This window comes from Pedobacter sp. JY14-1, from assembly GCF_029269825.1.
Lineage (GTDB): Bacteria > Bacteroidota > Bacteroidia > Sphingobacteriales > Sphingobacteriaceae > Pedobacter.
Genome location: NZ_JARJHU010000008.1, coordinates 403,701 through 461,371, shown reverse-complemented (window position 1 = coordinate 461,371; position 57,671 = coordinate 403,701). Strand labels below are relative to the sequence as shown.

Below are 57,671 nucleotides of genomic sequence, written 5' to 3'. Positions count from 1 at the left end.
AACCGATCCGGATTACAATTATGTACGGCAAATAGCGTCACAAGAACCTTAGAGGTGCTTGATCTATTGGAGATTAGCAATGCATCTTATTTTTGTTTCAATGCTGATGAATCGATAGTATATGCTGTTAATGAAAATCACACGCCTAACGATTCTATAACGGCAGTACAAATAGATAATGAGACAAACAAGTTGAGAATTTTAGATACTGTAAAATGTGGTGGATCTGACCCATGTTATATCAGTACCGACATTAACAGTAAAAATGTATTCATAGCCAACTATAGTGGCGGATCTTTATGCGTAGCTGGGCTTACAGTTGACGGCCTTTTTACCGGGATGAGTCAGGTTATCTGGTCTGAAGGCACTGGGAGTCACATGCATGCTGCTATACTTTGCCCAAAACAGCAGTATCTGTTAGTAACTGATTTGGGTTCTGATACACTAAGTGTCTATTGCTACAACTCGCAGGAAACAAGACCTTTAAACACCCCCCCTTTCTACGTGTATAAGTTTAATTCAGGTACAGGGCCAAGGCATCTTGCATTTTCACCGGATCAGCGTTATCTGGTTGTTCTTGGAGAGCTCAATGGAACGCTAACCGTTTTGAAGTGGGATAGTGGAAGTTTACGCTATTGCCAGTGTGTTAGCTTGGTTCATGAAGATTTTCAAGGCGATGTCAGTGCCGCTGATTTGCATTTTTCAAACGATGGCCGCTTTCTATACGCTTCAAATAGGGGTGATGCTAACGAAATAGTTGTGTTTTCATTTGATACTAACACTGGAAGCTTACATTTTGTCGAGCGGTACTATACTCATGGAGCCGGGCCGAGAAATTTTGTTATCGACCCAACGGGCCGGTATTTGTGGGTGGCAAATCAGTATTCCGGTAATTTGCGCTTATTCGACATTGACTGTCATACCGGCCTTTTGAAAGATAGTGAGATGGATTTCAAAGTCAGTCATCAACCGGTTTGCCTTAAGTTTTTCCGCTAGAACTTTTTATTTAGTCGTATGGATAAAGCAGAACTATTGTTGAGCAGATCGCCACGATCAATCGCCACGGTAAATCCACAATAAATATTATTTTTATTTAGCCTCTTTAACCCGTCGAGGTAAAAGGATGTCTGATTGACTGGCCTGAAGATTTCTCCTCTGTTTGGAAATCTATCTGGTCCGGTAGAATGGCCATAACGGCTGGTTCGAAAAGTGCCATAGTTCCTTGAAAAGGATAGCTTAGATGTCAGTACCCATCCTTTATATGCACTTGAAAATCCCAGATGAATTGCCGACACCCGGTTATTAATAAAATGAGTCTCCTTTGCAGTCGCTTGGCCAGCTTTGGCATCTTCTTGTAATGTAATGAAAGGATTTCCCAACGCCAGATCCATATAGGACCAACCTTGCAAGTAATAGTAATTGTTGTAGTAATCCTCATCGCCGGACGCTGTTGGCTTGGACCATGGGTAACCGGCTTGGTTCTTACTGTAAAAGAACTCTACTAAAATCTTTTTCCATTGAAATCCTGCGTTCGGACTTGTCTCAATCTTATTGTTTCGAAGGGTAAATCCATTTAAACCGTCAGCGATGTTAGCTAGTTTGGACAACGCGCCAACATCATAAAAATTTTGTCTGTATAGTTTTGCGGTGATGGTTCCAAAGTCGTATTCTAGCCCCACATCTATTGATCCAAGCTGATTTCCAATCTTCGACCGTTCGATACTCGAATTTTTTCCCCCGTATGCGCTACCGGACACGACATACCAAAACGTTTCAAAGCCATTGAGACCAAACCGATCCGGACCATAAATCTCTTTTTCGCTACCCCAAAATACCTGATGGCTGAAACCACCGTAAAGTTTTAACTTCCAGTCCTCTCTGCCAATGCGACCGTACAGCGATTTCTGGTGGAAATAGGTATACGGCCTTTTTTTGATCGAGATTATGATTTCTGAGTTCTCGAGTCTACCAAGGGTGTCGGCAACTTGTCTGTGCCCGATCCATCCATGTGAAAAGGTGCCTTTTATTGAAATTAATTCGTTAAGGATAGGCAACTTCCAATATTCTGGAATGGATAATTCAATTTTAGGAACACCTAATGCATTGCCAGATACCGCGAAATTTCCCGAACTTAATGTGGTATCTCCGTTCAAACCCATTATATCCCTGGAACGCCCAGCCTTTATTTGAAATATAGACAGTTTGGCTTTCAAATATGCTTCGATAAGTTGCAAATTAGCGTTGTTCCCTCCATTTGCCCGTCCTTCAATAGCGAATGCCCAATCCATTAATCTCGGGTTCCCCTCATTTTTATCACCGTTAGCGAGTTCATAGTCTTTCGAAATCCGGCCGATGGCTGTTCCCGATATTCCCGATAGCGGAATGGAACCAAATTGGTTAGAGCGCATCCAAAATGGAACTGTACTATTTGTAGTACCAATAGCTTGCACTTCTATTTCTGCATTATAGCCACTTGCTAGCTGACCTCTTGCGTCAACAAATAAAAAAGCTGCTGATATTACAAATATCAGCAGCTTTTTTAGCCCGTTTTTTGAATTAAAATAAATTTTCATAGGACATCGTAAGAAAAGCCTTTCTAAAGGTTATGTTTAAATAAATCCGTCTCCATAGGCCGCACTCATTTCTTTCACTACCTCTTTAATCTCTTGTTCCTGACTTTTTGGATAGATCAACAAGGCATTACCCTCATCGACCACAATAAAATTGTCTAATCCTCTTATTACCGCAAGTTTATCGTTGTTGATATGAATAATAGAATTTGTAGTGTCTTTAAGGCTGATCTGTTTGGAAGCGACCACATTATTATCGGTGTTTTTAGGAGCAGCCTCATATAAAGATGCCCAGGTGCCCAGGTCTGACCAGCCGAATTCCGCAGGTATGGTGTACACATTATCCGCTTGTTCCATAATTGCATAGTCGATAGAAATATTCGGTGAAGTCGGATAATATTTATCTATGAAAGCGCGCTCCTGGTCAGTGTTATATACCGAACTTCCTTTTTCAAATAAGGTATGAATTATGGTACAATGTTTTTCCAAGGCACTTATTAGAGAACGTACTTTCCAAATGAAAATTCCCGCATTCCATACATAATTGCCTTCTGCCAAGAATTCCTTTGCCTTGGCTAAGGTAGGTTTCTCCTTAAATTGGATAACTTTGTGAACACCATTCTGCGCTTCATTTTCATATTTAATATATCCATATCCAGTATCAGGTCGTGTGGGGGTAATGCCTAAAGTAACTAATGCTTCATTTTTATCTGTGAATTTCAAAGCCTGCTCAACCTTTTCTATAAAGGTATCCTGGTATAAAATGAAGTGATCAGAGGGAGCTACGACCACGTTCGCTTCAGGATTCAATCCGTGGAGCTTGAATGAAGCGTACGCAATACAAGGCGCTGTGTTATTTCTACTGGGTTCACAGATCAGCTGGGATGCGGATATACCATCCAGTTGCTGCAGGATTATTTTTTCATATTGTGCATTTGTTACTATGAAGATATTCTCAGCAGGACATAACTTCAAGAAGCGATCGTAAGTTAACTGAAGGAGAGACTTGCCGATACCTAAAATATCTAAAAACTGTTTTGGATAATTGTTACGGCTTTTAGGCCAGAATCGGCTGCCAACTCCGCCAGCCATAATCAGTACGTAATTGTTCGGGTTTGTCATCTGGATCAGTTCCAATTTAAGTCTTTAACATCTTGAAATACTCTTGTTATCCCTTCCTGCAGAGAGACTTTTGCTTTCCAGCCCTGAGCATGTAACTTGCTAACATCCATAAGCTTCCTCGGAGTGCCGTCAGGTTTTGAAGTGTCGGTAATGATCTCCCCAGTATAGCCCACCACCCTGGTAATCAATTGTGCCAGTTCGAGGATAGAAACGTCTTCTCCAACACCTATGTTCACGAGGCCCGGCTGATCATAGGTTTGCATAAGGTAAAAGCATGCATCTGCAAGATCATCAACGTATAGGAATTCACGTTTCGGAGTACCAGTGCCCCATATGGTAACTGATGGCTCGTTGTTATTTTTTGCAGTAATTACTTTTCTGATCAAAGCGGGTAATACGTGTGAGTTGTTTAGATCATAATTGTCGTTTGGTCCATAAAGGTTGGTAGGCATCACTGAAATGTAATTACAGCCATATTGTGAGCGATATGCATCACACATTTTTATACCAGCTATCTTTGCAATAGCATAAGGTTCATTTGTGGGCTCCAATTCTCCGGTCAGGAGATAGTCTTCCTTTAGTGGTTGTGGCGCCAGTTTAGGATAAATGCATGAAGATCCCAGGAACATCAGTTTAGTGACATTGTTAATGTAAGCGGCATGGATCACATTATTCTGTATCATCAGGTTTTCGTAAAGGAACTGACCCCGAAATGTGTTGTTGGCCATAATCCCACCGACCTTTGCTGCCGCAAGAAAAACGAAATCAGGCTTTTCAGATGCAAAGAAAGCATTCACCGCCTGTTGGTTGGTTAGGTCGAGTTCTTTCGATGTGCGGGTAATTATATTTTCAAATCCTTCTGCTTGTAACTTTCTTACAATTGCAGAGCCGACCATACCCTTATGGCCGGCAACATATATTTTTGAGGATGTCTCCATGATTTTATTGTTTGCGTAATTTTTCTTTGATGATCAAATAAATGAATTTACTGTTTGTAACAAGATACCGTTTAAATAGCCGCGTGGGCTCCTGGGCCAATCGATAAAGCCATTCCAGGCTGTTTTTTTGCATCCACTCGGGAGCTCTCTTTTGTTGCCCAACAAGTACCGGAAGCGCACCGCCGATTCCTAGCATAACAGAAGGAATAGCGCCTTTCATTTCTGCCATCCACCTTTCTTGCTTTGGACACCCCAAAACGACAAAAACGAGGTGGGATCCTGAAGCAGCGATCATTTCGGTGATAGCTTCCTTTTCTTCTGCCATCAGGGGTCTAAAGGGAGGAGAATACATGCCGGCGACCTTCAAATTCGGATAGCGCATTTTAAGGTATTCGGAAGTTGCATTCAGAGTAGCTTGTGTACCTCCGTAGAAGTAAACAGTCAGTTTTTGTGATTCGGCTTCTGCCAGTAGCCTGGGCAATAGACTCATTCCATCTACCCGCTCCTGGTGTGTCCTATAGAGCCATTTAAAACTTTGCGCTAAAGGCATGCCGTCGGGGGTAACCAAATCAGCATTGTTAACGATTTGCCGGAATTCTGCCGACTCTGTAGCTTCTATGCACATATGTACATTGGCTACGCAAACGTAAGAGGATTGTTTATTTTTGGCATATGTCATAATGGCACTTACGAATTGCTCGTATGTGCCATTAGATATGTCAATTGAAATAATTCTCTTTTTCGGAAGCATGAGCTTATTCGTATTGGTTTTTAACAGCGTAGCCTGCATCTTTCAGCATCTTTTCTTTCTGGAAGTGCTTTACATCAGAGCTCATCATATCATTAACCAGTCCTGCTAAGTCATATTTAGGTGTCCAGTTTAATTTTTCTTTACACTTGCTTGGATCGCCGATCAGCAGGTCAACTTCAGTTGGCCGGAAATAACGTGGATCAACAGCTACCACTTCTTTGCCAATTTCAACTTGGAATTCCGGATTGTTGCAGGCTTTTACATAACCTTTTTCATCAACACCCTCCCCTTTGAATTCCAGTTCAACGCCAACTTCACCAAATGCCATTTTGATAAAATCACGAACGGTTGTCGTTACGCCAGTTGCAATAACGAAGTCCTCCGGTTTTTCTTGTTGCAGGATCAGCCACATCGCTTCCACATAGTCTTTAGCATGGCCCCAATCCCGCTTTGCGTCAAGGTTACCCATGTATAACTTGTCCTGAAGGCCTAAAACGATTTTTGCAGTGCCTCTTGTGATCTTACGTGTTACAAAAGTCTCTCCGCGCAGTGGACTTTCATGGTTGAAAAGAATACCGTTGCAGGCGTAAATTCCGTAGGCTTCGCGATAGTTTACTGTGATCCAGTAGGCATACATCTTAGCTACTGCATACGGTGACCTGGGATAAAAGGGAGTGGTTTCAGACTGCGGCACTGCTTGAACCAATCCATAAAGCTCTGAAGTTGAGGCCTGGTATACTTTGGTTTTTTCGACAAGTCCCAGAATACGAATTGCTTCCAATATTCTTAATGTACCAATACCGTCTGCATTTGCAGTATATTCAGGTGTTTCAAAACTCACATGAACGTGGCTCATTGCGCCCAAATTATAAATTTCATCAGGTTGAACTTGTTGGATAATGCGGATTAGGTTTGTGGAATCGCTCAAATCACCGTAATGCAGTACAAATCGAACATTATTTTCATGTGGATCCTGATAGAGATGATCGATACGATCTGTGTTGAACAATGAGCTGCGACGCTTAATGCCATGCACTTCATAACCTTTTTTTAATAGAAGATCGGCCAGATAGGAGCCGTCTTGGCCTGTAATACCAGTGATTAGAGCTTTTTTCATTGAGTTATATAATTATTGGATTAAATTGTGAAAATAATAAAGGTATGTAACGATATTTGTAGGTGTTTTCAAATAATTATTAATAAATCAGACGTCCGATCAATCAGGATTTGAGCAAATATATCCATTTGCTATGATGTTGGCCGCTTATCTGGTGCTTTTTTTCGATTTGTTTCAATTATTTCCATCGCCAGATCGAACTGTTGCGCCATGGAAAGATGCGTGTTATCTATGACAATCGCATCAGTGGCACAAATCAGCGGACTTTCCTCACGTGTTGTATCATCGTAATCCCGTTGGGCAAGATTAGTCATTATTTCCTCCAAGGTTACAAGCTCGTTTTTGGAAAGTAATTCTGCATGTCTGCGCTCCGCCCTGATTTTAGGATCTGCAGTCATGAATAGTTTAACTGTCGCATATGGGAAAACCTGGGTGCCAATATCTCTTCCATCCATCACGATGTCACAGGTCTCACCCAAAGATTGCTGAACTCTTACCATAGCCTTCCTAACGCTCCGTATCGGGCTCACTTTGCTTACCTTTTCGGAAACATACATTTTTCGAATTTCGTCCGAAACGTCTAAGCCATTCAGAAAAATGCAGTTTTCATTATTTATGTACTTGAATTCAATGTTTATCAGTTTAATGTTTTCGTCAACAGCTTCAAGATCAGTCAGATCTATCTCATTGGCAATCAGGTGATAGGTTACTGCACGGTACATCGCGCCGCTATCAATGTATGCAAACCGCAAAGCCTTAGCCAATTGTTTGGCGAGAGTGCTTTTGCCGCACGATGAGAAGCCGTCGATGGCGATAACAGTGTTTAGTTTATTCATGAAATTATGTTTAACCGACTGTTTTTGAAAGAACCTTTTTGGCAAATATAGCAAAAAGTCTAATTGGTGTATATTTTACACTATGTTTTTGTTCCTCGTTTGAGATTAATCTTCAATCACTTATTCAATGTTATGTCCATCTACTTAATTTAGTTGTTGGATAGTTATAATTTTCCGAGTTTAGCTGATTGTAGAAATATCTTTAATGCTGTTCAACTCATTTGAATTTCTTGTATTTTTCCCTGTTGTCACTATAATTTATTTTTTGCTTCCGTTTAGATTGAGGTGGATTCATTTGCTAATATTTAGTTGTGTATTCTATTGTTTTTTTGTGCCGGCATATTTATTTGTTCTGGCAGCTACAATCATAATAGACTACGCTGCGGGGATATTTATGGAGCGAGCTAAAGGCGGGATAAAGAAAGCGTGGTTATTGTTCAGCATCTTGTCAACTGTTGCCATTCTAGCAGTATTTAAATATTACAATTTCATCAACGATAGTCTTATCTCGGTTGCGCATTCTTTTGGCTTGGAATATACCCCAAAGGCAATGTCGCTGATCTTACCAATTGGTTTGTCTTTTCATACCTTCCAAAGTCTCAGTTATGTGATTGAAGTCTACCGCGGAAATCAGACCGCTGAAAGACATTTTGGGATTTATGCACTATATGTAATGTTTTATCCCCAGCTTGTTGCAGGCCCAATAGAAAGGCCGCAAAATATTCTCCATCAATTTCGCGAGCGACATCGGTTTGAGTACGCCAATGTAACTCAAGGGCTGAAATTGATGGTTTTTGGCTTTTTCAAGAAACTGGTCGTTGCCGATAGGCTGGCCTTATATGTGGATAGTGTCTACACCAATCATGACCAGCACAACGGTATCTCGCTGGCTGTAGCGACGATTCTCTTTGCTTTTCAGATCTATTGTGACTTCTCCGGTTACTCAGACATCGCGATCGGTGCAGCAAGGGTGATGGGATTCAAGTTGATGACAAATTTCAACAGGCCATATTTTGCCCGGTCTGTATCTGAATTCTGGAAGCGCTGGCATATTTCGCTTTCTACCTGGTTCAGGGATTATGTATATATACCGCTCGGGGGTAATAGAACAAGTGGCTACAGGGTTTCATTAAATATCCTGATCACTTTTTGCTTAAGCGGTCTCTGGCATGGAGCCAATTGGACATTTGTAATTTGGGGGGCGCTAAATGGTTTGTATCTTGTCATCGAACGGGTGCTTGGAAAACCAGGGCGGAAGGTATATGGTATCGTATTGACTTTTTTGTTGATAAACATATCCTGGGTGTTTTTTCGCGCTGAATCTGCTTCTGCAGGAGTGTCCATTTTGAATAAGATATTCACCCAACATGGTGCACCGTTTTTGGGAGACAACAAGACGCTTTTGTATGGTATCCTGTTTTTGGGTCTGCTATTGGCTTCAGAGTTTGTTCAGGAATTTAAGCTGAAGTGGTTCGGTGGATTTTTTAGTGTGCATCAGGTGACGATAAGACGGCTTTCTTATATAGGTATTGTTTTAATCATCATGCTGTTCGGGGTGCTTGACAACAGTCAGTTCATTTATTTCCAATTTTAGATAAATGAAAGGGCCAGGCAATAATAATCAGATTTGGAAGTTTACAAAAGTGTTTGGTTCAATGCTAGCCATTCTGTTTTTACTGGATACGCTTCTGGGCCATTCTTTTGATTATCTGCTTAGTCGGCAGCGTAGCGGAATGTTTTATCGGGCCAATTACATCATCAAAAGTTGTAAGGAGGAAGTTCTGGTATTTGGTTCTTCCCGGGCCAGCCATCACTACAATCCGGATATTCTCGGAAAGAGGCTTGATGCCAGCTTTTATAATTGCGGGCAAGATGCTCAGGGCCTGGTTTATAGCTGTGCTATGATTACAGCAGTAGTAAATAGGTATAAACCCAAACTGGTGATCATTGATATAAACCCAACTGAGTTTACAACAAGTGAAGTTGGTAAGCTGAATATTTTATTGCCATACCATACTAATCCGGTTTTTCAAAGGTTCATTTCCTACAACGGCAAGTCTGAACGTCTCAAGTTGATGTCTGGTATTTACCCCTATAATTCTCAGTTTGGAGCGCTCCTACTTGGTTTGGATCAAAAAAGAGAATTGTCAGTTATAAGTGGTTATCTTCCACTACAGGGTAGCTACAAAGGAGGACCTGCTTTGATTACAGAGCGCTCTGCAGATATAAAAAGTATAAAGATCGAATTACTTGAAGAAGTTTTAACAATGCTTGAAAACAAGGACATTCCGAGCCTTCTTGTAACTTCTCCTGTGTATGGTAAGGTCTTAAATAATGTAACAGATAGCATTTGCAAATCGCTTGCAAACAAATATTTGCATACGAGCTTTATTAGCTTTTGTAATAATAATAAATATTCGAGTCGGAGTTTATTTAAGGATAATTATCATTTGAACAGTTCAGGGGCAATTGTATTTTCCAACGAGTTGCTGGAAGAGGCTGTTCAGCGCATAAATTATAATTGAGTCCGGTGAGTACTACTTCAGATGTTATTTGATTTCGTCCTCAAGTACAATAGCACGTTTGGCATCGAAATAGGCCCATACCCAAAAAACGATGTATAATATGATAAGTGTTAAAAATAGGATTTCCATTTGCTCAGATTATTTGGTTAGTTGTTCTCGTTAATCCTAATTTAATGTTAAAAAGGTGTTACTTGCAAATAAAACAGAAAAATATTTTTAGTTACAACTGAGGGTTGTTGTTTACAAAAGTGTACAAGTTACCTGCTGAATTCCGTGTTTTTTGATTGATTTGTTCTAAATGTAATACAGTGTTGTATTATATTTTAATCATATCGCCGATTGTCTATAGAAAGTATTTTTAATAGATGCTTCTCTATGAGAATCAGAGACTTTTAATTTAATATTTGATAATATGGTCATTAAAAACTCTGTCAGAAATCAGGAAATTGCCGAACCTTCGTGTTATTTATACACTTTTTTCTTAAAGTACAGCATTTGTCTTTTGAATGGATTGATTTTTGAGTAAATTGCACGTGTAAAATGAATGAAATGAACAGGGAATTCATTTTATTTTTGTCCTAAGCAGTATCTCATGGCCATTCAAACTCGCTACATCTATTTATTACGTTATATCCTTCCGGTCACAGATATAATCATGCTGAACTTGGTTTATTTCATGGCTTATTATGTGACGGCTGAATTAGGCAGAACCGCATCGGGGGAAATCGAAATTGATAGGAATTACATTATTGTTTGCAACTTGATCTGGATGTTAAGTACAGCAGTCTTTGGCTTGTATACTGCGTATGGAGCCCGGCGTCTGGAACGCATTTACAGGGGTACCTGGAGAAGTGTAATTCTTCATTTTGTATTATTTGCTATTTATTTAATGTTTGCCCGTGACGATCAGTTTTCCAGGACCTTTCTCCTTGTATTTTATTTTTCTTTGTCAGTGGCGTTTATTATCAACCGCTTTGTAGGCACTTCTATTCAGTATATCGTCATTAACAAGTTCAAAGCAACAAAAAAGGTTGCGGTAATGGGTTCCAACGATACGGCCATCCGGATATCGGTATACCTGCAGAAGCAGGCAAGTCTTGATTTCTATGGTTTCGTCGGAGATGATGAAAGTATTTATTCCGATGAGGAAGGCTTCGTCTCCGAAGTGGTTTCGAAAAGGCTTATGGAAGCTGCTGAAAGCGGTGTAAAGGATGTATATGTGGCGGTTGCTCCGCAGAGGATGGGCGAAGTAAAGGCATTAGTTGCGGAAGCTGACCGGCAGTGTGTACGGTTAAAATTTATTCCTGATTTGGGGGGGACGCTTGCTTCACCGTATACAATGAGCTACTTAGGGGGGGAGTTTCCGATCATTACATTGCGCCATGAGCCTTTGGAAGAAATGGGCAACCGGTTTAAGAAGCGTGTATTTGATGTGCTGTTTAGTTCATTGGTAATCGTTTTTATTTTAAGCTGGTTATATCCGATCATTGGCCTCCTGATCAAATTGCAAAGCCCCGGCCCGGTATTGTTCAAGCAGTTGAGAAGTGGGCGTAACGATGAGCCATTCTGGTGCTACAAGTTTCGCAGCATGACAGTCAATAAGGATAGTGACGACAAGCAGGCAACGAAGAATGATGCAAGGATTACTAAAATTGGTGCCTTTTTGCGGAAGACAAGCCTCGACGAAATGCCTCAGTTTTTCAATGTTTTTATTGGCAACATGAGTGTGGTTGGTCCAAGGCCACATATGCTTAAGCATACAGAACAGTATAAAGAGATCATCAGTCAGTTTATGGTTCGTCACTTTCTGAAACCTGGTATCACTGGCTGGGCTCAGGTGAATGGCTATCGTGGTGAGACAAAAGAGAAGGAGGCGATGGAAAACAGGGTGAAATACGATATCTATTATTTGGAGAACTGGACGAGCATGCTCGATGTAAGGATCATCTTTATGACGATTATCAATGCGGTTAGGGGCGAAGAAAATGCCTATTGATGGCAATTCAGCTGATTAACGAGCATTTCTTTCTCATCTGAATATTTGTATTTTGAAGTCTTATTGGCTAAACAATTAAATAGTTATATTGTGGTCAATTAAAGAGGAATTTTTTATCCAAAAAATAAAGAACAGCAACTTAAAGAAGTTCCAAATCAAGTTACAGAACTTTACGGAACAGAATTTTCTTAACGACAGAATATAAACATGACAAGAATTTCAAGCATCTGCTGCATCGGTGCCGGTTATGTCGGTGGGCCTACTATGGCTGTGATTGCAAAAAAATGTTCACACATCAAGGTCACAGTGGTCGATTTAAATGAGGCGCGAATTGCCGCCTGGAACGATACGGATGTCAATAACATCCCTGTATATGAGCCTGGCCTAAGTGATGTCGTAGCTGAAGCCAGAGGACGTAACTTGTTCTTCTCTACGAACGTAGACGACGCGATCGCCGAAGCGGACATGGTGTTTATTTCGGTAAATACGCCCACTAAAACCTATGGCGCTGGTAAGGGCCAAGGTGCAGATCTGAAATGGATAGAGCTTTGTGCGCGTCAAATCGCCCGGGTCTCAACATCAAATAAAATTATCGTTGAAAAATCTACGTTACCTGTGCGTACAGCCGAAGCTGTACGTGATATCCTGCAGAACACAGGCAACGGAGTAAAATTCCAGGTTTTGTCAAATCCGGAATTCCTGGCAGAGGGTACAGCCGTAGAAGATCTGTTTGAGCCGGATCGCGTACTGATCGGTGGCGATGAAACAGAAGAGGGAAAGGAAGCAATTCAGGCCTTGGTAGATGTTTATGCCAACTGGATTCCGCGCGAAAGGATATTGACGACCAACGTTTGGTCATCGGAGCTTTCCAAACTGGTCGCTAACGCTTTCCTGGCGCAAAGGATATCTTCGATCAATGCGATTTCTGAGCTATGTGAGAAAACTGAAGCTAATGTCAATGAAGTGGCCAGAGCAATTGGTACCGATAGCCGTATTGGCCCTAAATTCCTAAAAGCTTCTGTTGGTTTTGGCGGCTCCTGCTTCCAGAAAGACATTCTGAACCTGGTGTATATCAGCCGTTCATTTGGATTAAAGGAAGTAGCGGACTATTGGGAGCAAGTGATCATCATGAACGATCACCAGAAAAAGCGTTTTGCGCTGAATATTGTGAAGAGCCTGTATAACACAGTTTCTGGTAAGAAAATAGCCTTCCTGGGATGGGCGTTCAAGAAAGATACGAATGACACCCGTGAATCGGCAGCGATCTATGTGGCTGATGAGCTGTTAAATGAGCAGGCCCAAATCAGGGTATATGACCCTAAAGTAGAAGAGGGTCAGATCTATGGTGATTTAAACTATCTGCATACCCGTTCAGCTGAAGAGAATAAAGAAAATGTTGCCGTATTCAGCGATCCTTATGAGGCTTGTAAGGATGCCCATGCCATTGCAGTCCTGACGGAATGGGATGAGTTCAGGGATTATGACTGGCAGCGTATTTATGACAGCATGCTGAAGCCTGCAAAAATATTCGATGGCCGGAACATCCTGGATGTGGAGAAACTGAAGGCAATCGGCTTTAAAGTGCAATCAATAGGTATGTAAGACCTGTTAATTGACTTCCTGTTATGTATGAGCCAACTGCGATTTTTCGCAGTTGGTTTTTTGTTTAAAGATATGATATCTTTGATCAACCAAATATAAACGGGATTGTCGAGTTCTACGAGTGAAAAGTATGGTTCATACTACAGGCTGATTGGCATTTTGGCCGATCTGGCTCTGCTTAATCTTTGCGGTTATCTGGCCAGCTTGTTTCTGACGGCATCGGAAGTCCGGCAGGTTAGCGTGGTCCAGGTCCTTTTTGTCAATTTCCTCTGGTTTAACATCAGCCAGGTGGCATGCCTGTATAAGGACATCTTTTTGAAGGACGCCATCCCGACCATCAAGCAAACGCTATCTTCGCTTTTGTTCTTCGCACTTTTTATTGGCGGACTGGTTTTCTATGTTCCTGAGTTTACCATTTACAATAGGCTCATACTTTATACCTTTATACTTTTCACCCCTTTATTGCTTGTTGGAAAGATTGTTTTCTTATTAGTGAGGCGCTCACACCGGGCGAGACTGGTAGACTACACAAGGGTTGTTATCGTGGGGGCAGGTCCAGTCGGAAGGGAACTTAAAAAGATCATGGAAAGCAAGTCCAGTATGGGATTTCGTGTGGTCGGCTTTTTTGATGATAAGGAAGATATCGGCGACGATGAAGTCTATATTTTAGGGAAGGTTCAGGATTGTATCCGGTATGTCCGCCAGCACAAGATTAAGGAGATCTATTGTGCCTTGCCCGATAGGGCCTATCATAAAATTGAGCAGCTGATGCGGCAGGCGGACAAAGAAGTCATACGGTTCAAGATCGTACCCGATGTAAAGGACTATTTCCGGAAAAATGTAAATGTACGGATGCTTGGGCACTTTCCGGTAATCAGTCCAAGGGCGGAACCACTGGAAAATTATGGCAATCAGGTTATTAAAAGAATATTTGATATCGTTTTTTCTTTGTTCATTATTGTCTGCATCATGAGCTGGCTGATGCCGATCATTGCGGTATTAATCAGGCTTGAGTCCAAAGGCCCTGTATTTTTCAAACAGCTAAGGTCTGGTAAAAATAACCAGCCATTTTATTGTCTGAAGTTCCGCAGCATGAAGGTAAATGCCGACGCAGGGCATCGTCAGGCGACCAAAGACGATCGGCGGATTACCAGGGTGGGTGCATTTCTCCGCAAGACCAGTCTGGATGAACTGCCCCAGTTCTTTAATGTGCTGGCCGGAAATATGTCTGTGGTAGGCCCCAGGCCTCATATGCTCAGGCATACCAAATTATACTCTGACCTCATTGATGAATTTATGGTGCGTCATTTCCTGAAACCTGGAATCACCGGCTGGGCCCAGGTAAACGGGTTGCGTGGTGAAACCCAGGAAGATGAAGCCATGGAAGCAAGGGTGAAGGCAGACATCTGGTACATGGAAAACTGGTCTATGTTCCTGGACCTGAAAATCATCTTCCTTACTGTCTGGCAGGTGTTTGCTGGTGATGAAAGCGCCTATTGATAATAACACCCGCCAGCCCGGCTGCGTCCTTCCAGACCGGCAGATGCAATAGCAATTTCCACAAATTCCTGTATTAGTTTTTGGCGTGCTTTCGGAAATTTTCTTTAGGGTGATTTTTGTTGTCTGTGGGATTAATATGGTTTAATTAACTTCGCTGCACTAACTTATTTATTCAAGAATTATCTAAGCGCTTTTATGAGAAATAAAACGGATGTGCTCCAGTGGAAATTTTCTTTTGAGCGAGGTGCGAGGCCTGGACATCAGCTGGCAGCGCATATTGAAAAGCTCATACTTTCCGGCGAGCTTTGTGCCGGAACCAGCCTGCCATCGCAAAAGGAACTGGCACGGCTCAACAATATCAATGCCAACACCGTTCGCAACGTTTATGACCGGTTGTTCTCCAAAGGTCTTTTATATGCGGTTTCCGGATCGGGTACCTATGTTTCAGCAAATCTGAACGTACCCGGAGGCAGCTTCCCGCAAAGCGGATTTTCAGATGAGGTGCCGCTGCAATTGCCGGATAACGCGGCTTTAAAACCCGTAAGCCCTCTTTTGGAGCAGGATTTCCTTTCGGTGGGGTTAGATACCTTAAACCCGGTCTACTATCCGGATGCGGTGCTGAACAGGTACAGGAGAAAACACCGTGACCGGTATTCGCGCTATTCGCAACTGGACCACTTGCGGGATTTACACAGCGATGCTTATGCGGAGATGGCCAGGGTTTATTTTAACCAGAACTATCAGATGCAGCTCAACCCGGGGACGCTCACCATCGTTTATGGGCGGGATAAATGCCTGGACGACGTACTCAGCAGTTTATTATTTCCAGGCGCCACTTTCGTAAATACTTGTCGCCACGATCCTTTGCTGGCGGAAGTACTGCGCCGCAGAGGCATCTGCCCATTTTATCTGGAGACCAGTTCACCCGATTTCCTTGCCCGGCTCGAGGCCCTGGCTACTACCACTTCACTACGGGCCATCTACCTGCGGCCGCAGTGCAATTACCCGGACGGAGCTGCCCTGGACGCAGGGCTTTGCGCGCAAATCCTGGAGCTGGCCATCCGGTTCGGCTTTTACATTATAGAAGAAGACAAGTATCATGAGTTCTGGTGGGGAAATCGAAAGCCTGCCCATCTGGCAAAGTTGATGCATCATGGTCACGTCGTTTACCTTGCCCCGCTCAGCCAGCTTTCGGTCTACATGCGCAATACACGTATTGTTTGTGCTGTCAGCCCGTTGATTGAGCGGTTAAACCAGCTGAAGCCTTTCCAGCATGAATTCAGGGACTTGATTGAGGAACTTGCAGTCATGGACATGATGCAGAACGGAGATCTGCGAAATGCGGTGCGCACCGCCCGGAAATCTCTGGAGGATAACCTTTACCAGCTGGTTTATCTGCTGGATTCCAGGTTTGGCGACAATATAAAGATAGCCCCGGTGAACGCCGGCTTTGCCTTATGGCTGGAGTTTAAAGACCACCGTTTGCTGGCATCTGCGCTGGAAGATATTGTCAGTTCCGGGCAGCAGATTCCCTTCAGCAATCCCGGGCAGCCATCCGTTCAGACACGTTTTATGCGGCTGGGCTTTGGAACTTTCAGCTTCAGGGAAGCCGACAGCGCAAGTATAGCGATGCAGAAAAGGGTTATCAATGGCGTTTAGTGCGTTCCAGCGAGAAGAGGATAAGCTCTTCACTTACGCCCGTATACTCAGCGAATTCCTTAATCGTCACATAATGGTGTTTTTGCTTGTTGAGGCAGAAGCGGATATCGTTCATCAGGTTCTGGGCTTTTCTCAGGGAAATATCCAGGATAACCATGGCTTCTTTAGGGAAGATCGTTAATTTTTGCATGTCCGTCGTTTTTGGACTGCGGGAGTAAGGGATGGACGCAGCATAAGGCCTTTATGACTTTATGGAAACCTGGCTTCACAGTCGGGTTTATAATTTGTTAACACCAATTTAACGATGAGGTAACGGTTTTTGCAAGGGATGTTTAAAAATGTGCATTTGTGGATAATTGTATGCCTGCGCAAAAGGCGCAGGAAGCGCAGCGTTGTTCCATATGCGCTAAATCTGCGGGCTGCTTAACCGCCCATCTTGACTTTAGCCCCATGGTTTACAAAACAAGCTTACTTATGCAAAGACAACGGCTTATGACTGTAAGGTACCTGGTTAGTACCTTATTAGTATCTCACAGGTATCTGGTAGGTCCCGGCTACCTTCAGTTTACACTGCGGCAACGCTTAAATTTCTAATACCTCAGCTATGGCAAAGATCAAAAAAGGCATCCTCGGACCCATCTCGGGTACACTCGGACCGGTAATAGGAGCGGAATGGATGGGCGTAGCCTACCTTCGCATGAAACGCAGGAAAGAAATCAATTCCGAAAGAACGGTTGCGCAACTCAACAATCAGGCAAAGTTCAAATATGTAAACGACTGGCTCATCCCATTTCATCCTTATTTCAGCGTGGGAATGCTATATGCGGGTACTTATAAAACACCGGTCGGGAATGCGTTGAAGGCTAATTACAAAACGGTCTTCTCGGGCAAATGGCCGGATATTGAGGTTGATTGTTCCAAATTAGTGATCAGCAAGGGCGATCTGGCACCGCTGGGTAACCCGGTAATTGTATGGGACGGCCCGGACAGCCTTCAACTTACCTGGCAGCGGAACGAAGTAGGAGGTGCTGCTTTTAATGACCAGCTCATACTGGCACTTTATAATGAAGGTCAGCATCTGGTGGATGGTTTTGTAGGCGGCGCGGTCCGAGTCGCCCAAGGTTGCCGTTTTTCACCTCAGGTTTCCATGAAAGGCCAGCCCATGCATGTTTATGTCGGAGTGGTTTCTCTGGACCGAAGTAAAATTTCCCACAGCCAATATTTAGGCGTGCTCAATCCATTTCAACCATGATAAAAACTATGATGAAAATATCTACTACGGTGAGCGCATTCATTAATGAAGCCTCGCAATTTTCCGGTCTGCACGCCCTTGCAGAGCGCCTGGGCCCCGGACAGGAATTACTTACTGAAGATGAGGTTGCTTTATGGCAACAGGCGCTGCCCAGCCTGACCAGCCAGGTGCTGGACAGGCTCAATTTGTTGACGATAGGCTCCCGAAAAAAGCAATGGTGTAAAATGCAGCTGGAGACAACTACAAAAGAATGTGTGGCTTTAATGGATCTGCTGACGGGTTTTGCTGCTGAAGCCAGGCTTGTGCCGCTCATAGAACAGCTTTCCGGTTGTCTCGATGGGATATATGACCTTTGCGTGTATCTTTCCGGGATATTTAGAATGGAAGTTGGGGTGATGCCGCTGAAGCAGCTGAAAGATGGGAAAGCGCATCTTCAAAGACATATGGATAGCCTCCGCGAAACCCTGTCAGCTCCGGGGGTTGATGTGCGGTTAAAGCACCTGATACTTCATAGCTTAAGAGCGTTTCTTGAGGCTGAACGGGAGTGCAGGGAAAGACTGGATTATCTGATGTGCTTGTCTGCTTCGATACTTAAATTTTCTCGGACAATTCATACCGGGGACATCAATGCACAGCTCATCGCGCATTTATATCAATTGAACTTTAATGCGGAGTCTTTTTTAAAATACTATAAGGAATTGATCAGTGCGGAACTTGACATGCTGATTAAAGTTGAAGATCAGCTTGAACTGTTGTATGAATATAAGCACAGATTCGGAAAGGTACCTCTTCGCCCTGCGGCTCCAGCCTTTCATACAGACCAGCCAGGTGCTTGTCAGGCAATGAATGATGTGCTTAAGCTTGAATTTCACAGGATCAGGAACCGGCATAAATTTCAGCTTGCAGCACAGTACTTGTCGCAGTCTGGGCGCAGCAAAGCCGAATTTGATGATGCTTTCCGGATTGACACCGACATGAGTGTCGGCTGTCTTGCTTATCTGGTGAGGCTGATGGTAGATACCGGCCTGGTGGGAGCAGCTACCAAGGTCCAGTTGCTGTCTTTCGTTGCGGGTGCGTTGCGGACGCCTGGTACTGCCGGGCGGGCCATCTCCGTGGAAAGCCTTACCACAAAATACAAGCAGGTGACGCAGCACACGGCTACCACTGTGCGCGCAGCTTTGAAAAAAATGCTCAGACAGTTGGACAGTGATTTTAATTTTTAAAAGAATATTCCAGGCAGTTGTGGGTTATGTATAGCACTATTTCGCTCTGGTGCGACTGTTAACCATAACGGCCACCGTAATTTCTAATTCCTTTCCGGGTGGGGTAAATTATTAAGATATTAGCAAAAAATCGGCAAAAATACGATGCAGGAATTATTTCATGATCCTTTGTTTCAGGCCCTTTTCAATGCACCTGTACCACGGATCATTGTGAGGGCAGATGCGCCTTTATTTACGATCGTTATCAGCAATGATGCGCACAAGTTTGCTACCAATCTCATCGGCAAAGAAATCGATGGAAAATCGGTTTGGGAAATTTTTGATCCCGATCAGGCCGGTGGCGATGGCGGGCTCCTGCTTAGCGACGCGTTGACGCAGGCACAGCTCACCTATAAAACCGTATTAATGCCGCCTTTCCGGTATGATATGTCTTCACCTGACAATATCGGAATGGTGGAAAAGTGGTGGCAACTGGAGATCATGCCGATTGGCGAGAGCAAGGACCACCCCAGCTTTTTATTAACCACCACCCACGATATCACAGACCAGGTATTTCGGGAGCGGCATATTGAAGATGGCAACAAAAAGTTGGAAGAACTGAATGCCTTGCTCGAAGAACGGGTCGCCGCGCGTACACGGGAGCTCACCCTGAGCGAAAAAAAGCTGCGCACACTGGTCGATCAGTCGCCTGTTGCTATTGCATTGCTTACCGGTAAAGACCGTGTGTTTGACTCCGTAAACAAAGAGATGCTTAAAATACTTGGAAAAGATGACGATATCATCGGGAAACCGCTTTCAGTTGCACTACCCCGGCTTAAACAGCGGACTTATGCGGATATCCTGAATGTATTTGATACCGGGACGCCCTACGGCGGCAAAGAAACTGAACTGAAGCTCTTCACAGACGGCTCATGGCAAACCTGTTACTTTAATATTATCAGCTATCCGATCAAAACCAGCAAATATGAGGTTGAGAGTATCATAGTAGTAGCGAATGATATCACCGACCAGGTTAAAGCCAGAAAAGAACTGGAGCGCATCTTTGAGCAGGCGAACTTATCTAAACAAGCAGCGCAGCTGGGAACGTTTGATATGGATCTGCTGAATGGCACAATGGAATGGGATCCGCGCTGCCGGGAACTGTTTGGTATCAGTCATGGCGAGGAAGTCAGCTATGAAAATGATTTTCTGACCGGCCTTCACCCGGAAGATCGCGAACGTATCTTCGGCATTATTACCAAGCTTTTTGATCGTTCGCAAAGTGACGGTATTTATGATGTTGAGTACCGGACGGTTGGCGCTGAGGATAACAAGGTACGGTGGGTACGGGCAAAAGGAAAAGTGTATTTCGGTGAAAATGACAAGCCTGTGCGGTTTATCGGCTCGGTTTTAGACATATCTGATAAGAAACAGGAAGAGCAGCTTCGTAACGATTTTATCGGGATGGCCAGCCATGAACTGAAGACACCGTTAACCACCCTGCAGGCCTACATCCAGTTATTAAGCAAAAAGAAGAAAGACACTGGTGACCGTTTGGAAGTGATGGCCTTAAAACAAGCTGAAAAACAAATATTGAAGATGGGCAATATGATCTCCGGTTTTCTGAATCTTTCCCGGCTGGAATCGGGTAAACTGTACCTTAACCACTCGGTGGCTGAGATCAGGCCGCTAATTCTTGAGGTCATTGATGAAATGCGGCTGATCCATCCGGATTTTGATATTCAGTTGCTGAACGATGAAAAGGTACAGGCTGATATGGATTCTGAAAAGATATCGCACGTGGTTTCCAATTTATTAAGCAACGCTGTCAAGTTTTCGGATAAAGGAAAAGCTATCCAGGTAACTTATTTCACTGATGGAGAAATTCTCAGGGTAAGCGTACAGGATGAAGGTCCAGGTATCAGCAAAAAAGATGCAGAACACATTTTTTCCAGGTACTACAGGGTTGAAGAGCCCGGGAAGAAGTACGTTTCTGGCTTTGGGATTGGTCTTTATCTGAGCTATGAAATTATTCAGCTTCATCACGGGCGGCTTTGGGTTGAAAGTGAACCCGGACGTGGTTCAGCTTTTATCTTTGAATTACCGTTAGTGAATCCTCTGCCTTGACTTGAAAGCTTTCGCTGCAAATCTGCTTTAATTAAATCAATATTTCAAAAATTGACCCTGCCCAATTTATTCGGACAGGGTCTCCTTAAAACAACTTTTATGGTTTCGCATCTGAAATATCAGCGTCAGAAATAACTTCCCGGCGGCTGTCAGGATTCATTAGTTCCATTAACTTGATCCCCAGCAATCCATCCATTGCTGAGGCGCCATTGGGCCCATTGCTACCGATCAGGACATCTGGAATAAGTTTAACTTTCCCTTTAGACAACTCCTCGGTTATTTTATACCGGGTAAAGTTTTCACCACCCAGCGCCTTGACAGCAAGTTCGTAAGCCTCTGCTGTCGATCTACCAACGGCCAAAATTTTGCCCGCTTCAGCACTTCCTGTTAACGAGATCATTTCCGCTTCAGCTGATGCCCTCAGTTTAATGGCTTCTGAGTCTGCATGCGCTCTTGCCTTTGTAGCTTCTGCTTCAGCGTGAGCCCTCATTTTAGTCGCTTCCGCTTCGGCTCCCACAGCAAGTTTAACACCGGCCGCATCGCCTTCAGATTTCTTAACCGTTGCGCTTGCTGTGCGTTCGGCGATCTCCACGCTCTGCTGTGCTTTGACCATGTCCTTCTGCATATCTGCGATGGCCGTCTCCTTCTCCATACCCTGGCGGGTCTCCTGGGCCTGCTTCTGGGTGTTGTAGGTTACCTTTTGCTCTTCGGCAATTTTCGATCAGTCAAAGTCTTCATCAGAGATTCTGGCGGAACAATGTCTCCGATTAGTGTATCCACTGCGTTCACATTATACTCATCGAGCACTTTTCGGATATGTTCTTTCGCAGATTCCTGGCGCTCCTTGCGGGTACTCAAGAAGGCAATAACATCACTATCCTGTGCGGAGTTGCGAAAATAGTTACCTATAGTAGGCTCCAATACCTGAGAAACCAAATTCACCATGTTACCAAATCTGGCGATCACCTTTGGGGCCTCTGTAGTGGGAACGTGAATGATTTGCGAGACATCCAGGTTGAACGGGAAGCCATCTTTAGACCTTACCGTGATGGTACATAAATTCTTATCCAGATTATGGGCCTCACTCCGGGCTGATGCCCAGTTCAAAACCAGGTTGGTAGTAGGTACAGGTTCGACTTTCATTACGTACTTATTGATGGGATACTTTCCTGGTCCAAGCGGCTCCACCCAAACTCCTTTTGATCCTTTCGCGACGATATTGCCATGTTTAAAATCAGCTCCTGTAAGATCGTTGCCATCATTTCCGATATAAGAAATCACGACACCTACATAGCCAATGGCAATTTCAGTCATGGGAATCTGCTCTAACTGGATCGCCCAGGGATTGAGGTTATAAGAACCAGCCAGAACCACCTGCGGCTGCAGGCCACGGTTGCCTCCCCTGTTGATGAACTCGTCGAAATCCTGAAAGTTGTTATGGCCTTCAATCAGTTTACCTGCAATCTGGTCCCTTTCTATCGGCAACCCGTCCAAAGTCGTTACAATTCCGACCATGCTTTCCTGGATCCTGACCATATCGGTTACAGAAACCTGGAACAACATCGTATTGATCCTGTAGGAACCGGACGTAATGTAAGACGTTTGCCTGCCACGCTGACCGCCGTTTTCCAAAAATCTAACGGCATCCTGGAAGTTGTCACATTCTACTTTATGTCCAAGTATATTCCCCGTTGGAATTTCCGAGCCGTCTTTGGCCAGAATCAAACCAATCTTACCTTCGGGGATTATCGTAAATTCTTCCATAGTCACGTTGTACTGCCAAAACCACATCCCAAAATACAGCCCTGGTGCCAGCGTTTTCCCCTGAAAGCCAGCCTCGCCTTTAGTCGCAATTATCCTTCCATCGGGCAATTCTTTCCCGGGCCCGTATAACACAAATTTTTTGGTGACCAGTCCGATCCTGTCTTCAGGAACGACCACCATCCCAAAGAAAAACCGCAAAATGTACTTGTTTAAAACTGCACAGATCAGTGCCACCACCACCCACCAGTAATTTAAAATGAGCGCTTCCATAGTCATATATTTCTACCTTTTATCGCCCGAAAAACCATTCGTCAGGCGCGATATTGGGATCAAAATAAATGCTTCGCTTGATCATTTTCTAGTAATTTCCAATATATATTTTCATCGATTTTAAGGCCTGAAAGATGATTCAGGGGCGATTTTCGTCAAAATTCCACCTGCACTTGAGGTTTATCTAAATCGACCGGTAGATGGCCTGAAACACATCCACAGTTGGATTTTATGGTTCAAGAGATTCCTCGTATCCTCGGAATGACGGCGGCGCATCAGCTTGCTTTCTTATGAGGCGATACCCGTTTATGAGGCGAATATCCGTTTAAACGCGAAGTCTACGAACGAATCGATAAATGTGGTGGGTTTCGGCTGGTTGGCCATAAAATCTGAATATTTAAGCCGTACCGGTATTGGTACAGTATAAAGTATTCGGAATTTTTGGAATGAATATGTTTTAATAAAGATTTTCGATATTTACTTCAGAAGAGAGCGCAATAAAGAAAGCCAATATGCTTCTTGTCATTCAGTTGCTACCTCCCTTTTTTGCGGAATCTTACGCGAAAATACTGTAAAATGCCCTTTTGCATGCCCTTGCGATGTCGGGCGGGAGACCATCTTTTATATGGAAATGGGTTTTGCCTTCTGAGGCAAAGCAGCGGATATAATCGCCGATCGGACGTTCTTTGCTGGTGGTCTCAAAGAACCTTTTGTAAACGGAAGTGATCTCAGCTAGTTTTTCGTTAAAAATAAGTGATTGGAATGGCGTCGCGTTAACACCTTTTGAAAATGAATACATACTATAGGTATAATGAAAAAAGCCCCCGGAAGGAGGCTTTTCGGTTTAAAAAAATAAAATTAAATGACTTTTACGTCAACTGCGTTCAAGCCTTTTTTGCCGTTCTCTATTTCGAAGGAGACGCGGTCGTGCTCACTGATGGAATCGATCAGGCCAGTGGAGTGTACGAATACGTCTGCGCCGCCGGATGTTGGGGTGATGAAGCCAAATCCTTTGGTCTCATTGAAAAACTTTACTGTTCCTTCTTGCATTGTTGTTGTTGAATTATGATAACTTATTTAATTTATTCTGTTTAGGCAAAAAATGCCGTGTTGTCGGTCGCAGGTTTGAAACCCCGAATGACCTCATGTAGTGTTAAAACCGGGAGCTGGAAAGGCGAAGACTGAAGAAGAGAAGATATTCCAGCTAGATCAGAAAAAGCAAAGCAGAACCTTGTTGCTCATCAAAGGTAAACATAATAATTTGATTTTCAGGCATTTTTTATCGAATTGTTTGGAAGCGTGTTGAAAACGATAGTTTCACGGAATCGGCCTGATATTCGCCGCTAATTCTGTTCCAGCTATTGACTTTATCGTAACCAGGAATTTGAAGGATTTCAAAGATGCCGGAGTGACTGTTGTCCCGCCAGATCAATTAATAATCGCGGTCAAATAAAATGCCCTTTTGCACGCCCTTGAGATAAATAGTCCCGATCCATAGCTGGCTTTTATGGTTCAAGAGATTCCTTGTACCCTCGGAATGACGGCGGTGCATCAGCTTGCTTTCTTATGCGGCGAATACCCGTTTATGAGGCGAATATCCGTTTGAACGCGCAGTCTACAAATGGATCGATAAATGTGGTGGGTTTCGGGATGCAAGTTGGTTTGGTAGCCAGTCTCCCGGCTACCCTTTATAATTACAAGACTAAAGTTCCTTTATTTCATTAGCTGACAAACCAGTAAGTTCAGCAATCTCGCTGAAGCTCATTTCTTTAGCTTTCAATTTCGAGGCCATTTCAACCGCTTTTTTGTGTAGCCCTTCATTCAATCCCTGCTCCATTCCTTCGCGCCGTGCAGTTTTAACGGCGTAGTCCATCACATTCTCATTGTCCCACTTGTATTTCATATTTCTATTGTACATGGCTCTTTCCTCCCTGTTTAGATTGGTATACTTTGCGAGGTTAAATAACTGCTCAAATTCCGGGCCGTTAAGGTACTCAGGTCTGGTTTTAAACTCCGTCAGGTGCTTCAGGGCATACAGCCATTTGTCCAGATCCGATACCAGGTCCTCCGGCTCCTTAACAAAGTTAAGCATCTCAATGAATATCATATTCATACGGTCAGAAAAAATCTTCCCTGAGCGCCGGTGTGCCCAGGATATATCCTGAATATATTCATTGGGATTGCTCTCGGGCATCCTGAAATCTTCCAGGAAGGCGATGAGGTAAATGTCGGTTAAGCGGTAGGCCCATTTCTTCCTGTTGCCTTTGGGGCATTGTTCGCTCGCAGCCCTGGATACATAAAACATGGCCCGGTCCACAATATTCTCCTGATAACCGCGCTGGATCTCAATAATGAATGTACTGCCATCGGCATCCGTACAATGCACATCAAAAATGGCACTGCCTTCTTCGTTAATTTCCCCGGGGTGCTCATTTTTACTGTATTCAATACTGACAATATGTTTTCTGCCGTCAAGCAGCTGGTTTAACAGGCCTGTAAGCATTGGCTTGCTTTCTTCTGACCCGAATATCCGTTTGAACGCGAAGTCTACGAACGGATCGATAAATGTGGTGGGTTTCGGCTGGTTGGCCATAAAATCTGAATATTTAAGCCGTACCGGTATTGGTACAGGATAAAGTATTCGGAATTTTTGGAATGAATATGTTTTAATAAAGATTTTCGAAGTGATTTATACGAAATCCGTCATCTCGACGATAGGAGAGATCTCTTGTTGAGGTTATGTTGTTTATGATTTGATATATAGTCCCGATCCATCGCTGGATTTTATGGTTCAAGAGATTCCTCGTATTCTCGGAATGACGACAGCGCATCGGCTTACTTTTGCGAGTGCTGAATTTTTCCGAATTAAATTGTATCCTGTAAAATACGATTTATATTAAAAAGTGTATTTTTGAAGATACGATGGAAGCTTTAATCAACAAGTACCGCAGGCTGCTCAGCATAGACATATCGGGCTACAGGAGGTCCCTCAATGACAAGATCAATTGGGATGCCAGGGCGATTTGCATAGAAGGTGCCAGAGGAACCGGAAAGTCAACGCTGATGCTGCAGCGCATCAAGAGCGCATTACCGCTTGACTTAACGCTTTACACCTCTCTTGACGATCTATATTTTCGGCAAAATAGTCTTGTTGATGTTGCAGAGCGATTTTATAGTCTGGGTGGGCGTTATTTATTTCTCGATGAGGTTCATAAATACAACGATTGGCAAACAGCTGTCAAAAATATCTACGATTTTCTTCCGGAGATGAACCTGGTTATTTCAGGCTCCTCTATTCTGGAGTTGCAGCGTTCACGTGCCGATCTGAGCAGGAGGGTGCTGCATTATCACTTGCCGGAACTTTCGTTCAGGGAATATTTAGGACTAAGACATGGGATAGACGCACCGATTTACACTTTAGAAGATATATTAGGTAATCATGGTACAATTGCCGGAGAATTAAACAAATTTTTAAAGTCACCGTTAAAGCTGATGCGGGAATATCTGACTTTCGGGGCATACCCATTTATCGTCGAAGGGGAAGGTTATTTTCTGATGCGGGTAAATCAGCTGATCAATGTGATCATTGATTATGATCTTCCGGAAGCGAAGGTTCTGGAATCTGTTACGCTGGCCAAGTTGAAAAAGCTGTTGTATATCATTTCTACTTCTGTGCCCTTTCAGCCCAACACAACCAAGCTGGCCGCCCTGACCGACACCTCTAGGAGCAGGTTGCTGGACATGCTGCACATACTGGAACAATCCCAGTTGATCCACAACCTGCGATCATCGGTACACGGAATCAGCCTGATGAATAAACCCGATAAGATTTATTTACATAACACAAGTTTGATTGCTGCCCTTGCGGAGGGAAACCCCGATACCGGTAATCTCCGGGAGACCTTTTTTCTGGCCCAGGTCCGAAATTCAGGTGCGACAGTCACTTATCCGAAAACTGGAGACTTCATGGTAAATGACAAATACTTATTTGAAGTAGGTGGCAAGAATAAAACAGCTGCTCAGATCCGCGGCAATGAATCTGCTTTTGTCGTTGCAGATGATATTGAGTTTGGCTTCGCAAATAAAATTCCGCTGTGGCTCTTCGGCTTTCTCTTTTAAAAGAAAATTCTGAAAGGTTGTGGGTTGTGATAATTTTAGTTTTTATGGTTCAAGAGATTCCTCGTATCCTCGGAATGACGACAGAGCACCAGATTATAATTAGTATTTCTACCGCCCCCCGGAGCTTTTTCCAGGATATCCTTTTCCATGACTAAATATCCTTTTTCCTTTTCATCATTTTGAACGCCAGTTCAACGGTTGATTTCGAATTGGTTTTTTTAAGGATCTGCTTCCTGTGACCGTCTACGGTAAGTTTGCTGATGAAAAGCTCTTCTGCGATCTGGCCGCTGGTCTTTCCCTGCATCATGAGGTCCAATATTACTTTTTCTCTTTTGCTCAGCGGTGATTTTTCAGGGATGTAAGCTACCTGGCCGATACTTACATCGTAATAGCTGGGTTCTCCATTCAAACCCAGAAAGGATAAGGAAGAGCCATTGGTCTTTTTTAAATGAGAGATGATGGTATGTACGCCAAGTACCCTTAGTACTGCACCATTCTCTTCACTTTGTATCGTAACCACCTGCTGGAGAATCCGGATGTATTTGCCATCGCGCCTTTTGACACGGTAGTCATAGCTCACTTTATAGCTCATCACTTTTTCCGGCGGGAGTGCATTGAAAAATGAAGTAACCTTATTCTCAAAGTCCAGGAAATAGTTGATATCCTCAGGGTGTATTATAGATAGCAGATATTCGATGGTAAAGTCTTCAGCTTGATCAAGCCCCAGTATGCGCTTTACAGAATCGCTCACAAATTCCATCTGCGCTGTACCACAATTGAAAATGTAATGATAGTGATCGCCTACATGAAAGATATCCAGTAATCTTTTGTAAACATCCAGCTCAAACGAAAAGTCGTCTGAAGTCCTGTGCTTAGCGATATTCAGCCAGGTCTTCTTTACTTCGTCAAATTTTATGACCCCCATATTGACGCGCGTTAAGCAACAAATATAGGACAGCGCCTTGTGAAGCGCAATCAATCTCTTCAGAAAATTGATAAAACACCTATATGTGGGGGTTTTCGGGAGCTCCAGTTTTGAGGATTTTTACCTGGCACGATTTGACCGTTATACAAATGAAAAAAAGCTCCTTTGATCACATTAAACAGACCTGGAGGGAAGTGGCAAGGTACAACAGGAATGATGATTTCTCTTTTGAACTGGAGGTACATAAAAAGCTCCTCAATGCCTTTCATGTAGGCGACTATTATTTCTATGTCTTCAATTGTGCTACTGCGGAACTTGAATATGTAAGTGATCGGGTGGTCGCCATACTGGGAATGGACAGTCCTGATCAGCTTTCTGCCGAGTATCTGGTCAATAATATGCATCCAGATGATCGGCCCTATTTTTTTGAATTTGAGTCGAGGGTTGTCGACTTTCTGAAAACGCTTGGTCCGGAGCGGATCCTGAAATATAAAATGGCTTACGATTACCGGGTAAGGTCGACGAATGGAGATTATGTCCGGGTTCTTCAGCAATCAGTGACCATTCAGACTGACGATCTGGGGTCAGTCATCAGGACACTCGGTGTACATACCAATATTTCGCACCTGAAAAAGGATGGTCCCCCCTCACTTTCTTTTATTGGTCTGGAGGGGGAACCGAGTTTTCATGACGTGGGTCGCGGGCTGCTCGCCGGGCAATCAGGAATAGCGGCGCTTACCAAGAGGGAAGCGGAGATTCTGCAACTGCTGATCAAAGGCAATACCAGTAAGCAGATTGCAGCCTTGCTCTCGATCAGCAAACTCACAGCTGACAGGCACCGTAAGAACATGCTTCAAAAGGTGAATTGCCGCTCCACTACAGAACTTGCTATAAAAATGATGCAGCAGTTTTGCTAATCAATCGGAAGTATTAATGTGGTAGATGTAAGGTCAAACTTTCTGTGGCCGAACTTGGTCAGATAAAACCCTTCGGTCGTTCTGAAACCTTGTCCAACCAGTTTAAAGGACATGTCTATTCTGTCCTGTGAGGTATATATGGTGTCTGATGTGGCCCTGAAGGTGAGCTTATCTGAAACGTGTCTGTACTCGTTATAGATAACCCCGTCAAAGTAGAAGCAATTGATGTCGTCCAGATCGATAACCACGTTGTTGAATACCACAAAACTTGCCGTACCTGGTTTTACAACTATCGTTTTTTCTGTTGAGGCGGTTCCGCTGATCAGGCGTACCTTATAAGTGCCGGGCCTTTCGTAAGCGTGGACCGGATTGGCGTTTGTAGACTCGCTGCCGTCACCGAACACCCATTTGTAAGTCTCGGCGTTTTGAGAGGTGTTGGTAAACTGCACGGGTTGGGTCAGGTAATAATTAGTGGCTTCTGTGGTAAAGCTTAATTTTACTGCTGGCTTTTCAGGTTCGGGTTTCGGTTCTGGTGTGACGGTGGTGGCGTCCTTTTTACATCCCGCTGTTGTTGTGGCGATCAGCAAAATGGTTAGCGCATTGGTGATTACGTTTCTGTACTGCATGATAGGTCTATAATTTTCAAGTTGATTTCCGGTATTATCTGAAGCGTTGGATTTTTTTCAACAGGTTGTTGTACCCTGTTTTGGTAGTGGTGGTAAAGTCGGTGGATGTTACGTATTTGCCCAGATTTGTATTATAGATTACCGGCCAGGTGTACTGAGTGTAGCCCCCGTAAAATTCCAGCTCGAGATCTGTGGCATTCAAAGTCTTAATTTTGGCATACTGTACCCATTTGCTACCTGAAAGGTATTCCAGCCAACCATTTATGACACGGTACTCGCCCCAGCTTCCTGAACCCTGTCTTGGTGTTACCTCCTGAACGTAGGCCGTACCGGCTACGCAACTGGCTACAGCTTCATTCGGGCTAAGTATCTGAGTAGCCGATATGCCACTGTAATTGAAGGTAGTGGTAAATGTATAGGTGAGAGGGCCTACGGTAACCGGCACATACGACCAGGATTCGCAAACGATCGCATTGTTATAGCTTGTTTTGAAAACGTTGTAAATGTCTTTAACGTTACACGTTTCATTGACCAGGTTACAGCTTTGCGCTTTGGTGTCCGGGTCTATCTGGAACACTTCGTAGGCCTTCCATGTTTTCGATTTAAGTAGCGCAATGCTGTCTGCGGTGGAACGGAAGGTTGCCGGTATGGTGGCAGTGATGGTGTTGTTGATGTCCCTTTGTGTATAAGCGATCTGAAAGGTAAAGTTGGTTACTTCCCTGATATTGTTTTTAGGATTGGTTGCGATGATCTTCAAGCCTTTTCCGGCATCATTGGTCGCTGTTAACGTAATGTCTGTGTTGCTGATGTTGTTGATCGAAAGGTTATTCAAATCGAGGTCTGCGGTTTTATAACGCCGTACTGCACCAAATTGGCTACTAAGCGGATCAAATTTCGATGTGACTTTCTCCAGCGCCAATTTAATCACCGCTCCGGCCTTTGACCATAGGGCTGGTATCTTGTTGTATTCACTTATAAAGTTACCCTCAGACTTAAGTATATCCTTTGCAATGGGGACATTCGTGTCTGTATTGACCATGTTGCGGTAACTGCCGCTGATCTGCAACCAACTAGGACTGGAGGCAGTGAAATGAACCGCGGATAGGCTTTTTTCAGCCGATGCCAGCAGGGTGTTCAAACTCGATAGACGTACACTTTGAGCGCGGCCGGTGCCTGCAGAAAAGTCTGTCAGTTCATTTACAATCGGCTCCGTAGCTTGTATTAGGCCGCCGGTATCTCTGGCCTTTTTCGTTTGGACTATGGTGAACGAGGCTGATACCAAGAATAGCCCAATGGTATAAGGGTTGGGAAAGAGGCATGCAGCGGCTAACGATACGAGCGTGGCTGGAACAGATCCTACTGCAGATGATATATCTTTCAAATAGGCATTACTTAAGTTCTTAAACCTCGTACTTGCCTCTTCCGCAGATATACTTGCCCTCACACTGGCGAATCTGTTGCCATTGAACTGAACTTTATTGTTTTGCCGAGCGGATAGTGAGCGCATAAAATAAGCCATTTCTAACTTTTCGGTTTCAGAGGCTTTAGCGATCGACGCTTTCAGCTGGGCATTCAGCTGGCTGGCCAATTGGACCAACTGTAGGTCGGCAGCCGATGTATCCTGGGCGCTTTGCTGAGTGAGGCTATCCATCATCTCATCTGCCTGTGCTACAAAAGCGCTGATCACTGCATCGGGATCACTAATGGAGGCATAGGGGTCCACAGCAATTTTCAGCTCATTTTTTAGCGTCACTCCGGTAAGCTTAACCTGGTGTGTCCCTGCCGGAAGTACCGGTAGTAAAAACTGATATTGTTTGTCTCCGGTCTTGATCATGACGGTCTCTTTGCCGCCAACTGAAATGTTAATTTGCTCAGCGGCATTTGGCTCCTGCAAGTTGATGGTAACCATATCGAAGATCCCGTAGGTAGTCTTTTCCGGTGTGGCATCGACCGGGCTGTCAGGTTGTTCTGTGCCGTCCGGATCAGTTGGACTTGGGTTTTCCGATTTCTTCTTACATGCATTCAGGCATAGAAGGGTCAGGATAAAAAACAAAAAGAGAGGTTTGGTAAAATTTCGTAGCATAGCTTTTTAGATACTTTCGTTTGCAAAGCTATCTGGATGTAAAATTTCCGACAATACCTATAAGTTGGTGTTTACCGGTGAATGAAGATGTACAAATTTTTAAAATTTTTTTTTCGGCATTTATCGTGTTGTAGACTGCGTTTTTCGGGTTTTACTGGCCGGGGGTACGGGACCACCGGGACTACCGGGAATTCATCTTTTTATTTCCCTTTGTGGTGTTATCAGGCAAGGCGATGCAGTAGTTGGTCCGGACAGCTGAAGCAGTCAGACAGGGTAACGAATAAACAGATTTATTAATTTTTAAAACTTACAAAAATGGGAGTTATTCATCAGGGAATCCTCGGCGGATTCCGCAACAAAACAGGTTCAGTAGTAGGCGCGTTCTGGCGCTCGCTCAATGTCATGAAAGGTTTGCCGAAGAAAAGCAGCAAACCACCTACCGATGCGCAAAAGGAGGTACGCGACAAGTTTGGTCTGGTCACTAATTTTCTGAGCTGGATATCGCCACTTGTCGAAGTTGGCTTTAAGGGCCTCAGTGGGGTAAGAACAGCAATGAACGCTGCGGTTGCTTACCACATTGAAAATGCGCTGACGGGCGTTTGGCCTGCATTGAACATCGATTATACCAAGGTCATGTTCAGCAAAGGCAAACTGGCGCTGCCGTCCAACATCACGATCGCGACCACTGTCGATGCCCAGATCGATTTCAGCTGGGCCAACCTGAGCAATGATGGAAAGTATCAGGATGCTACCGACAAGGCCACGATTATGGTGTACAACCCGGTGAAGCAGGAGTTTGTCGTGTTGCAGCAAATTGTGGCGCGTTCAGCGATGAGCTATGACCTGGCTGTTCCTGCCAATTTCTCAGGCGACACGGTGCATTGCTACATCAGCTTTAACTCTGTAAAGACTAAAGGGCTTGTCTCTGAAAGTTATTACGCAGGAGCGCTGGAAGTGCAATAATTTTAACCGATCCGGGGCCTGAATGGCTCCGGATCTTTTAAATCACATTAACAAAAGAACAATGAAATATTTAAATGAAACAGTTGGGTTATCTGGCCGCCGCCGGGAAACCCATGTCCTCTTTCTCTTCTTCGGGCTGCTTGCGTTGCTTTGGCCTGTTGCCCAGCGGTCGGTGCAGTTATTTGATCCGTTGAGTGGTGGTATCGACCCGAACATTTGGCTGCTGATCCTGCTTAGCCTGATCACTTTCCTTTTATTAGCAGGTGTAGTTTGGTGGCTGCTGAAACGCTGCTGGACGGCGATTGGACTTCCGCAAACAGAGGTATTGATGATACAATTTAAAAAACTGGAGTTATGGCAGCAATTAGGTTTTTACCTGGGCTCATTTGCCTGGCTATTGTTTGTGGCAGCCCTTTGTTTGCTGGCCATCTGCTGAAGACTGGTGTTGCGCGCATTGGTCATATAAATCACAGGAACGTTCAATCAAATTATAAAGCGTATGAAAACATCATCAGAATTGCCCGAAAGGAAATCGGGGTTAGGGAAGGAGTTACTCAAAATAGTGGTCAGAGAGTTGGTGAGTATCTTAGGTACGTGGGTATTGGGCAGGCGGCGCCGTGGTGCGCGGCCTGGGTAAGCTGGGTACACCACCGGGCCGGATATGCTTTGCCCCGGACAGCCTGGAGCCCGGCATTGTTTCCCAGGTCGCGGCTAGTCGAACATGCTGCGCCCGGAAACGTATTTGGCATTTACATGCCGTCGATGAAACGCATCGCCCATTGCGGGATTGTGGAAAGCGCAAACGGTGACTGGCGTGTAACCATCGAGGGCAATACCAACAATTCGGGGGGCAGGGAAGGGGACGGCGTTTACAGGCGGACAAGACACAAGCGGAGCATCAGGGCTTACGCAGACTGGACAGGGGGCGAGTGATCGCTCCCTGCTACTTGTCTGCCCTTAATTTTTATTTCTTTTGGCTACCGCTTCTAACCTTTCCTGAAGATCGTCGGCCTTAAAAGGCTTCAGCATAAAATCGTCAAGATAACGGCTGTTGTCATGGCCGTCCATTGAAGCGCCTATCGAGGCGGTCACCGCAATGATATGCACCGACGCTTTTCGCGGATCAGTCAATTCGCGGATCCTCCTGGAAGCCTCAAAGCCATCCATGACGGGCATGTTGATGTCCATGAGCACAACGTCAAAATCGCCGTTTTCCATAGCGGCCAGGGCTTCCTGGCCGTTTCCGGCAACCACAGGTGTAATGCCCCACAGACCGAGCACTTTTTTCATGATCATTACGTTGACCAGCTCGTCTTCTGCGACAAGAACCCTAAGCTCCTGAAGTGCTTTAGCAGGCCAGTTATCCTTACCACCGTCCTCCTTCGGAGATACAATCGGTGGTGTTGCCAGTTCGTAGCTGATCGAAAAACTAAAGTTTGTCCCTTGCCCTTCAACACTCTTCAGCACAAGTTCACTTCCATGCAGGCAAACCAGCCGGTGTGCAATCGTTAGTCCAAGCCCCGTGCCGTGATAATGTCGCCTCGACCTGTGCTGCACTTGAACGAATGGATCAAAGATAGAGGTCTGGCGGTCTTCGGGAATGCCGATACCCGAATCGGTAATGCTAAATCGTATGGTAATTGTGGTGTCGGTTTTTTGTCCTATCACCGCCGAAAGGCTGATAAAGCCTTCATGGGTGAATTTAACTGAGTTTCCAACCAGGTTAAACAGTATGTGCACCAATTTAACCTTATCGCCTTTGATCCATAAGGGATCCATCCGCTCGTCAACACTACAATGAAAAGCGATATGCTTTTCGTCGCATTTCGGTCTGAAGGTACCACATAAGTTCCGGATCATTTCGGCAGGTGCGAAGACTTCAGTCTCGAGTTTCGCGCCAACCGCATCCAGACGGTTAAAGTCGAGAATGTCATTGATGATGGCCATTAGGTTGTCCGCGGAGAAACGGAGCACCCGCATGTTTTCCAACTGGTCCTCCCGGGGACCGGTCTTCATCAGGATATCCGATATCCCGATCACCGCGTTTAGCGGTGTCCTGAGTTCGTGTGACATCGTTGAGAGGAAATTGGTCTTTGCCTCAGCCAGAACCTCCGCCGCGACCAACGCTTCTTTGAGTTCTCCTTTTAGTCGCTTTTCCTTCGCATAGGCCATTCGGAGGGCCTTAATGTAGAAGTAATGGATGAAGATGAGCAGGCCAAAGTTAAATATCAGTGCGATACTGAATGCACCATGATGGATAAATTGATGGTTCAACAGAAAACTGGGGCCGGCTCTGTCCAAACCTATAATGGATACGGCGATCGGCAGGATGACAAAGAAGGAGTAAAATGTTCCCCAGCGTTCTTCCAGTGTATAAAAGCTCAGGGAAAGGACGATCACGGCATACTGAAGCGTAACCACGTTAACTCCCTGAAAGTAGACAACGATGTTTGTCCATACCAGCAGGCAAAGTGTCGTCAGCAGCAAGTGGGCAGTGATCTTCCATTTGCCCGGGAGATACAGTACACCAATACCAACGGAGAATAGGGCGATGAGCACAAGCGACCTGAGCAGGAGTAAGTACCAGCCTTCGGCTATGAAGATGCCGACATGGATCAAAGAAAGGCCAATAAACGAAAGCGATACCTTCATCAGTAACCTGATGCGCGCCTTATTCGATCTGGATTCTGATTGGACAAGCTCCAGGTACTTCGTCCTCAGTTTAATTAGCCCGTTCATGAGAAAGCAAGTTCCTCATAAACATTTGATATACCAAATGGTTTATGCGGTGGTCACTTTCAGGTCAATCCAGGTATCTTATTTTGGTTTTTATTTGGTGTCAGCCTTTGTAGACCCGGGAACAGTACCTTCTGTCTGCTGCACAGAACTGTTCCCCGTTTCAACTTCGACTTCCTTGGTCGTAACCGCATAGTGCGCAGGCTTGATTTCGTCGCCGTATTTCATGGCAAAGGCTTTGGTAAACTCAGCGCCGAAGTAGAGGATAATGGAAGAATAATAGGTCCATAGCAGGACGACGACCAGCGAGCCTGCGGCACCGTAGGTGCTGCCCACATCGCTTTTGCCGATGTATATCGATATGGCGACCTTGCCGATCATAAACAATATCGCCGTTACGACTGCCCCAAGCGCAACATCCTTCCATTTGATGATCGCGTCGGGCAATACTTTATAAATGACCCCAAATATCAACGAGATGACCAGCAACGTAACCACCATATTGATTATATAGAAGACCACAACGGAGATGTCTGCGTATTTGGCCTTCAGCATCTCACTGAATGCATCGAGAAGGGTGTTTATACCCAGAGAAACCAGCAGCACAAAGCCCAGGCTGATGATGACAGAAAAGGACAGAAACCGGTTTTTTAATAACTTCAGCCAGCCACGTTTGGGCTTCGGCTTGAGGCCCCAGATCATGTTTATGGAATCCTGAATATCGCTGAAAACGGTGGTAGCGCCTACAAGCAAGGTAACGATGCCGATAATGAAGGCGACAACACCCTTATCACCGATTGACGCTTTACGGATAAGGTCTTGCATGGTCAGTGCGGTATCTGGCCCCAGGAAGCCTTCAAGTTGCCTGTAAATTTCGCCCTGGGCAGCTTCCTGGCCGAGGAACAAGCCGCACAGCGAGATGATCACGACCAGCAAAGGGGCCATAGAAAACACGGTATAATAGGCCAGGGAGCCGCTCAACTTAGTAACCTTGTGATCGGAAAACCCGGAAAATGAGTCTTTTAATACCTGCCAGATGCCTTTTAAAGTGATTTTATTTTTACCCATACAATTACCTTTTGAGAGACAACTGCAATTAAGATGATATTGTTTAGGTTTAGTTAAGTTCTGTCCGGGCGCTAATGTCGGCATAAGTCCTGAAGATCTTCTATGGAGGATTTGGCATCGCCCGAAAGCATGTGATGATAATCAGTACGTTTATGTGATCTCCGTCACTCCAGACAGGTACAGGACGGGGTTATCTTTATTAAAACTCCAGCTCATGTTAGGAACACTTACTACAAAGGAAATTGACAGGCTGCTAACCAGCCAGGTTACCGGCCGGCTAGGCTGTGTGCTTAATGATCAGCCATACATCGTCCCGATCAATTATGTCTATAGGGATGCGGCAATTTATGCACATTCAGGTCCGGGCAATAAAATAGATGCCATGCGCAAAAATCCCTTGGTCTGCTTTCAGGTAGACGAAGTCATCAGTGTTTTCAACTGGAAGAGTGCGATCATATGGGGTACATTCGAAGAACTGACAGACCCCGCTAAAAAACAACAGGCCATGCAGGGGATCATTCACCGGCTGATGCCGCTGAACACAGCTCCGTCACACCATCCTTCACATGGAATCGTCTCCAGTGAAACGGATCTTGCAAATAAGGAAATCATCATTTATCGTATCAATATCACTCAAAAATCAGGACGCTTTGAACAGCCGTCTGATTTTTAGGCAACAGCTTGATCAAATCGAAAGGTGACGGCTGTCTTTTCCGGAAAAATGAGCCAAGGTATGTTCACATGGCGGTGTGAGAAGTCGAGGCCAGTTGGCCGGTGAGGTTATATAGCCTGGCTTCCAGTTGACGGTCCAACTGGTAGATGTCCTTATAGCGTTCCAGCCGGCCCTCCTCAACTGCACAGGTCAGGTAAGTTACCCGGACCGGCACCGGTTTTCTGAGCCGGAAATCAGACCTCAGGTAGCGTTTGACATTGCGGTGCATCAAGGGTATCTGATCGGATGCCCCGTCGTACTTCAGCAGCAGTTCTGCAAGCGCTACTGCCTTTTGCACCCGGATACAGCCGTGGCTTAACGACCTGATCCGGCGGTCAAAAAGCTTCTGGTCGGGACTGTCGTGCAGATAAACATCGAAGTTATTGGGAAACCGGAAGACCACTTGTCCCAGGGCATTGTCGCAACCTGACGACTGTCTTAGCTGGTAAAGCGAGGGATTGCGTTTGATATCCTTGATTACGAGACTGTTGACAGGTATATATTCTCCGTTCTTATTGTACAGCGAATAATTGTGCGTTTCAAAATACCGGGTGTCTGCGAGGGCTTTGGGCAACAGCTCACGGATGAATATCCGGTGCGGTACATTCCAGTCCGGAGCAGTAGTAAAATAACCGATAGCACTGGACAAGACCGGGGTGGGGTGATCTGGCTTACCGACAATGACCTTGAAGGTGTACATGGAGTCAGGTTCATGCAATTTGAGCGTATAAGAGGGGATGTTGATGTGCAGATAAGGTCCGGGGCCGAAATTTTCCCAGCGCAGCCGTTCCATATTAATGGCGGCCAGACGCACATCCGCCTCGGGCACCTCATAGCAGTCGCCTGTGTACTGGCCCTTCACCAGCCGCATGTATTCCTGCAGTTCCTGGTAAGCTTTGGTTTTTGGCTGTACGGAGGTGATTACCGGCATCAAGTCCTGGTGCTTATACGCTTCAATTAAAAAGCGGTCTGCATGGAATGGCAGGTCCCTGCCGTCGTCAATACGCTCGGAAGTAAATTCCGGGTTAAATTTTCCGTAGTGCAGGTGGTTAATGAAAGTAATCAGTGCATCCGACAGCACGATATCAAATCTGGCAGCTATATCCGGCCCGAGTTCACCTGGCTTTTCCAGCAGGGTGTGCAAAGTATCGTAAGAAAGCTCGTAAGGATGATAATCAGCATGTGCCAGGCCGAATTGCAGTACACAGTCGATCAGCAGCATGGCTTGCCAGGTTTTGCCCATGTCAGCCTGAGGTTTAATCCAGATGGGCTGACTTCCGTTGCCGGCATAAAGCCGCTTTACCGATAAAGGGAAATGCAAGCCGAGTTCAGCGGAGCCCGACGCCAGCTGGCGGGACAGTTCGGCGGTGATATCCCGTTCCTGCGCCTGGGCGCAGGAGCTGAGTATAAGTAGGGTTAACAGCAGGGTCAGTAGCTTTTTCATGGCCTTAATGTTTGTTTGCAACCGCAGTTTCAGACACTTCTGTCCCGGTAAAAGATTTGTTCCACTGTTCAAGTATGGCAATGGATTGCCGGGCAATATCCTCCAGGGCTTCGACCGTCATGAAAGCCTGGTGCGGAGTGATCAGCGCCCGGTCGTGGTTCATGAGTTTGGAAAGCACCGCATCCCTTGTCTGGTCAGCTTCATGGTCCCCGAAAAAGATCCCATCCTCAAACTCGTAAACATCGGCGCCATAATACCCGATCTTGCCGGCGTCCAGTGCGGTGATCAGTTCGGCAGTATTGACCAGTGCACCTCTGGCAGTGTTGATCAGCATTACCCCGCTTTTCATTTGCCCGATCGCTTCATGACTGATCATGTAACGGGTATGTTCGTTCAGCGGGGCGTGAAGTGAGATGATGTCACTGTTTTCATACAGATAGTTAAGGGATACCTGGTTTACTCCCGGGCAGTCCTGTTCAGGGTCCGTATCATAACTGATGACATTACAGCCGAATCCCTGAAAGATCGCGGCTGTTACTTTTCCGATATGGCCCAGGCCGATGATGCCAACCGTTTTTCCATGGATATTGAAACCTGTCAGGCCATCAAGGGTAAAATCATAATCCCTGGTCTTGCTGAGCGATTTGGCCAGATGCCTGTTTAGCGCCAGGGTTAACATCAATGCATGTTCGGCAACCGCATAAGGGCTGTAACCCGGAATGTTTTTAACAGCAATATGATGTTTTTCAGCAGCCTTGAGGTCTATGTGGTCGGTCCCCGATGATCTTGTCAGTATATAGCGGACGCCAAGTTTCGCCAGGTTCGCGATTACCGCACAGGAAAGGTCGTCATTGGTAAACACGATGACGGCCTGGTGGCCTGCAGCGTAGTGAACGGAGTTTGTATCGAGGGTAGCTGAATTCCAGGTCAGTTCATGCCTGTCCGCATTTGCCCTGATAAAGGGTTCCTTTTCTTCCTTTTTGCTGCTGTAGATGATTGCTTTCATAATTATTGTTGGTTGATACTTCAAAACTAAGCGGAGATCAATTGCATATAAGTGATAATCATCATGTTAGGATGTGACTGTTGTCAAATGGTATCCCGGCTGGGGACTCCTTTAAGCTTGTATCAACGGCAGTAGATGCGCAACCGAGCTTTTGGTGCAAAGGCTTGTTTGAATGTAATGGTTACAATGGTCATCGGAGTAATCTTGAAGGGGTAAAAATCGCTGATGTGAGCTGAACGATGCGTGACATTCGTTTGCCTTATAGGTGATCGTGATCATCTGTTTTCAGGAAGGCAGAAACTACTTTGCGTTGAAAATCAATGATAATGGCTAAGAAAAATACGGGCCGGCTAAGCAAAATCCTATTATCCGTGACCATTACCCAAAGCGAATCCTGTACCTGTCTACAATGCTGGTCGTTGTCGCCAATACCATCAACATCGGTGCGGACATTGGCGCCATGGCGGCGGCCGCCGGCTTACTTATGCCATTGCCCCTGACGGTACTTACCCTCCTGTTTACCGTAGCTATCCTTGTACTCGAAATTTCTCGAGCTATCGGTTATATACAAGAGTGTTAAAATGGCTTGCACTGTTCCTGCTGGCCTATCCCGCAACGTTGCTCATCATTGATATCCCCTGGGGAGGTGATGTATGAAAGTATAGTGCCGAAGATCGAATTCAGACGGGCTTATTTTTTTATCATCGTCGGTGTTTTTGGGACGACCATTTTGCCCTACATGTTTTTTGGCAGTCTTCACAGGTAGTAGAAGAGGAAACGCGACGAGATGAGGCGAAACCCCCCAGCGGACTGCGCCTGAAGAAGCACATTAGTGTGATGCGCCTGGACAATGCAATTGGTATGGTCGTATCCGAAATCACTACCTGGTGCATTCTGCTGGTTTCGGCAAGTACATTGAATGTGGCGGGCATCACACATATCGCAAGCGCCGCAGATGCGGCCCGGGCACTTGAACCACTGGTAGATTTCTGCGGTAATACTGATCGTCGTCACTTTCGCAGGCAAGTAAGATCAAGTTTTTAATCAGATCAAATGATTTCCTCTGACATTAACAGTCTGTATTGCCAACCGGGAGTTCGGAGATCGCCTGCGAGTTGTTCGTGCGTGATCGTTAATCAAATTGATGTCACGCAGAAAATAGAAGCTGCAGCAAATGCGCCTATTGAGAGGCGCTCACATATACTTTCGCTCCACAGTTGTTACAGCGGTAACGTTTCAGGTCTTTCCAGAAAAACAATAGTTTCACAAGCGGGGCCCGGGGCACACGGGTATCCAGCAATCCCTTTTTACATTTTGGACAATGACTGTAGGTTTTCACCTTATCCAGCCAATTCAATTCTTCTTTTTGCACGGCTCTGTATAAAAAATAAACAACTTTTTCGTCAATAGGATGACGGTATTAATTTGGCCCGTTTATTTTTCATTTAGGTAGTTGTGTGTGTGGTGTAAAGATCAGCATAAAGTTGGAATAAAAGCAAAAAAATTGTTACATTTTATTCAATATATTCACTGAACATTTTGAACAAGTGTTGAAATAAGCAGATTCGTCTTATTTGTTCTATTTTAGCGGAAATAATTGTCCAAATGACCTTAGAAACTGCGAAAATAGCTGTGATTGGTTTAGGTTACGTAGGGTTGCCCCTCGCGATTGAATTTGCCAGATATTACCCGGTAACCGGTTACGATATACAGCCGCAGCGTATTCAGGGACTGAACCAACTGGTTGATACTACGCTTGAGGCGGATCTCACGCAGCTGAAGGAAGTCATCGAAAACGGAAACTTGCTGTTGAGCAGCGATCCTTTATCCATTGAAGGTGCCAATATTTATATTGTTACCGTACCCACTCCTGTAGATCTTAATAAGATGCCCGATCTCAAAGCCTTACTGGAAGCAACGGCAACTGTGGGAAAGGTCTTAAGGAAAGGGGATATGGTCATTTATGAATCTACAGTTTACCCCGGTTGTACAGAAGAAGACTGTGTACCTGTACTTGAACGCACTTCGGGCCTGAAGTATAACATAGATTTTTTTTGCGGCTATTCTCCTGAAAGGATCAATCCGGGAGATAAGGTGAATACCCTTACCAAAATAAAGAAAGTAACTTCTGGTTCTACGCCGGAATCAGCTGATGTGATCAACCGGCTTTATCAGCGCATCATTACTGCCGGTACTCATCTTGCACCGAGTATTAAAGTAGCAGAGGCCTCTAAAGCCATCGAAAATGCGCAAAGGGACGTTAACATCTCTTTTGTCAACGAACTGGCATTGATGTTCGATAAAATGGGCGTAGATACTGCCGATGTACTGGAAGCTGCGGCTACCAAGTGGAATTTTCTGAAATATACGCCCGGCCTGGTAGGTGGGCATTGCATCGGTGTGGATCCCTATTACCTGACCTATAAGGCGCGGTTACTGGGCTATCAGCCCCAAGTGATCCTTTCGGGGCGAAATGTAAACGAGCAAATGGGCATTTTTATAGCCAGCAAAGTAGTTAAGCTCATGCTGGCCAGGAAACATGCGGTCAACGGAGAACGGGCGCTCATACTGGGGTTTACCTTTAAAGAGAATTGTCCTGATATACGTAATACACGCGTAATCGATATTTATCATGAGCTTAGCCAGTATGGTTTGCAGGTAGATGTATACGATCCCTGGGTTAATCCCGAGCAAGTTGATAAAGAATACGATATCAGACTGATCAGCAATCTGGACACCGGTGTATATAAAGCGGTGATATTGGCGGTTGCCCATCACCAGTTTAAAGAGCTCAATTATCAGGCTTTCAGAACAGCAGGCGCTGTTATATTCGATACGAAATCCTGCCTGGAAAGAGGTCTGGCAGATGCCCGGCTGTAAGTTAAGCCGCGTTCTCTAATCTGTTGTTTTCCGTCATTGTTTTGGGTTTAGAAACCAGGACATACCGGTTGGTGACGCATTTAGGGCAAAAGAAAACCCTTAAAGGAATAAAACCCAACAAGTTTTTAAGTACAAATCCCCTGGGGACCTGATAATGGAACTGCGTACCGCATTTGCGGCAGTTGTAATCTAGATAACTCATTTAATCATAAGTAGGTGCAGGCTAGTTTAGCAATATTTTTGCCAAACATTGCTTTGATTTAATTTTTTGTTAGATTTGACTTGCACTAAAATAACTAAATGATACGCTCACTTATTATATCTCCTCTTTAACTACCTCTGAATTAAATGATTAAGTCACATATCCGTCTAGGCCATGTACAGTATGAACCCCGGGAAGGCCAGCCTAAAATAGACGCAGAAACCCTGGTGGTCACTGCATTGGAAGTCATGCTCAATTCAAGGGAGTTTGAACTTCCGGTTTACGATAACGGAAAGTGTATTGGAATGGTATGTTTTAAAGATCTTATCCAATTCCTCGGTGATAAGAAACTGGACGTAGACCATTTCATGCATAAACTGAATTTTACAGTGGAAAGCGCAATCATTGTGCTGCAGCGTGATTTCTAAATACTGGTCGTTTCCGGTAGCTGCAGGTGTGTACTGAAATAGGCCGAAAGCAATTTGCAGGGAGCCAGATCGTTTATGGCAGAGAACAGCAGGTGTTCCTGAATGCATTTTTGGATTTCCGGGAGATCGAGTTTTTCAAGTTCGACGTATTCATCAATCTTTCCCTCGGGCAAGGCATGGTTGTCTTTATAAATGATGAGCATGTTTACCAATCTATCCGCTTTTTGCAGGTATACATTTGTCTTTCCATGCTTTTTACTTGCGTATTCGAATGAGACGTTTCTTTTTCTAAGAATACGGAAAATAGCGGTATATATAGGCTCATCAAATAAAAGCTGGCCCTCATCTATGTAATGTGTCAGGTGATTTTCGAGGTCCGATCTGTCGGTCGGTGATCTATTGTTCATCAGCCTGGAGAAAATATCCAAAAATTCACATGTGGTCTCTATGGCATAATCGTATAGGTCTCCATCCAATAATCTATGACCTCCGCAGAAGATCCTATGCAACGGACCTATGAAGTCCGGGAGGTAAAAATCTTCCTGATAATACATAATATCCCGTAATAAATACGCCTTCGGCTGGCATGTAAGACTTACAAGCGGTTTAGTTATAATTTGCATCTGGTTAGAAAATGACTTGTATATACGAAGTTTTAAAACGCTTGGTTGTACAAACGTTAAGAATCTTTAAAAGTAATTAAAATATCTGCCGGACGCTTGACGAAAGTAAAGTGCCCGATAGAGTTGAGGGTGGGCCGGATGACTGGTGAAGTCCCCCAAGAATTACCTAACCGATACATCGATGCTGTGTTATTTACTAGGCCTTACCCTGGAAGACGCAGAGAAAGGACGACCGGAAATTTTCGGGCACATCCTGGGAAATTATGTGGCCACAGAACTCATAAAACAACTTAGTTTCGGTGAAACCCGGGCAAGTCTGTTTCATTTCCGGACAAGTGATGGAAAGAAGGTTGATTTTGTTCTGGAGCGACTCGACGGGTCTATATTTGCAATAGAGGTAAAGCGGTCAGAATCTGTGGATAAAAACGATTTCAAAGGAATTAATGTATTGGCAGCGTCGACAGGCAAGGATTTCCGTGCCGGATTTGTGCTGTACACTGGTAAAGAGGTTGTCCCCTTTGGTGAAAACCTATGGGCGGTGCCGCCGCATATATTGTGGCAATAAATTGCGATATTGAGGGTAATGAAAAAAAGCCTGATATTTTTATTTCTGCTCTGCTGCGGCATTTCGTTGCAGGCGCAACTGGGTGTCCGTTACGACCCCACCATCCAAAGCACCGGAAACCTGCAGTACTGGCGGCCGAAGGGCAATCTTTTTGTCGGCGATTGCATGCCCTTCTTCCACAAAGGCACTTACTCGCTTTACTGGCTGTTAGATTCGGCGCACCATGCCAGTCTGAACGGGCTGGGCGGGCACCAGTGGGCGCTCAGCAAAACGACCGATCTCAAAACCTGGAAACAGGAACCGGTGGTCATTGGGATTGACGAGGAATGGGAGAAATCCATCTGCACCGGGTCGATAGTTTTCTACAAAAACCTCTATTACGCGTTTTACGCGACCCGGCTCATCAATAAGGAAGGCCAGGTCAACGAACAGTTGAGTTACGCGATCAGCAAAGACGGCATTCATTTCGATAAGCAGAAACCCAACCCTTTCTATACTTCTGCACCCGGCTACAGCAAACGCGATTTCCGTGATCCTAAGGTGTTTGTTGATGAAAAAACCGGGGAGTTTCACCTCTTCGTTTCCAGCTGGCAGGAAAGCTCCGTGCTGCGCCATGCCGGTGGCGCATTGGTACACCTGGTGTCAAAGGATCTCAAGGACTGGAAAGTACTGGATCCGGTGCTTACCGGCCAGTCCTCCGTGCCGGAGTGTCCGGATTATTTTTTCTGGAAGGGCTGGTATTACCTGGTATACGGAGATAACGGTGACACATTCTACATCAAATCAAAGAGTCCTTACGGACCCTGGGAAGAGCCGCGCTACCAGGCGATCAATGAATCCTGGACCAATGTGGTCAAGACCGCCGGGTTCAGGGACGACAGGCGTATCGCTTCCGGCTGGATACCTTCACGCGACCAGGATAAGGACAACAACGGGGAGCGGTTCGGAGGTAATTTGGTCTTTCGTGAGCTCAGCCAGGAAGCAGACGGCACGCTGAGCGCAAAATTCCCTGCCGAAATGCTACCGGAAACGCTGGCGGCGATCCCTTTGAAACCGGTTCCTGATCTGTATGCCACCGCTGCGGGTGCGGACGGGCTGAACATCAAGGCACCCAATGGCATTGGCGCCGCCCATGCTGAAGCCATCCCGCTCAATTGCCGTATCACCCTGGAGATAGAACCCGCGGGCTCCATCGACGAGTACGGTCTCTATCTAAGGGCAAATGAAAGGGCGGAGTCTGGCTACCGCCTCAATTTCTCACCGAACAGCCGCACGGTTAGCCTGGGCAATACGATGATCAGGGCGGTAGAAGATCTGGACAAGCCGGTTAAAGTCGACATCATTATGAAAGACGACATCATTGATGTCTCTATAGGCGGACGCCGCTGCATCATTAACCGCACGCCGGAGCAAAAAGGCAGGATGCTTTGGTTTTATGCCAAGCACGGCGAAGCCAGGTTTAAATCTGTTAAAATTAGTCCATTAAAAGAGGAGCGTATCAACTGATATTATTAGGTTTTGATATATGTGGTGCCAGATCGATATGCTCGATGGTGCATATAAGGCCTGTTCCGATGAGGAACAGGCTTTTTTTTCTAAATACTGCTTATTACACCGGCTAAGCTTATTCAGAGATATCGCTCAGGCCGAATCCTGCATACGTGGCGCTGGTAAATATTATTTAACATTTGGTACTCAAAGAGGCGCGGTTTTCACAATTCGTTAATCTTGTACGCCCCTTATCTTAATAAACTTTGTTTAGTATTGCTTAACTTTTAAAGAGGGAAAGTTAGTGACGTTGTGAACAGGCAATCTGGATTTGCACCTTCTGCGAAGTGTATGGAATTAGGATAAACATTTTAAACAATCTATATGAAGTTATCGCCGGTAATTATTTGGAGACCAATATTCCTCTTCATCGCCTTCCTGGGAATGGCGGCAGATATATATGCCCAGGATACGCTGAAAGCAGACAGCGTAGTGACAGCTAACAGGGGTGGCATTGAAAATATCCTTTCGGGTAACATCGCGGGCCTGAGGATTAAGAACTGGTCTGGTACGCCCGGTGCCCAGGCTGTGATTAATCTTCGGGGTTTAAGCCTGGATCCCACCAGCAAATCAACAATGCCACTGATATTGGTTAACGGCGTGCCGCTGATCGCGAGCCCCTCTGACATCAACGGTCTTAATCCCTTAAGTTACTACACAGCCGACCAGATAGATCGTATTGAAGTGATCAGGGAAATAGACCGCCTTGCTGCCTATGGTGTACAAGCTCCCAACGGTGCGATAAATATTGTGGTGAAAGAGGGGAAGCCGGGCGCCATTCACGTCAATGCAAATGCATTCGCAGGTGCCAATTTCCTGCAGAATATGGACTCCGGTAAGGACGCCTTTTACAATTTTAATACCGGAGCACGGCACGCGGTCTATGGCGATGGCGGTTTTATAAATGCGCAAAATCTTATCGTTGATGGAAGCGGGGACTATGGCTCATACCTTTTCGGGCTTACCAACCATCAGGATAAAGGATACATCAAAGGTACCGACTTTGGCCGTCAGTCATTGTTCCTGAATGCCAGGTATAATATAACAAAGAAGTTCTCAGCCCACTTCTATAACAACTTTGCACTGGCCAATCGTAATGGCCGGTATGCAGGTGAGTTTAACCGAGAGATGTTATTACCGGTGGTCAATGACGAAGGTTTTATGATGGACAAGAACCGGAATGTAGCTGTGCTTTCATCGATGCGTTTGGCCTATGTTTTCAATGATGCATTCAAGCTCAGTTCCGTAGCGTCGCTGTCCTACGATGCATCAAGCAGAGACGCCTATGTACCTTCTGATATATTGGGTGGTAAGATTTACTCATTAAGTGCAACGCTGAAAAGACAACTGATTACGCTAAAGACCTCGTTAGATTACCTGCATAGCTTTGGCGATGATCTGAAGCTGAACATGACGATTGGCAATGAGTTGAGGACTAATGATGACAGGCTCACTTCCGTTGACGGTTCGCGTAGTTTGGAAAGCGGCGGTTCGGATTTTGTCAAGGTCGTAACCGGTTATAATGCCAGTCAAACCAATGCTTTTTCAAACCATGATGTCGAGAAGATCGTCTCATTTTATGGAACATGGCAGTGGAATTATAAAGAAGATCTGGACGTCAATATGGTATTGCGTGCGGATGGCAGTTCGCTCTATCAGGATAAATGGGCGTTGTATCCCTCAATTGGCGTACACTATGATCTGAAACGCATCTTGAACGTGCCTGTAAAAGCTGAAGTTGCCTATGGCAAAACAGGTATGCTAAGTCGTCCGGATGTTTATCGTGGTCAGTTGAGCGCGTATGGCGATTACTTTGGCGGTAATGAATTGGGTATCGGGATGCTCTACCCTGCTTTTGCCGACGCTAAGAGTGTGGATGTTTACCAGTTGGATTTGGGCCTGGCTTTCCGGGTGCTCCCGCGGCTGAACATTGCGATAAACTATTTCAATAAAGACTATAAGAACTTTACCTACCAAAGATACCAGCCCAATATCAGGGGTGTCGACTATGTATTTGAAACCGGCGGATCCCTGGGTCTTTCAGGTTTTGAACTGGGCTTAGCGGGTAAATGGTTTGATGCAAGAAACTTTAGCTGGATCACCAACTTCAACATCGCTGCTTATCAAAATAAAGTAAACACGTTACCTGCAGCAATCAATAATACAAGCATAGCTTACTTAGGCAACTTATCAAAAGGAGATGCCGTAACTTCACTTACCGCCTATGAGGCTGGTAAAGTTAAGGTGATCGGTAATAGTGAACCTGAGGCTTTCGGTGGCTTAAATAACACCATCAGGTACAAAAATATTTCGGCAAGCTTCACAGCCAGCTACGCCTGGGGTGGCAAAGTGGTTGCCGAGTCTTTCAACAGTAACTACTATGCAGACCTTGTGGGCAATACCTTCCCGGTTAAGGCTACCGAAACACCTTATTACTACAGCAGCACTGATGTTAACGGGCGCACTACCTATCAGGGCATCCGTGCTGTTGAGCATTTAAGTTTCATCCGCCTGAATAAAGCAGCACTGACTTATCACTTTGGCGCAGCCCTGAAACGCGTTGTCGCGATCAAAGATCTCCAGCTCTTTTTACGCGGCGATAATCTGATTACGATAACGAAATACGGCGGCGTGAACCCTGAAGAAAATATTACTGGTGTGCGCCGCAAAGATTTGGGGCTTACCGGTACACCACTGCCTTCTTCATTGGTATTGGGTCTGAAGCTGGTGCTTTAATAATGATGATTTAAACTGAACGATATGAAATTTTGTAGACTTATACCTGTCATCATGGTTGTGCTTGCACTTCCGTCCTGCAAGGATAGCCTGACCATTGAGCCTGACAACAAAACAGTGGTTAATGGATACTATGATTCGGCACAGAAAATAGAGCAGGCGGTCATTGGGGGCTATGTTGATCTGCGCAGGGCCCTCACCGCGAATTACGCCTGGTTATGGTATGGTGAGGCGCGTGCAGGCGATTTGCAGGTAGCCGTAGATTATCAGCAAACGATACTCGATCAAAAATTAACCTCGGATAACCGGTTTGTCAGACAGTTGACCGATTGGGGATATTTTTATGATGTGATCCGGGACGCCAATGAGCTGCTGGACGTCGTGAATAATTCCGGGTTCCTGACCAAGTACCAACGTAACCTGTATAAAGGAGAAGCCTTAGCACTAAAATCGACGGCATATTTCTATCTGGCCCGTATATGGGGTAGTATACCTTCGGCAGAAAAGACCGATATGGGTAAACTGCTGACCAACCAGGAGGCGGTTACGCTGGCAAGTACGTTTGCCACAGAAGCTAAAGGCATTTTACCGTGGATGTTGCTTAACGATGACGGCATTGAGAGCGTTGCCATCACCAATGTTCGCTTCAGCAAATCCGCAATAACAACATTGCTTGCACAGCAACAGTTATGGCTGGGTAAAACGCAGGAAGCCTACACAAACCTTACCGGCACTTTCAATAACGTACCTGCAGACAGTTTGAGCAGCTTTGGTATTTCATCGGGCGTGGACAGGCGTACCGAACTGCCTGCTGCACCGCTCGGTGCAGCGGTGGTGAGCCTGGGCCTTGACAGGTTGAATGCCATTTATCCTTCTGGCGATACACGGCGTACTAGCATGTTCAACATCAACACTACCCAAAATAAGGCAACTTTAATCTTAAAAGACGCTACTATTTTAGAACTGCTGCCTAAGCGTGAGATCAACCTGCTTATCGCAGAGGCCGCATGGCGTACCGCCCGGCTTGATGAGGCTAAAACATCCCTTACCCGCGCTGCGGCAGGTGCTACGGAAAATTACAATGCGCTCACTGATGCCACATTTGCTGATGCCTTATTAAAGGAGCGCAGACGCATGCTGATCGGTACCGGACAACGTGTATTCGACCTCATCCGATTTGGTAAGGTACCTGCCTTTATAACGGCATTCTCAGAAGAGGATGTACAGAAAGGAGCAGCTTACTGGCCGCTTTCAGCAAGCAGTGTCAACAGCAATTCACTTAAACAAAATACCTACTGGTCTACCAAATAATTCATATGATGAAGGCACTAATACAAAAAATTTGTATCCTTTTTACAGTGATCATGATGCCTGTGTACTTGTTTGCACAGCGTGTTGTGCGCGGTAAAGTGGTTGATGAAAAGGGAGGGGCCATTATTGGCGCTACCGTTAAAGTAAAAGGCACACAAAACGGCACATTTACAGATGTATCTGGTGGATACAGCCTGACGGTAAGGTTGGGTGACTCCATACTTTGTTCTTCCATTGGTTTTCAACCACGCACGGTTGTCTATAAAACCGCTGCTGATTTGATGATACGTCTTTCTGAAGATACCAAGACACTTGGACAGGTACTGGTAGTAGGGTATAAAAGTCAGTCAAGGCAGGAGATAACCGGCTCGGTGGCATCTGTTAAAATGGATAAGATAACCGAGGCGCAATCGGCCGAATCTTTTGAATCTTTATTGCAGGGCCGTGTAGCCGGTGTAAATATCCAGCTCAATTCGGGTGAGCCGGGTGCTACGCCCAACATCATCATCCGTGGTTTGGCTGCGGTAAGCCGTGATGATGCATCATCACTCTCAGAGCCATTGTATGTGGTGGACGGGGTGCCGATCATATCAAGAACCAGCAATGAATTTTCCATCACCAGTACCAATGTACTGGCCGACCTCAATCCAAGTGATATAGAACAGGTCGTTGTTTTAAAAGATGCTTCTGCCGCGGCTATTTATGGTTCCAGGGCAGCAAACGGTGTCATCCTCATCACGACAAAAAAGGGTAAAGTGGGCAAGCCGCAGATCAACTTCAACCTGCGCACGGGTGTAAACCTGGTTCCGCAGTTACTGGATGTTGCCGGAGGACCAAAGGAGCGCGAACAGGTGGCCCGTTTGTATCAGTTATATGCCCCTTATGGCACTTTTATGCCGGCGATGTATACCGATGTGACCAATCCTTTTTACAACAATTCGTCAGACTGGCAGGGGTATTTGTATAAAACTTCCGTTACGCAGGATTATAACAGCTCCATCCGGGGCGCAGGTGATTTTGGTCAGTACAGCATCAGCTTAGGGTACATGGACAACAAAGGGATATTGTTCAATACAGGATTTAAGCGCTACAGTTCATTGGCCAGTACCACATTTTATGCCCTCAGTAAAAAGTTAATCATTGATAATACCCTGGCCATTTCACGTACAGATCAGGGGCGTAATCCAGATGCACTTTCTACAGGCTATTCGTCGCTGCTACCACTTCCCGAAAATCCTATCGTAAGCGGTGCCGAAGTATATCAGCCGGGCAGTACCAGCAACCTGAATGACAGGGTACGCTTTAGTTCGGATGCTACGCTGAATGTCATAAAAGATTTGAGCTATAAAGCCAGTCTGAGCCTAGAATATCTGCGCCAGATGACGGACTCCTATACGATGTCACGCCGTACATTGCGGGCAGATGCTAAAAGCGGTGCAGGTGAGAACCGCAATTTACTGTTCCAGAATACGCTTACTTACGCCCCACGTTTTGGCGACCATAAATTGAGTTTGCTGATTGGTCAAAGTGCTGAGCGGGTAGAATCAAAAATAACTTCTGTGAATAATGTGACCAGTGCGCCGACGCTTTCACAATCTGTACTGTTTGGTAAAGGTAATGCCATCGGAACCAGTAATTATACTGCGAGTACGCTGGCCTCTTTCTTTAGTCGTTTTGATTATTCTTTTGATGACAAATACCTTTTAGGAGCTTCTATCCGTACAGATGGCTCCTCAAAGTTCGGCGCAGCGAACAGATGGGGAATATTTCCATCTGTGTCAGCCGGATGGAACCTCAATAAGGAAGATTTCCTGAAAGATGTGGCCTGGTTAAACAATGCTAAAATACGTGGAAGCTATGGCTTGACAGGAACGACCTGGAACAATGACTACCTCGCTCTTGGTATTATGAATGGCGGTACACTTGACCAGTATAGCTCTCTGCTGCAGATCGCTTACGGCGGCATATCTGGGTATACACCAATATGGTATGATGGTTTTAAAAACGAGAATCTGACCTGGGTAAAAACTCAGATGGGGAATATAGGCCTGGACCTGTCTATGTTTAACAACAACGTCGAGTTTATTTTTGATGCTTATCAAAAATACACCAAAGGTTTGCTGCTTACCACTGCATTGCCTACAACATCAGGCTATAACCAGGTTTACCGCAATGCGGCTGACGTTTTAAACCGTGGTTTGGAATTTACACTGAACACTAATATTCCGATCAGCAAGAAGTTTCTATGGAATACGAATCTGAATTTCGCCTATAACCAAAATAGGGTAATTGCTCTGCCGGATGGTAATGCGGACATCATCAAAATCAGCACATCCGGGCAGGATTTCGGATCAATCGTCCGTGTAGGTACACCATTAAATGGCTTCCTGTTTTACAAGTCAGAAGGGATCTATCAGGCAGAGAGCGAAATTCCGGTGAATCCGAAGACAGGGGCTAAGTTATTGGGCCTGCAAGGCAAGACACTCAGAGTGGGCGACCGTAAATTCAAGGATCAGAACGGCGATTACAAGATAGATGTGTCCGACCGTGTTTACGCTGGCGACCCTAACCCAAAATGGACTGGCGGCTGGACCAACGATTTCACTTATAAAGGTTTCGGTTTAAACATTGTATCCACTTTTGTAATCGGCCGTGACATTGTCAACACCACTTTATTGAACAGGTTAAGGTATGGTAAAGACTTTGCCGGCAAGGCCTCAATGCCAAATTTTGATAACTATGCGATTTGGGAAAAGAGTGGTGATCAGGCTAAATATCCAACACTTAACCCCTGGGGCGATGCGTCACAGATCATCAATCTCGATTCTGAGTATATAGAAGATGGTTCCTACTTCAAGATCAAAGCGGCGACTTTGTCTTACAATTTTACAAAAAGCTTAATGCCAAAACTTCCATTTGACCGGATGCGCGTGTATTGCACGATGGACAACGTGGTGACTTTCCAGAAATACAGTGGTCCTGATGCCGAACTGGTGAGTGTTGACGGATTTGACCTTTCGGGAGGTTACCCGATGCGAAGAATGTGGCTGTTCGGCGTCTCTATAGGCTTATAGAATTAAAAAAATAAACGACAAAGACATGAAAAATAGACTAATTGCCACGTTCCTGCTTATCGTAATGCTTGGAGGAACAAGCTGTAAAAAATGGCTGGACGAAAAGCCTATCAATACAGTGACTGAGGATCAGGCCTATCGCACCGGTGCAGATGCCGAGGGTGCGGTGGCTGCCGCATTTGCTATCTTTCGCAGGGCATTATCGGGCTTAACTAAAGACGATACGCCTTCAACAACACGTAACGGCTCATGGGGTGATTATTACTTTTGGGGCGATTCGCGCTCGGGCGACTGGATTACACCAAACAATGACGGCGATTGGACAGCGGGCTTTCAGAACCATCTGATATCACGGACGGAACTGGAGCCAATGACCAACTGGCGTTTGTTTTACCGGGCGATTGAGCAGGCAAACCTTGCCATTGAAAAGATTCCGGCAATTACCAACGGCTTAACTGATGAGCGCAAAGCACAATTGCTGGCAGACGCACGTTTTTTACGTGCCTTATCTCACTTTTACGCGGCGCGTATTTGGGGAGATGTGCCCATCAACCTGCAGGCCCGTAACGTCCAGCCCCTTGGACGCTCAAGGCTGAATGATGTATTGAAGATGGTCGTAAGTGAGGTAGATATCGCTTTGCCAGACTTACCCTGGATGAATAAGGGCACCCGGAAAGAGTCGTTTTCAAGGGGCACAAAAGGCGCGGCTTTAGCACTGAAAGCACATGCTTTAATGTGGCTAAAAGACTATCAGGGGGCTTCAGCCGCCATCAAGCAGATCATGGACTCAAACACTTTCAGGTTAGTTGCCGCGAATGAATTACGTGCGCTGTTTGATACGGGGGAGTCAGACGAAATCATTTTCGAGATGTACTATGATGCCAAGAAGGGCGAGTATTCCAATTATTATGGTCACATCATGACCTACTACCTGACCAATCCTTACACAGACAGAACCAACCTGTCGTTAGCAGTGCCTAAGTCGAAAATCCTGGAGATATTCCCGGATTATGCGCGCGACAAATCGGATAAGCGCGTGCCTGAATTTTTTCAAAGTATTGATTTTTCGGTGAGCGGCAGTGAATTGCGTCCGGTACTTCCCGACCCGTTACAAAATGGTGAACGCGACATCATGTTCGCCAAGTTCAGGAAGGTAAAAGACCGTACCTACAACCAGATGGATGCTCCTGTGCCCATTTTCAGGTTAGCAGATGTGTTGTTGCTTAAAGCAGAAGCGGATGCCAGATCGGGAAATGTTACCGAAGCGTTATCGAACCTCAACAAGATCCGCGAGCGCGCCGGGATACCAGTATTTACCCGTGACGATGCACCTGTGGTTATAGAAGAGGTTCTGGCCGAAAGGCGCCGCGAACTGATCGGCGAATTTCACCGGGTGTATGATCTGGTCCGTTTAGGCCGTCTGCACGAATTTAATCCTTACATCACCGCGCAGGGTGAAAAGGACGGTGCGGGTTTCTTCCCGGTAAGTGATGAGGCATTTGCGAATAACCCCAATATGGAACAAACCTATTACTGGCAGTTTAACCAATAAACGCGAACTAAATATGATAAAGTATATCAAAACCATTGCACTTATAGCAGCCGTTTTTATAGCCGGTTGTAAGGACAATTATTTTGCCGATGGTGGCGGCCCGGTGAATACAACAGGTCAGCTGGGCGTAACCACCATGCAGTACCTGCAGGACAACCCGGCCAGCTTTGATACCCTGGCCAGGCTCATCAAACTTACCGGGCTGGAAGGAACAGTTAATCAAAAGGGCAATACTTTTTTTGCCCCGAGAGATTATTCTATCAACAACTATTTCAAGTTGCTGTATCCTGATCCTGCAAACAGACCGGCTACGCTGGACGCCTTGCCGCAGGATACCAAAGATGAGATCGCCCATATCCTGAAAGATTATATTATTCCTAACCAGGAAATATTACGGGATAATCTGGCTACCACTTATAGTTACGCCACCACAGGCGGCGGCAAAAAAGCGCGCTTCAACTTAGTCACAACAGACTATCTGGGCAATGTCAACATGGGAGCTAAGTTTGTCAACTTCTCGCTGAACACGAGCGCGACCGCTGCAGAGCAATATAAAACGGTTCAGATTGCAACAGCCGACCTGCGTTCAACCAACGGTATCGTGCATGTACTGGCATCAGAGTCACACATTTTTGGATTTAATTAAGCTATAGCGATGAAACATAAGAATAAGTTAATCTGGCTTTCCATAGTAGCAGTGCCGCTGTGTACGATGCTGTTGCTCGGCAGTTGCAAAAAAGTACCTCAGGAAGGCAGTTTAGCTCCCGACATCAACTACAAGAATAGAAAACAATATGCGACATCCGGCTTGCAGCAGAGTATAGGCAACTTCCAGGCTTCCACATCCACACTACCGCTAACATTTGAGATTGTGGCGGTACGGGAACAAAGCGGCAGAAATACAGCTGCACTGGATGAGAAAATTCCTGTGTTACGGTATAAGCAAGCAATTGTCGGCAACGAAAGTGAAGAAGAGCTAAAGCTGAAAACCGAAACGGTGATGACACCAGCTGTCAGTATAAACCCGTTTACCGGCACGTTAGAGATATTAGAGGGAAACAAAATTCCTTCAGGCGAATATCACTTTGATATCAGGGTTTCAAATACTTCAGGCGGGCGCGTTCTTAAAGATGCTTTAGTGATTGAATTCAAAGAAAATGAGGTGAAGAGCTTTTCCTCTGGTATGATTAAAGCACCCGAGATAGAGCGGGTGGGGGACACACCCAACCAGATACGTTTTGTGGGCTACCTGAACAATGTACCCCTCTCCGGAGATCAGATTGACTTCACAAAAGACCGTAGTGCAGGTTTCAAAGGCACATTCGTTGACGATGCCAATGACGGCGAGATATGGAATGTAAATTTCCCGGTTAAAGAAGCGAACACGACCTGTACATGGCGCGTGGTTAATCCTACCACTGGCGCGGTGAGCTATGTCAGCGAGAACTTCAATTTTGTGATAGGGCTTCCGGGCAGTTATGTGGTCAGACTTTATAAATGATGAGCAATATGAAAAGCATTTCAAAATTTTACGGCTTGGTACTGGTGCTGCTTTTGGTCAGCACTAACGGCGCATTCGCGCAAGCTAAAGCAAAGAAAATACTGGTGATCGGAGTGGACGGCATCATCAACACAGCCATTGATTATGCGAACACTCCCGGCATTGATAAAATAACCGCTGATGCTTCCTATAGTATGAATGGTTATGGCGGTGTACCGGCCTATGGCAGCTCGGGTTGGGCTACTTTGCTTACCGGCGTATCTGCAGGTAAACATGGCGTTACACAGGATAAAACTTTTAACGGAAACAAATTCACACAATACCCCTCGGTGGTCAGCCGCATCAAAGCGGGTGCTCCTGCTACTGTTGTGGCTTCAGTGGTCCGGACAGCGGAGATCAATACATTGCTCAATCAGTCTGCAGATCAAAAGTTCCAGTATAACACAGACGAAGAGGTTTATACGAAATCAGTTGCGCTTTTGAAAGAGGCGAATATGGGTGCTGTTTTTGTGCAGTTCAGCAGTCCGGCAGATGTTGGTAATGCATCTGGCTACCAGCTTCGTCAGGCCAGTTATGTGCTGGCCATCCAGAAAATAGATGAGTATGTCGCCGGCTTGAACGCAGCAATCACTTCCAGACCGGCTTACACCAATGAAGACTGGAACATATTCTTTGTATCTACGCACGGCGGTACAGAATCAGGCGTGCCCCAAAGCACTTCGCCTGAGGAAATCAATGTACCCATTATCCTTTCGGGAGCTGAATTAGATAACAAAGAATTAGTCGGAACCTCATTAGCGCCCCGCGAAGGCGCCGATAACATACTCACCCTGAATAAAGCGCCATCAGGCGACCGCACTTATGTGCGCGTTCCGATTAAGGGCACTGCTTTACAGGGTATGAGCAAGTTCACTATTGAAACCTGGGTTAAAGCCGGGGCCAATTCGAGCGATCCATCTATTATTGGTGATAAAAACTGGGATTCAGGTGGTTTGCCTGGTTTCACCATTTGTCGCAGTGGCAATACGTGGAAAATAAACATTGCCAACCAGGCTTCACAGCGCTACGATATTGGTTCATCTAAAGTGTTAGAGGATGGTAACTGGCATCATCTGGCCGTTACCTTTGATAAAACGCGCACCTGCGCCGTTTATCAGGATGGTGTTAAGGTCAATGAATCTGTACTTACTTATAAGGCTACTGATGTTATGGCATCGCCTTATGACTATTTATGCCTGGGCCAGGATGGTACACAAACGTATAGTGGTGGAGCGCCTAACTGGGCCGGTTCCTATAACGAGGTACGGATCTGGACAGATGTACTCACCACTGAAACCATCCAAAAATATATGTACCTGCGGAACATTGAATCAAGTGATCATCCCAACAAGGCCTCGCTTAACTTATACCTCAAAATGGAC

General features: G+C 45.3%; 48 protein-coding genes (2 of these 48 cut by a window edge). 28 read left to right on the top strand and 20 right to left on the bottom strand.

The window, feature by feature from the left end:
* Positions 1–996, top strand: the 3' portion of a protein-coding gene (locus tag P2W84_RS15540) for a lactonase family protein (RefSeq protein WP_276091076.1). 42 nt of this gene lie to the left of the window's left edge; 996 of the gene's 1,038 nt are visible here — the last part of the coding sequence; its start codon lies off the left edge, out of view; the stop codon is at positions 994–996.
* Here the strand turns inward: P2W84_RS15540 and P2W84_RS15535 are convergent.
* The 6 genes from P2W84_RS15535 to cmk form a co-directional block, all read right to left on the bottom strand.
* Positions 993–2,573 carry a capsule assembly Wzi family protein gene (locus P2W84_RS15535; RefSeq protein WP_276091075.1) on the bottom strand — a complete coding sequence of 527 codons (1,581 nt, stop codon included), beginning with the start codon at positions 2,571–2,573 and terminating at the stop codon, positions 993–995. The two genes, P2W84_RS15540 and P2W84_RS15535, sit on opposite strands and share 4 nt — an antisense overlap.
* A 36-nt stretch (positions 2,574–2,609) precedes the next feature.
* On the bottom strand, positions 2,610–3,692 hold the full coding sequence (locus tag P2W84_RS15530) for a mannose-1-phosphate guanylyltransferase (protein WP_276091074.1): 1,083 nt from the start codon (positions 3,690–3,692) through the stop codon (positions 2,610–2,612).
* A 5-nt stretch (positions 3,693–3,697) separates the two neighbouring features.
* Positions 3,698–4,630, bottom strand: a complete 933-nt coding sequence (locus tag P2W84_RS15525) for a GDP-L-fucose synthase (protein ID WP_276091073.1) — start codon at positions 4,628–4,630, stop codon at positions 3,698–3,700.
* 4 nt (positions 4,631–4,634) lie between these two features.
* Positions 4,635–5,420: a WecB/TagA/CpsF family glycosyltransferase gene (locus P2W84_RS15520; protein ID WP_276091072.1), complete on the bottom strand. Its 786-nt coding sequence runs from the start codon at positions 5,418–5,420 to the stop codon at positions 4,635–4,637.
* The gene (gene gmd, locus P2W84_RS15515; RefSeq protein WP_276091071.1) at positions 5,386–6,498 is read right to left on the bottom strand and encodes a GDP-mannose 4,6-dehydratase; all 1,113 of its coding nucleotides are present in this window, start codon (positions 6,496–6,498) and stop codon (positions 5,386–5,388) included. Before gmd ends, P2W84_RS15520 begins: the two co-directional genes overlap by 35 nt.
* Before the next feature lie 131 nt (positions 6,499–6,629).
* Positions 6,630–7,334 (bottom strand): (d)CMP kinase, encoded by a 705-nt coding sequence (gene cmk / locus P2W84_RS15510; RefSeq protein WP_276091070.1) that lies wholly within the window; start codon positions 7,332–7,334, stop codon positions 6,630–6,632.
* Between the two features lie 205 nt (positions 7,335–7,539).
* Here cmk and P2W84_RS15505 point away from each other — a divergent pair, with 205 nt between their 5' ends.
* From P2W84_RS15505 to P2W84_RS15480, 6 genes are all read left to right on the top strand, one after another.
* Positions 7,540–8,928: an MBOAT family O-acyltransferase gene (locus P2W84_RS15505; RefSeq protein ID WP_276091069.1), complete on the top strand. Its 1,389-nt coding sequence runs from the start codon at positions 7,540–7,542 to the stop codon at positions 8,926–8,928.
* Between the two features lie 4 nt (positions 8,929–8,932).
* Positions 8,933–9,859 (top strand): hypothetical protein, encoded by a 927-nt coding sequence (locus P2W84_RS15500; RefSeq protein WP_276091068.1) that lies wholly within the window; start codon positions 8,933–8,935, stop codon positions 9,857–9,859.
* A 592-nt stretch (positions 9,860–10,451) separates the two neighbouring features.
* Positions 10,452–11,855, top strand: coding sequence for an undecaprenyl-phosphate glucose phosphotransferase (locus tag P2W84_RS15495; protein WP_276091067.1), 1,404 nt, complete (start codon positions 10,452–10,454; stop codon positions 11,853–11,855).
* A gap of 207 nt (positions 11,856–12,062) precedes the next feature.
* Positions 12,063–13,457, top strand: a complete 1,395-nt coding sequence (locus P2W84_RS15490) for a UDP-glucose 6-dehydrogenase (protein WP_276091066.1) — start codon at positions 12,063–12,065, stop codon at positions 13,455–13,457.
* 105 nt (positions 13,458–13,562) lie between these two features.
* Entirely contained in the window at positions 13,563–14,957 is a 1,395-nt protein-coding gene (locus tag P2W84_RS15485) for an undecaprenyl-phosphate glucose phosphotransferase (protein ID WP_276091064.1), read from the top strand.
* 195 nt (positions 14,958–15,152) lie between these two features.
* The gene (locus tag P2W84_RS15480) at positions 15,153–16,616 is read left to right on the top strand and encodes an aminotransferase class I/II-fold pyridoxal phosphate-dependent enzyme (RefSeq protein WP_276091063.1); all 1,464 of its coding nucleotides are present in this window, start codon (positions 15,153–15,155) and stop codon (positions 16,614–16,616) included.
* On the opposite strand, the gene P2W84_RS15475 is transcribed toward P2W84_RS15480, so the two are convergent.
* Positions 16,603–16,806 carry a hypothetical protein gene (locus tag P2W84_RS15475; RefSeq protein WP_276091062.1) on the bottom strand — a complete coding sequence of 68 codons (204 nt, stop codon included), beginning with the start codon at positions 16,804–16,806 and terminating at the stop codon, positions 16,603–16,605. The two genes, P2W84_RS15480 and P2W84_RS15475, sit on opposite strands and share 14 nt — an antisense overlap.
* Positions 16,807–17,220: 414 nt before the next feature.
* On the opposite strand from P2W84_RS15475, the gene P2W84_RS15470 reads away from it, so the two are divergent.
* From P2W84_RS15470 to P2W84_RS15460, 3 genes are all read left to right on the top strand, one after another.
* A complete protein-coding gene (locus P2W84_RS15470) occupies positions 17,221–17,868 on the top strand; it encodes a DUF6266 family protein (protein WP_276091061.1) in 648 nt (215 codons plus the stop codon).
* A gap of 8 nt (positions 17,869–17,876) precedes the next feature.
* Entirely contained in the window at positions 17,877–19,091 is a 1,215-nt protein-coding gene (locus P2W84_RS15465; protein ID WP_276091060.1) for a hypothetical protein, read from the top strand.
* 144 nt (positions 19,092–19,235) lie between these two features.
* On the top strand, positions 19,236–21,197 hold the full coding sequence (locus tag P2W84_RS15460) for an ATP-binding protein (protein ID WP_276091059.1): 1,962 nt from the start codon (positions 19,236–19,238) through the stop codon (positions 21,195–21,197).
* A gap of 97 nt (positions 21,198–21,294) precedes the next feature.
* Here P2W84_RS15460 and P2W84_RS15455 read toward each other — a convergent pair whose 3' ends face one another.
* From P2W84_RS15455 to P2W84_RS15435, 5 genes are all read right to left on the bottom strand, one after another.
* Entirely contained in the window at positions 21,295–21,849 is a 555-nt protein-coding gene (locus tag P2W84_RS15455) for a hypothetical protein (RefSeq protein ID WP_276091058.1), read from the bottom strand.
* A 41-nt stretch (positions 21,850–21,890) separates the two neighbouring features.
* On the bottom strand, positions 21,891–23,231 hold the full coding sequence (locus tag P2W84_RS15450) for an SPFH domain-containing protein (RefSeq protein WP_276091057.1): 1,341 nt from the start codon (positions 23,229–23,231) through the stop codon (positions 21,891–21,893).
* 556 nt (positions 23,232–23,787) lie between these two features.
* Complete coding sequence (locus tag P2W84_RS15445) at positions 23,788–24,030, bottom strand: hypothetical protein (protein WP_276091056.1); 243 nt, start codon at positions 24,028–24,030, stop codon at positions 23,788–23,790.
* Between the two features lie 59 nt (positions 24,031–24,089).
* A complete protein-coding gene (locus P2W84_RS15440) occupies positions 24,090–24,281 on the bottom strand; it encodes a cold-shock protein (RefSeq protein WP_276091055.1) in 192 nt (63 codons plus the stop codon).
* 652 nt (positions 24,282–24,933) lie between these two features.
* Positions 24,934–25,824 (bottom strand): Rpn family recombination-promoting nuclease/putative transposase, encoded by an 891-nt coding sequence (locus tag P2W84_RS15435; protein ID WP_276091054.1) that lies wholly within the window; start codon positions 25,822–25,824, stop codon positions 24,934–24,936.
* A 329-nt stretch (positions 25,825–26,153) separates the two neighbouring features.
* On the opposite strand from P2W84_RS15435, the gene P2W84_RS15430 reads away from it, so the two are divergent.
* The gene (locus P2W84_RS15430; protein WP_276091053.1) at positions 26,154–27,350 is read left to right on the top strand and encodes an AAA family ATPase; all 1,197 of its coding nucleotides are present in this window, start codon (positions 26,154–26,156) and stop codon (positions 27,348–27,350) included.
* Between the two features lie 151 nt (positions 27,351–27,501).
* On the opposite strand, the gene P2W84_RS15425 is transcribed toward P2W84_RS15430, so the two are convergent.
* Complete coding sequence (locus tag P2W84_RS15425) at positions 27,502–28,275, bottom strand: LuxR C-terminal-related transcriptional regulator (protein ID WP_276091052.1); 774 nt, start codon at positions 28,273–28,275, stop codon at positions 27,502–27,504.
* A 149-nt stretch (positions 28,276–28,424) separates the two neighbouring features.
* On the opposite strand from P2W84_RS15425, the gene P2W84_RS15420 reads away from it, so the two are divergent.
* Positions 28,425–29,192 carry a LuxR C-terminal-related transcriptional regulator gene (locus tag P2W84_RS15420; protein WP_276091051.1) on the top strand — a complete coding sequence of 256 codons (768 nt, stop codon included), beginning with the start codon at positions 28,425–28,427 and terminating at the stop codon, positions 29,190–29,192.
* Here the strand turns inward: P2W84_RS15420 and P2W84_RS15415 are convergent.
* Positions 29,189–29,818 (bottom strand): PKD domain-containing protein, encoded by a 630-nt coding sequence (locus P2W84_RS15415; protein ID WP_276091050.1) that lies wholly within the window; start codon positions 29,816–29,818, stop codon positions 29,189–29,191. The two genes, P2W84_RS15420 and P2W84_RS15415, sit on opposite strands and share 4 nt — an antisense overlap.
* A 34-nt stretch (positions 29,819–29,852) precedes the next feature.
* Entirely contained in the window at positions 29,853–31,871 is a 2,019-nt protein-coding gene (locus tag P2W84_RS15410) for a hypothetical protein (RefSeq protein ID WP_276091049.1), read from the bottom strand.
* 345 nt (positions 31,872–32,216) lie between these two features.
* On the opposite strand from P2W84_RS15410, the gene P2W84_RS15405 reads away from it, so the two are divergent.
* The 3 genes from P2W84_RS15405 to P2W84_RS15395 all read left to right on the top strand — a co-directional run bounded on the left by P2W84_RS15405 (position 32,217) and on the right by P2W84_RS15395 (position 33,797).
* On the top strand, positions 32,217–32,864 hold the full coding sequence (locus P2W84_RS15405; protein WP_276091048.1) for a DUF6266 family protein: 648 nt from the start codon (positions 32,217–32,219) through the stop codon (positions 32,862–32,864).
* Between the two features lie 61 nt (positions 32,865–32,925).
* Positions 32,926–33,300 carry a hypothetical protein gene (locus P2W84_RS15400; protein ID WP_276091047.1) on the top strand — a complete coding sequence of 125 codons (375 nt, stop codon included), beginning with the start codon at positions 32,926–32,928 and terminating at the stop codon, positions 33,298–33,300.
* Positions 33,219–33,797: a peptidoglycan-binding protein gene (locus P2W84_RS15395; RefSeq protein ID WP_276091046.1), complete on the top strand. Its 579-nt coding sequence runs from the start codon at positions 33,219–33,221 to the stop codon at positions 33,795–33,797. Before P2W84_RS15400 ends, P2W84_RS15395 begins: the two co-directional genes overlap by 82 nt.
* A 24-nt stretch (positions 33,798–33,821) precedes the next feature.
* On the opposite strand, the gene P2W84_RS15390 is transcribed toward P2W84_RS15395, so the two are convergent.
* Positions 33,822–35,603, bottom strand: coding sequence for an ATP-binding protein (locus P2W84_RS15390; protein ID WP_276091045.1), 1,782 nt, complete (start codon positions 35,601–35,603; stop codon positions 33,822–33,824).
* A 90-nt stretch (positions 35,604–35,693) separates the two neighbouring features.
* Entirely contained in the window at positions 35,694–36,668 is a 975-nt protein-coding gene (locus P2W84_RS15385) for a YihY/virulence factor BrkB family protein (RefSeq protein WP_276091044.1), read from the bottom strand.
* Positions 36,669–36,882: 214 nt separating this feature from the next.
* Between P2W84_RS15385 and P2W84_RS15380 the strand changes: the two genes are divergently transcribed.
* Entirely contained in the window at positions 36,883–37,341 is a 459-nt protein-coding gene (locus P2W84_RS15380; RefSeq protein ID WP_276091043.1) for a pyridoxamine 5'-phosphate oxidase family protein, read from the top strand.
* Between the two features lie 64 nt (positions 37,342–37,405).
* On the opposite strand, the gene P2W84_RS15375 is transcribed toward P2W84_RS15380, so the two are convergent.
* On the bottom strand, positions 37,406–38,824 hold the full coding sequence (locus P2W84_RS15375) for a L,D-transpeptidase family protein (RefSeq protein WP_276091042.1): 1,419 nt from the start codon (positions 38,822–38,824) through the stop codon (positions 37,406–37,408).
* Positions 38,825–38,828: 4 nt separating this feature from the next.
* On the bottom strand, positions 38,829–39,830 hold the full coding sequence (locus P2W84_RS15370; protein ID WP_276091041.1) for a 2-hydroxyacid dehydrogenase: 1,002 nt from the start codon (positions 39,828–39,830) through the stop codon (positions 38,829–38,831).
* Positions 39,831–40,508: 678 nt separating this feature from the next.
* On the opposite strand from P2W84_RS15370, the gene P2W84_RS15365 reads away from it, so the two are divergent.
* From P2W84_RS15365 to P2W84_RS15355, 3 genes are all read left to right on the top strand, one after another.
* Complete coding sequence (locus P2W84_RS15365) at positions 40,509–40,874, top strand: divalent metal cation transporter (RefSeq protein ID WP_276091375.1); 366 nt, start codon at positions 40,509–40,511, stop codon at positions 40,872–40,874.
* Between the two features lie 561 nt (positions 40,875–41,435).
* Positions 41,436–42,710, top strand: a complete 1,275-nt coding sequence (locus P2W84_RS15360) for a nucleotide sugar dehydrogenase (protein ID WP_276091040.1) — start codon at positions 41,436–41,438, stop codon at positions 42,708–42,710.
* A 348-nt stretch (positions 42,711–43,058) separates the two neighbouring features.
* Complete coding sequence (locus P2W84_RS15355; protein ID WP_276091039.1) at positions 43,059–43,340, top strand: CBS domain-containing protein; 282 nt, start codon at positions 43,059–43,061, stop codon at positions 43,338–43,340.
* Here the strand turns inward: P2W84_RS15355 and P2W84_RS15350 are convergent.
* On the bottom strand, positions 43,337–43,747 hold the full coding sequence (locus P2W84_RS15350; RefSeq protein WP_276091038.1) for a hypothetical protein: 411 nt from the start codon (positions 43,745–43,747) through the stop codon (positions 43,337–43,339). The two genes, P2W84_RS15355 and P2W84_RS15350, sit on opposite strands and share 4 nt — an antisense overlap.
* A gap of 361 nt (positions 43,748–44,108) precedes the next feature.
* Here P2W84_RS15350 and P2W84_RS15345 point away from each other — a divergent pair, with 361 nt between their 5' ends.
* The 9 genes from P2W84_RS15345 to P2W84_RS15305 all read left to right on the top strand — a co-directional run.
* On the top strand, positions 44,109–44,528 hold the full coding sequence (locus tag P2W84_RS15345) for a DUF4143 domain-containing protein (protein ID WP_276091037.1): 420 nt from the start codon (positions 44,109–44,111) through the stop codon (positions 44,526–44,528).
* Positions 44,529–44,546: 18 nt separating this feature from the next.
* On the top strand, positions 44,547–46,034 hold the full coding sequence (locus P2W84_RS15340) for a hypothetical protein (protein WP_276091036.1): 1,488 nt from the start codon (positions 44,547–44,549) through the stop codon (positions 46,032–46,034).
* A gap of 366 nt (positions 46,035–46,400) precedes the next feature.
* Complete coding sequence (locus P2W84_RS15335; RefSeq protein WP_276091035.1) at positions 46,401–48,812, top strand: TonB-dependent receptor plug domain-containing protein; 2,412 nt, start codon at positions 46,401–46,403, stop codon at positions 48,810–48,812.
* Between the two features lie 24 nt (positions 48,813–48,836).
* Complete coding sequence (locus tag P2W84_RS15330) at positions 48,837–50,123, top strand: RagB/SusD family nutrient uptake outer membrane protein (RefSeq protein WP_276091034.1); 1,287 nt, start codon at positions 48,837–48,839, stop codon at positions 50,121–50,123.
* Positions 50,124–50,128: 5 nt separating this feature from the next.
* A complete protein-coding gene (locus tag P2W84_RS15325) occupies positions 50,129–53,197 on the top strand; it encodes a TonB-dependent receptor (RefSeq protein WP_276091033.1) in 3,069 nt (1,022 codons plus the stop codon).
* A 25-nt stretch (positions 53,198–53,222) separates the two neighbouring features.
* Entirely contained in the window at positions 53,223–54,749 is a 1,527-nt protein-coding gene (locus tag P2W84_RS15320) for a RagB/SusD family nutrient uptake outer membrane protein (protein WP_276091032.1), read from the top strand.
* 13 nt (positions 54,750–54,762) lie between these two features.
* On the top strand, positions 54,763–55,395 hold the full coding sequence (locus tag P2W84_RS15315; protein ID WP_276091031.1) for a fasciclin domain-containing protein: 633 nt from the start codon (positions 54,763–54,765) through the stop codon (positions 55,393–55,395).
* 9 nt (positions 55,396–55,404) lie between these two features.
* Positions 55,405–56,250: a DUF5007 domain-containing protein gene (locus P2W84_RS15310; protein ID WP_276091030.1), complete on the top strand. Its 846-nt coding sequence runs from the start codon at positions 55,405–55,407 to the stop codon at positions 56,248–56,250.
* An 8-nt stretch (positions 56,251–56,258) separates the two neighbouring features.
* Positions 56,259–57,671: the 5' portion of a LamG-like jellyroll fold domain-containing protein gene (locus tag P2W84_RS15305; RefSeq protein ID WP_276091029.1), read on the top strand. The gene runs 222 nt beyond the window's last position; 1,413 of the gene's 1,635 nt are visible here — the first part of the coding sequence; the start codon lies at positions 56,259–56,261; its stop codon lies beyond the right edge, outside the window.

What these genes read in the sequence shown, in the direction of transcription:
- P2W84_RS15535 (WP_276091075.1), bottom strand. Translation starts at nt 2,573, where the DNA reads ATGAAAATTTATTTTAATTCAAAAAACGGGCTAAAAAAGCTGCTGATA.
- P2W84_RS15530 (WP_276091074.1), bottom strand. Translation starts at nt 3,692, where the DNA reads ATGACAAACCCGAACAATTACGTACTGATTATGGCTGGCGGAGTTGGC.
- P2W84_RS15525 (WP_276091073.1), bottom strand. Translation starts at nt 4,630, where the DNA reads ATGGAGACATCCTCAAAAATATATGTTGCCGGCCATAAGGGTATGGTC.
- P2W84_RS15520 (WP_276091072.1), bottom strand. Translation starts at nt 5,420, where the DNA reads ATGCAGGCTACGCTGTTAAAAACCAATACGAATAAGCTCATGCTTCCG.
- gmd (WP_276091071.1), bottom strand. Translation starts at nt 6,498, where the DNA reads ATGAAAAAAGCTCTAATCACTGGTATTACAGGCCAAGACGGCTCCTAT.
- cmk (WP_276091070.1), bottom strand. Translation starts at nt 7,334, where the DNA reads ATGAATAAACTAAACACTGTTATCGCCATCGACGGCTTCTCATCGTGC.
- P2W84_RS15505 (WP_276091069.1), top strand. Translation starts at nt 7,540, where the DNA reads ATGCTGTTCAACTCATTTGAATTTCTTGTATTTTTCCCTGTTGTCACT.
- P2W84_RS15500 (WP_276091068.1), top strand. Translation starts at nt 8,933, where the DNA reads ATGAAAGGGCCAGGCAATAATAATCAGATTTGGAAGTTTACAAAAGTG.
- P2W84_RS15495 (WP_276091067.1), top strand. Translation starts at nt 10,452, where the DNA reads ATGGCCATTCAAACTCGCTACATCTATTTATTACGTTATATCCTTCCG.
- P2W84_RS15490 (WP_276091066.1), top strand. Translation starts at nt 12,063, where the DNA reads ATGACAAGAATTTCAAGCATCTGCTGCATCGGTGCCGGTTATGTCGGT.
- P2W84_RS15480 (WP_276091063.1), top strand. Translation starts at nt 15,153, where the DNA reads ATGAGAAATAAAACGGATGTGCTCCAGTGGAAATTTTCTTTTGAGCGA.
- P2W84_RS15475 (WP_276091062.1), bottom strand. Translation starts at nt 16,806, where the DNA reads ATGCAAAAATTAACGATCTTCCCTAAAGAAGCCATGGTTATCCTGGAT.
- P2W84_RS15470 (WP_276091061.1), top strand. Translation starts at nt 17,221, where the DNA reads ATGGCAAAGATCAAAAAAGGCATCCTCGGACCCATCTCGGGTACACTC.
- P2W84_RS15465 (WP_276091060.1), top strand. Translation starts at nt 17,877, where the DNA reads ATGATGAAAATATCTACTACGGTGAGCGCATTCATTAATGAAGCCTCG.
- P2W84_RS15460 (WP_276091059.1), top strand. Translation starts at nt 19,236, where the DNA reads ATGCAGGAATTATTTCATGATCCTTTGTTTCAGGCCCTTTTCAATGCA.
- P2W84_RS15455 (WP_276091058.1), bottom strand. Translation starts at nt 21,849, where the DNA reads ATGGAGAAGGAGACGGCCATCGCAGATATGCAGAAGGACATGGTCAAA.
- P2W84_RS15450 (WP_276091057.1), bottom strand. Translation starts at nt 23,231, where the DNA reads ATGGAAGCGCTCATTTTAAATTACTGGTGGGTGGTGGTGGCACTGATC.
- P2W84_RS15445 (WP_276091056.1), bottom strand. Translation starts at nt 24,030, where the DNA reads ATGTATTCATTTTCAAAAGGTGTTAACGCGACGCCATTCCAATCACTT.
- P2W84_RS15440 (WP_276091055.1), bottom strand. Translation starts at nt 24,281, where the DNA reads ATGCAAGAAGGAACAGTAAAGTTTTTCAATGAGACCAAAGGATTTGGC.
- P2W84_RS15435 (WP_276091054.1), bottom strand. Translation starts at nt 25,824, where the DNA reads ATGGCCAACCAGCCGAAACCCACCACATTTATCGATCCGTTCGTAGAC.
- P2W84_RS15430 (WP_276091053.1), top strand. Translation starts at nt 26,154, where the DNA reads ATGGAAGCTTTAATCAACAAGTACCGCAGGCTGCTCAGCATAGACATA.
- P2W84_RS15425 (WP_276091052.1), bottom strand. Translation starts at nt 28,275, where the DNA reads ATGGGGGTCATAAAATTTGACGAAGTAAAGAAGACCTGGCTGAATATC.
- P2W84_RS15420 (WP_276091051.1), top strand. Translation starts at nt 28,425, where the DNA reads ATGAAAAAAAGCTCCTTTGATCACATTAAACAGACCTGGAGGGAAGTG.
- P2W84_RS15415 (WP_276091050.1), bottom strand. Translation starts at nt 29,818, where the DNA reads ATGCAGTACAGAAACGTAATCACCAATGCGCTAACCATTTTGCTGATC.
- P2W84_RS15405 (WP_276091048.1), top strand. Translation starts at nt 32,217, where the DNA reads ATGGGAGTTATTCATCAGGGAATCCTCGGCGGATTCCGCAACAAAACA.
- P2W84_RS15400 (WP_276091047.1), top strand. Translation starts at nt 32,926, where the DNA reads ATGAAATATTTAAATGAAACAGTTGGGTTATCTGGCCGCCGCCGGGAA.
- P2W84_RS15395 (WP_276091046.1), top strand. Translation starts at nt 33,219, where the DNA reads ATGGCAGCAATTAGGTTTTTACCTGGGCTCATTTGCCTGGCTATTGTT.
- P2W84_RS15390 (WP_276091045.1), bottom strand. Translation starts at nt 35,603, where the DNA reads ATGAACGGGCTAATTAAACTGAGGACGAAGTACCTGGAGCTTGTCCAA.
- P2W84_RS15385 (WP_276091044.1), bottom strand. Translation starts at nt 36,668, where the DNA reads ATGGGTAAAAATAAAATCACTTTAAAAGGCATCTGGCAGGTATTAAAA.
- P2W84_RS15380 (WP_276091043.1), top strand. Translation starts at nt 36,883, where the DNA reads ATGTTAGGAACACTTACTACAAAGGAAATTGACAGGCTGCTAACCAGC.
- P2W84_RS15375 (WP_276091042.1), bottom strand. Translation starts at nt 38,824, where the DNA reads ATGAAAAAGCTACTGACCCTGCTGTTAACCCTACTTATACTCAGCTCC.
- P2W84_RS15370 (WP_276091041.1), bottom strand. Translation starts at nt 39,830, where the DNA reads ATGAAAGCAATCATCTACAGCAGCAAAAAGGAAGAAAAGGAACCCTTT.
- P2W84_RS15360 (WP_276091040.1), top strand. Translation starts at nt 41,436, where the DNA reads ATGACCTTAGAAACTGCGAAAATAGCTGTGATTGGTTTAGGTTACGTA.
- P2W84_RS15355 (WP_276091039.1), top strand. Translation starts at nt 43,059, where the DNA reads ATGATTAAGTCACATATCCGTCTAGGCCATGTACAGTATGAACCCCGG.
- P2W84_RS15350 (WP_276091038.1), bottom strand. Translation starts at nt 43,747, where the DNA reads ATGAACAATAGATCACCGACCGACAGATCGGACCTCGAAAATCACCTG.
- P2W84_RS15340 (WP_276091036.1), top strand. Translation starts at nt 44,547, where the DNA reads ATGAAAAAAAGCCTGATATTTTTATTTCTGCTCTGCTGCGGCATTTCG.
- P2W84_RS15335 (WP_276091035.1), top strand. Translation starts at nt 46,401, where the DNA reads ATGAAGTTATCGCCGGTAATTATTTGGAGACCAATATTCCTCTTCATC.
- P2W84_RS15330 (WP_276091034.1), top strand. Translation starts at nt 48,837, where the DNA reads ATGAAATTTTGTAGACTTATACCTGTCATCATGGTTGTGCTTGCACTT.
- P2W84_RS15325 (WP_276091033.1), top strand. Translation starts at nt 50,129, where the DNA reads ATGATGAAGGCACTAATACAAAAAATTTGTATCCTTTTTACAGTGATC.
- P2W84_RS15320 (WP_276091032.1), top strand. Translation starts at nt 53,223, where the DNA reads ATGAAAAATAGACTAATTGCCACGTTCCTGCTTATCGTAATGCTTGGA.
- P2W84_RS15315 (WP_276091031.1), top strand. Translation starts at nt 54,763, where the DNA reads ATGATAAAGTATATCAAAACCATTGCACTTATAGCAGCCGTTTTTATA.
- P2W84_RS15310 (WP_276091030.1), top strand. Translation starts at nt 55,405, where the DNA reads ATGAAACATAAGAATAAGTTAATCTGGCTTTCCATAGTAGCAGTGCCG.